The 47,798-nt window shown below is 37.9% G+C and carries 41 protein-coding genes and 3 other annotated features; of the genes, 2 read left to right on the top strand and 39 right to left on the bottom strand.

Annotation, left to right across the window (positions count from 1 at the left end; all coding sequences use genetic code 11):
• Positions 1 to 395: 395 nt before the first annotated feature.
• The 37 genes from dsdA to FFM59_RS02050 all read right to left on the bottom strand — a co-directional run bounded on the left by dsdA (position 396) and on the right by FFM59_RS02050 (position 36,578).
• Complete coding sequence (gene dsdA, locus FFM59_RS02225) at positions 396 to 1,697, bottom strand: D-serine ammonia-lyase (RefSeq protein WP_137601436.1); 1,302 nt, start codon at positions 1,695 to 1,697, stop codon at positions 396 to 398.
• A gap of 284 nt (positions 1,698 to 1,981) precedes the next feature.
• Positions 1,982 to 2,941 (bottom strand): ketopantoate reductase family protein, encoded by a 960-nt coding sequence (locus FFM59_RS02220; RefSeq protein ID WP_137601435.1) that lies wholly within the window; start codon positions 2,939 to 2,941, stop codon positions 1,982 to 1,984.
• A 102-nt stretch (positions 2,942 to 3,043) separates the two neighbouring features.
• A complete protein-coding gene (locus FFM59_RS02215; RefSeq protein WP_137601434.1) occupies positions 3,044 to 4,222 on the bottom strand; it encodes a pyridoxal phosphate-dependent aminotransferase in 1,179 nt (392 codons plus the stop codon).
• Positions 4,223 to 4,289: 67 nt separating this feature from the next.
• Positions 4,290 to 5,069, bottom strand: coding sequence for a carbon-nitrogen family hydrolase (locus tag FFM59_RS02210; RefSeq protein ID WP_137601437.1), 780 nt, complete (start codon positions 5,067 to 5,069; stop codon positions 4,290 to 4,292).
• Between the two features lie 129 nt (positions 5,070 to 5,198).
• Positions 5,199 to 5,861 carry a methionine ABC transporter permease gene (locus FFM59_RS02205; RefSeq protein ID WP_137601433.1) on the bottom strand — a complete coding sequence of 221 codons (663 nt, stop codon included), beginning with the start codon at positions 5,859 to 5,861 and terminating at the stop codon, positions 5,199 to 5,201.
• Positions 5,861 to 6,883: a methionine ABC transporter ATP-binding protein gene (locus FFM59_RS02200; RefSeq protein WP_137601432.1), complete on the bottom strand. Its 1,023-nt coding sequence runs from the start codon at positions 6,881 to 6,883 to the stop codon at positions 5,861 to 5,863. The genes FFM59_RS02205 and FFM59_RS02200 overlap by 1 nt, the downstream gene beginning before the upstream one ends.
• A gap of 377 nt (positions 6,884 to 7,260) precedes the next feature.
• The gene (locus FFM59_RS02195) at positions 7,261 to 8,097 is read right to left on the bottom strand and encodes a MetQ/NlpA family ABC transporter substrate-binding protein (protein ID WP_137601431.1); all 837 of its coding nucleotides are present in this window, start codon (positions 8,095 to 8,097) and stop codon (positions 7,261 to 7,263) included.
• 251 nt (positions 8,098 to 8,348) lie between these two features.
• Positions 8,349 to 8,607: a binding site (T-box leader), on the bottom strand.
• A 104-nt stretch (positions 8,608 to 8,711) separates the two neighbouring features.
• Positions 8,712 to 9,146, bottom strand: a complete 435-nt coding sequence (locus FFM59_RS02190; protein WP_137601430.1) for a VOC family protein — start codon at positions 9,144 to 9,146, stop codon at positions 8,712 to 8,714.
• Positions 9,147 to 9,256: 110 nt separating this feature from the next.
• The gene (locus FFM59_RS02185; RefSeq protein ID WP_137601429.1) at positions 9,257 to 10,348 is read right to left on the bottom strand and encodes an iron-containing alcohol dehydrogenase family protein; all 1,092 of its coding nucleotides are present in this window, start codon (positions 10,346 to 10,348) and stop codon (positions 9,257 to 9,259) included.
• A 178-nt stretch (positions 10,349 to 10,526) separates the two neighbouring features.
• On the bottom strand, positions 10,527 to 10,679 hold the full coding sequence (locus tag FFM59_RS09995; RefSeq protein WP_170175904.1) for a hypothetical protein: 153 nt from the start codon (positions 10,677 to 10,679) through the stop codon (positions 10,527 to 10,529).
• Between the two features lie 58 nt (positions 10,680 to 10,737).
• Positions 10,738 to 11,592, bottom strand: coding sequence for a transporter substrate-binding domain-containing protein (locus FFM59_RS02180; RefSeq protein ID WP_137601428.1), 855 nt, complete (start codon positions 11,590 to 11,592; stop codon positions 10,738 to 10,740).
• A gap of 283 nt (positions 11,593 to 11,875) precedes the next feature.
• Positions 11,876 to 12,613, bottom strand: coding sequence for an amino acid ABC transporter ATP-binding protein (locus FFM59_RS02175; RefSeq protein WP_137601427.1), 738 nt, complete (start codon positions 12,611 to 12,613; stop codon positions 11,876 to 11,878).
• Complete coding sequence (locus FFM59_RS02170) at positions 12,606 to 13,295, bottom strand: amino acid ABC transporter permease (RefSeq protein ID WP_137601426.1); 690 nt, start codon at positions 13,293 to 13,295, stop codon at positions 12,606 to 12,608. The genes FFM59_RS02175 and FFM59_RS02170 overlap by 8 nt, the downstream gene beginning before the upstream one ends.
• Positions 13,276 to 13,935 carry an amino acid ABC transporter permease gene (locus FFM59_RS02165; RefSeq protein WP_137601425.1) on the bottom strand — a complete coding sequence of 220 codons (660 nt, stop codon included), beginning with the start codon at positions 13,933 to 13,935 and terminating at the stop codon, positions 13,276 to 13,278. Before FFM59_RS02165 ends, FFM59_RS02170 begins: the two co-directional genes overlap by 20 nt.
• A gap of 88 nt (positions 13,936 to 14,023) precedes the next feature.
• Entirely contained in the window at positions 14,024 to 14,953 is a 930-nt protein-coding gene (locus tag FFM59_RS02160) for a glutathione S-transferase C-terminal domain-containing protein (RefSeq protein ID WP_137601424.1), read from the bottom strand.
• Between the two features lie 167 nt (positions 14,954 to 15,120).
• A complete protein-coding gene (locus tag FFM59_RS02155; protein WP_137601423.1) occupies positions 15,121 to 16,419 on the bottom strand; it encodes an O-acetylhomoserine aminocarboxypropyltransferase/cysteine synthase family protein in 1,299 nt (432 codons plus the stop codon).
• Between the two features lie 55 nt (positions 16,420 to 16,474).
• Positions 16,475 to 17,659, bottom strand: a complete 1,185-nt coding sequence (locus FFM59_RS02150) for a trans-sulfuration enzyme family protein (protein ID WP_137601422.1) — start codon at positions 17,657 to 17,659, stop codon at positions 16,475 to 16,477.
• Positions 17,660 to 17,737: 78 nt separating this feature from the next.
• Positions 17,738 to 18,008, bottom strand: a binding site (T-box leader).
• Positions 18,009 to 18,086: 78 nt separating this feature from the next.
• Positions 18,087 to 18,845, bottom strand: a complete 759-nt coding sequence (locus FFM59_RS02145) for an amino acid ABC transporter ATP-binding protein (RefSeq protein ID WP_137601421.1) — start codon at positions 18,843 to 18,845, stop codon at positions 18,087 to 18,089.
• Positions 18,842 to 19,642, bottom strand: coding sequence for an amino acid ABC transporter permease (locus tag FFM59_RS02140; protein ID WP_137601420.1), 801 nt, complete (start codon positions 19,640 to 19,642; stop codon positions 18,842 to 18,844). Before FFM59_RS02140 ends, FFM59_RS02145 begins: the two co-directional genes overlap by 4 nt.
• A gap of 8 nt (positions 19,643 to 19,650) precedes the next feature.
• Positions 19,651 to 20,487, bottom strand: a complete 837-nt coding sequence (locus FFM59_RS02135) for a transporter substrate-binding domain-containing protein (protein WP_137601419.1) — start codon at positions 20,485 to 20,487, stop codon at positions 19,651 to 19,653.
• Positions 20,488 to 20,512: 25 nt separating this feature from the next.
• The gene (locus FFM59_RS02130) at positions 20,513 to 21,424 is read right to left on the bottom strand and encodes a glutathione S-transferase family protein (RefSeq protein WP_371858071.1); all 912 of its coding nucleotides are present in this window, start codon (positions 21,422 to 21,424) and stop codon (positions 20,513 to 20,515) included.
• Positions 21,425 to 21,578: 154 nt separating this feature from the next.
• Positions 21,579 to 22,577, bottom strand: coding sequence for a glutathione S-transferase C-terminal domain-containing protein (locus tag FFM59_RS02125; RefSeq protein WP_137601417.1), 999 nt, complete (start codon positions 22,575 to 22,577; stop codon positions 21,579 to 21,581).
• Between the two features lie 15 nt (positions 22,578 to 22,592).
• On the bottom strand, positions 22,593 to 23,018 hold the full coding sequence (locus FFM59_RS02120) for a GNAT family N-acetyltransferase (RefSeq protein ID WP_137601416.1): 426 nt from the start codon (positions 23,016 to 23,018) through the stop codon (positions 22,593 to 22,595).
• Between the two features lie 11 nt (positions 23,019 to 23,029).
• Positions 23,030 to 24,172 (bottom strand): amidohydrolase, encoded by a 1,143-nt coding sequence (locus tag FFM59_RS02115; RefSeq protein WP_137601415.1) that lies wholly within the window; start codon positions 24,170 to 24,172, stop codon positions 23,030 to 23,032.
• Positions 24,173 to 24,181: 9 nt separating this feature from the next.
• On the bottom strand, positions 24,182 to 24,643 hold the full coding sequence (locus FFM59_RS02110; protein WP_170175903.1) for a GNAT family N-acetyltransferase: 462 nt from the start codon (positions 24,641 to 24,643) through the stop codon (positions 24,182 to 24,184).
• Between the two features lie 20 nt (positions 24,644 to 24,663).
• Positions 24,664 to 25,647 (bottom strand): glutathione S-transferase family protein, encoded by a 984-nt coding sequence (locus tag FFM59_RS02105; RefSeq protein ID WP_137601413.1) that lies wholly within the window; start codon positions 25,645 to 25,647, stop codon positions 24,664 to 24,666.
• A 553-nt stretch (positions 25,648 to 26,200) separates the two neighbouring features.
• Positions 26,201 to 26,971, bottom strand: coding sequence for an acetoin reductase (locus FFM59_RS02100; RefSeq protein ID WP_137601412.1), 771 nt, complete (start codon positions 26,969 to 26,971; stop codon positions 26,201 to 26,203).
• 11 nt (positions 26,972 to 26,982) lie between these two features.
• On the bottom strand, positions 26,983 to 27,456 hold the full coding sequence (locus FFM59_RS02095) for an S-ribosylhomocysteine lyase (RefSeq protein WP_137601411.1): 474 nt from the start codon (positions 27,454 to 27,456) through the stop codon (positions 26,983 to 26,985).
• Positions 27,457 to 27,475: 19 nt separating this feature from the next.
• On the bottom strand, positions 27,476 to 28,333 hold the full coding sequence (locus FFM59_RS02090; RefSeq protein WP_137601410.1) for a MetQ/NlpA family ABC transporter substrate-binding protein: 858 nt from the start codon (positions 28,331 to 28,333) through the stop codon (positions 27,476 to 27,478).
• Positions 28,334 to 28,349: 16 nt separating this feature from the next.
• Entirely contained in the window at positions 28,350 to 29,021 is a 672-nt protein-coding gene (locus tag FFM59_RS02085) for a methionine ABC transporter permease (protein ID WP_137601409.1), read from the bottom strand.
• Between the two features lie 5 nt (positions 29,022 to 29,026).
• Entirely contained in the window at positions 29,027 to 30,094 is a 1,068-nt protein-coding gene (locus tag FFM59_RS02080; protein ID WP_137601408.1) for a methionine ABC transporter ATP-binding protein, read from the bottom strand.
• Between the two features lie 3 nt (positions 30,095 to 30,097).
• On the bottom strand, positions 30,098 to 30,577 hold the full coding sequence (msrC, locus tag FFM59_RS02075; RefSeq protein WP_137601407.1) for a free L-methionine (R)-S-oxide reductase MsrC: 480 nt from the start codon (positions 30,575 to 30,577) through the stop codon (positions 30,098 to 30,100).
• Between the two features lie 56 nt (positions 30,578 to 30,633).
• Positions 30,634 to 30,909: a binding site (T-box leader), on the bottom strand.
• 146 nt (positions 30,910 to 31,055) lie between these two features.
• Positions 31,056 to 32,408 (bottom strand): APC family permease, encoded by a 1,353-nt coding sequence (locus FFM59_RS02070; RefSeq protein ID WP_137601406.1) that lies wholly within the window; start codon positions 32,406 to 32,408, stop codon positions 31,056 to 31,058.
• Positions 32,409 to 32,614: 206 nt separating this feature from the next.
• Positions 32,615 to 33,028 (bottom strand): hypothetical protein, encoded by a 414-nt coding sequence (locus tag FFM59_RS02065; protein ID WP_137601405.1) that lies wholly within the window; start codon positions 33,026 to 33,028, stop codon positions 32,615 to 32,617.
• A gap of 153 nt (positions 33,029 to 33,181) precedes the next feature.
• Complete coding sequence (locus FFM59_RS02060; protein ID WP_137601404.1) at positions 33,182 to 33,862, bottom strand: hypothetical protein; 681 nt, start codon at positions 33,860 to 33,862, stop codon at positions 33,182 to 33,184.
• 113 nt (positions 33,863 to 33,975) lie between these two features.
• Positions 33,976 to 35,274 carry an adenylosuccinate lyase gene (purB, locus tag FFM59_RS02055; RefSeq protein ID WP_137601403.1) on the bottom strand — a complete coding sequence of 433 codons (1,299 nt, stop codon included), beginning with the start codon at positions 35,272 to 35,274 and terminating at the stop codon, positions 33,976 to 33,978.
• Positions 35,274 to 36,578, bottom strand: a complete 1,305-nt coding sequence (locus FFM59_RS02050; protein ID WP_137601402.1) for an adenylosuccinate synthase — start codon at positions 36,576 to 36,578, stop codon at positions 35,274 to 35,276. The genes purB and FFM59_RS02050 overlap by 1 nt, the downstream gene beginning before the upstream one ends.
• Positions 36,579 to 36,842: 264 nt before the next feature.
• On the opposite strand from FFM59_RS02050, the gene FFM59_RS02045 reads away from it, so the two are divergent.
• On the top strand, positions 36,843 to 37,817 hold the full coding sequence (locus tag FFM59_RS02045; RefSeq protein WP_137601401.1) for a GMP reductase: 975 nt from the start codon (positions 36,843 to 36,845) through the stop codon (positions 37,815 to 37,817).
• Between the two features lie 255 nt (positions 37,818 to 38,072).
• Here FFM59_RS02045 and addA read toward each other — a convergent pair whose 3' ends face one another.
• Together addA and FFM59_RS02035 are read right to left on the bottom strand one after the other, a co-directional pair.
• Positions 38,073 to 41,789 carry a helicase-exonuclease AddAB subunit AddA gene (gene addA / locus FFM59_RS02040; RefSeq protein ID WP_137601400.1) on the bottom strand — a complete coding sequence of 1,239 codons (3,717 nt, stop codon included), beginning with the start codon at positions 41,787 to 41,789 and terminating at the stop codon, positions 38,073 to 38,075.
• Positions 41,789 to 45,337, bottom strand: a complete 3,549-nt coding sequence (locus tag FFM59_RS02035) for a PD-(D/E)XK nuclease family protein (protein ID WP_170175902.1) — start codon at positions 45,335 to 45,337, stop codon at positions 41,789 to 41,791. Before FFM59_RS02035 ends, addA begins: the two co-directional genes overlap by 1 nt.
• Positions 45,338 to 45,493: 156 nt before the next feature.
• Between FFM59_RS02035 and FFM59_RS02030 the strand changes: the two genes are divergently transcribed.
• Positions 45,494 to 46,846: an aspartate aminotransferase family protein gene (locus FFM59_RS02030; protein WP_137601398.1), complete on the top strand. Its 1,353-nt coding sequence runs from the start codon at positions 45,494 to 45,496 to the stop codon at positions 46,844 to 46,846.
• Positions 46,847 to 47,798: the final 952 nt, after the last annotated feature.

Here is a 47,798-nt window from a genome sequence, read left to right as displayed (position 1 = left end):
CAAATGTTATTTGCTTTTGACTATTGTCAAAAGACCCTACACATTTGATTTGTCGAAACTTTATTCAGTTTTCAAAGATCTACTTGGTCATTGCTAAACTTCGTTAGCAGCAACGTTATATATATTACATTATCTAGATTTGATTGTCAACAACTATTTATTAATTGAATTGTGAAATTCTCTTTTAAAAGTGTCGTTCACCTCTCTGACAACGAGATATAACTATACTCGTACACCTACACTTCGTCAAGCAAAATAACGAAACAAATCGGAAATAATTTAAAAATCATTTATGTACGCGTTTACAATTACTGCATCTATTAATATACAGCATTTTTGTCTCAATTGCACGCAATATCAATTTAGAAAAAAAGACATCACCTAATGTGATATCTCTACTTAAATAATTTCAAACCATGCTGATAATATTCTTGCATTTCTTTTTCTGGAACCATACTTCCACCCGTAGCCCAAACAATATGTGTGGCATTTTTTAAGAACTCTGGATGATCTACTTGCTGAATCGTCGGTAAAATTGCAGTGAATCCTGCTGCCGCTGACGGTTCTACCCATAAACTCGCACTGTCTTTAAGCATGACCAAGTATTGATAAATTTCTTCATCATCAAATGTATGCGAAGCATATAGTAACGTCTTCATCACTTCTCCAGCGATTTGGGAAGGTCGTTGGACTGCTAACCCATCGGCTTCTGTCTTGCCGTCCAATCCAATATCATTAACCGCAATATTAGAATTTAGTCCAGTAATCATCCCCAATGTAACCGATGGGACATGTGTCGGTTCAACAAATACCGGATAGATTCCTTCTGGCATGATTTGGGATAATCCAAAACTGACCCCACTTGGGCTACCACCAACTCCGGCTGGTAAATAAACAAATACCGGATGACTCACACTGGGAGTAATGCCCAAATCTTTCAGTTGTTTTTGTAATCGAATCCCAGCAACCGCATAACCTAAGAATAAATCACGCGATTTTTCGTCATCAATAAAATAAGTATTAATTTCCTTCTCGGCAATTTTACGTCCTTTAGTAATCGCCACCGTAAAACTGTCATTATACTCAACAACATTGACACCTTTATCGCGTAACTTATCTTTCTTCCACTGGCGGGCATCAGCTGACATATGAACCGTCGTTTTGAATCCAAAAGTTGCCGCCGTGATTCCAATGCTAAGTCCTAAGTTTCCTGTTGATCCAACTGCAATCCCATAATGTGAGAATATTTTACGATAACGTGGTGTAGCCAACACTCTATAATCGTCTGAATAAACGAGGTCTCCCTCACGCATCGCTACAGTTTCAGCAAATTTCAAAACTTCATAAATTCCGCCTCGCGACTTAATAGAACCAGAAATTGGCATTAAACTATCCGCTTTTAATAGTAAACTGCCGTCAATCTTACTTTCAAATTCCGCTTCCATCTGATGTTTCATATCATTAATTTCGAGTAGTGGTGACTCTATCATGCCATTTTGTTTAGCAGTTTCAGGAAAAACTTCTGCTAAATACGGTGCAAATCTGTCCCATCGCGCAGCAGCGTCAAAAATCTCTGCCTGGGTAAAGTTTAAATCTGCCTTTTCGCCAAAATCAGGATTACGCCAATAAATTTTGTCATATCGTTTCATTGATTCAACGAATGGATTAGTTAAATTTAACGCTTCTACATTGTTCAATAGTGGAACCTCCCTTTGCCAAATATGTTTCAATTGTAAATTGCAAAATCATAGAAATCAATCACATCACAAGAGAAACGAAGGAAACAAACCGACTCTTTCCCGGACAATTGATTTCATAACTATAACACCAATTTTATTTACTTTAATAAAGCCAGTCCACATGTCACTGTCTCAAGGATACTTACAGCAATGAATTAATGTCAAAATAAATAGCACAATCCACAAAATGGATTGCACTATTGTTAGTTAATTTTCGAGAGCTGAGCGATTAGGCTCACGTTCTACTTATTAAATTTTCTTGAATTTTCTGCCAAATGAACTAAGTTACGGATGAAGTCATGAGTTGAGGCTTCGTAATTATATTGCTTACCTAAGTCATAAATATAACCGTTAATGTAATCAACTTCAGTATTACGACCCTTGCTCATATCTTGATACATTGATGGGTAGTGAAGTGGGTTAGTCACACGACTAACATGTTCAACTGATTCCCATTCTTCTTGACGAGTTGTCAGTAAGGTAATGCCAGCACGTTCACAAACATCATACGCTTCATTGATAAGTTGCTTACTTAATTTTTCAGCACCTTCAAAATCGATGAATTGACCCATTTTAATTTCAAACAAAGTACAAATAGTGTTGATAACTGAATTAAAGACAACTTTAGCCATCAAAGTACCTTGGAAGTTAGTCGTCAAATTAGGATTCATGTTACCTTTTTCAAAATCATCCATAATTTGATGAGTGGTATCATCAGGAGTTTCATTTTCATTAGCAAAGTTCATTGAACCTGCTCCAGATTCACCGATGAAATCAACATCCCCAGCCTTGTTCAAAACAGTTCCAATCAAAGCCGTTCCGCCGATAATATGATCTGGAGTGAAATACTTATCCAGCTTTTCAATATGTCCCATACCGTTCATGCCAGTAACCGCATATTGCTTGTCATTAAAGAAATGGGCACAGCGTTCCAACATATCGCCAAGTAACATTTGCTTTTCAAAGAAAATAAAGACGTCTGGTGTGCCCTTATATTCTTCTGGAGAATAAATATTAACTGGAACCAAATGACGTCCTTCGCCATCACGAGAAACAAATGCTCCACCTTGTTCTTTAATAGTAGAAACTTGTGGTTCCCATCCATCAACAAAATCAACTTCAACGCCTGCGTGTTCTTGTAACAAAATACCAATTCTCAAGCCCATTGCGCCTGATCCAATAACCGTATACTTAAGTGCCATAATATGTTTACCCCTTATTCTATGTAATATTCATGGACATCAGTAATTTGATGCCCACGTGGTGCTTATCTCTATTCTACTACTTTATTAATGAAAATCTAATTAAAATTTAATGTTGAGTTTGCCAATTCTCTCAACGGCTTCGACTAACCGTTCAGGTTCCACTAACAAGCCGATACGAACATACCCTTCACCTTGGGCGCCAAACCCATTAGCATCAGCCAATGCCACACCTGCCTTAGCTAACAATAGGTCCGCAAATTCACCACTGGTATAGCCATCTGGAATTGTCATTAAGACATAGAAGGTCCCACCTGGTTTAATCGCCCGCCAACCAATTTTGGCCGCCGCATCCAAAAATGCGTCACGCCGTTCTTCATAACGGCCAACGATTGTCGCAATTTCTGCATCGCGACGAGGGTCTTGTAATGCTTTAATTCCAGCTTCTTGTAATGCCGGAAAGACACTAACAAAGAGATGATCTTGAATAAGATTAATCGCTCCAATAATATCAGCATTGCCGACTGCAAATGCCAATCGCCAACCGGCCATATTAAAGGTTTTTGAAAAAGTATAAAATTCGATACCGACTTCTTTAGCACCGGGCGTTTCCATAAAGCTAATGGGTGCTTTGCCGTCAAAGCCAATTGCCCCATAAGCAAAATCACTTATGATACCGACGTCATATTTCTTGGCCCATGCCACTAGTTCTTCGTAAAATTCTTTTGTCGCCACTGCTCCAGTTGGATTATTGGGATAGTTAATATAGAAGAATTTCGCTTTTTGGGCTGTAGCTTCTGGAATAGATTTCAAATCAGGTAAGAAATTGTTTTCTTCTTTTAAAGGTACGGTTTCAAAATTAACCCGACCCAAAGCCGCACCAGATAAATAGTCTGGGTAACCAGGATCTGGGAGTAAGAATAAATCTCCAGGATTCATCAATGCCCAAGGAAGTTCCACTAACCCAATTTTCGAGCCACCCAAAACAGCCACTTCTTTTTCAGAATCAAATTGTGCATGATATTTTTCTGCATAAAATTCAGCTGCCGCCTGTTTGAAATCAGGTTGACCTCGGAACTGCGCATATTTATGGTTGCCAGTCTTTGTGACTTCGTCTTGAGTAGCTTCGATAATATAATCTGGGGTTGGCTTATCTGGATTTCCTTGTCCCAAATTAATTACATCCACCCCAGCGGCCACTTGTGCGTTCACCTTGGCGACTAAACTAGCAAAAAATTGTTTTGGTAAATTATCTAATAATTCTGATTGTGGAAAGTTCATTTCTGCATCTCCTAAAATTTATTAATGCTGCTATTTAAACGTTCACTTCAATTTGAATCACACTCTTTTATTCATATAGTTCTGGGCGGCGATCATCAAACACTGGAATTGAGCCGCGAACTTGATCAATTTGATCAAAATCAAATTCAGTGGTGACCAGGGCCTCATCTTCACCAGCATCAAGCACGACATTTCCGAGTGGGTCAATCACTTGTGAATGACCACTAAAATGATTATCAGGATCATTACCGACCCGGTTAACTGCGACAACGAACGCTTGATTTTCAATAGCGCGAGCGGCCAGTAAAGTTTCCCATTGCTTAATTCGTGATTCTGGCCATTCAGCGGAGACGTAAATAATTTTTGCTCCACCAAGGGCATTTGTTCGCAACCATTCTGGGAAACGGATATCGTAACAAATTACGCCTGCGCTTAGAACTCCAGCCAAAGTAAATTGATTTTTAGCAGCACCAGCCGTGATAAATTGTTCTTCATGCATCAGTCCGAATAAATGGACCTTATCGTATTGGCTTACCAGTTGGCCTTCACTATCAAAAATATAACTCGTATTGTAAAAATGACCGTTACGGTTAGTCGAGACTGATCCACCGACAATATTAACGTGATATTGTTTGGCTAATTTAGATAAGAGTTCTTTAGTGTGTGCGCCATCACGGTCAGCCAACTGATCTAATTCAGTCAGTGCGTAGCCCGTATTCCACATTTCAGGAAATACAACCACATCAACCTGCTGTTTCGCAGCTTGTGCGACAAACTTTTCCACTCGCTCAAAATTTTCGTCCGTCTGACCAAAAGATACATCGATTTGTGCAAGTCCCACTTTAATGCTCATAATATTTTGCCTCCTGAATCTGAATATCAATTTTCACACATTTTAATGCTTAACTCTCACTATGTACACACAAAGCCTTACTTTCTATACTTTCGGCTTTGTGATTTTTTAAAATAAGTTACTTTAATCTTTTTTCAATCTAGCTGAAATGACATTGCCAACTGATTGTAGAATTTGAACCAGCACAATCAAAATAATAATTGTGGCATACATAACATCAGGTTGATAACGTTGGAATCCGTATTGGTAAGCAATATCACCCAACCCACCAGCACCGACAAGTCCAGCCATGGCAGTAGCACCGATTAGTCCAATGGCTGCAATCGTTAAATCACGAATAATACTACCTCGCGCTTCACGAACCATCACGCGCCAGATAATTTTACTATTACTAATACCCATGGAACGGAAGGCTTCAATCGTTCCAGGGTCAATTTCAAGTAAAGAAGATTCTACTAACCGACCAATATATGGTGCAGCGTAAACAACTAATGGTAAGACCACACCACGAATCCCAATCGTAGTTCCAGCAACAATTTTAGTCACCGGTAAAATTAGGAATAGCAAAATGATAAAGGGCAACGACCGCAGAATATTAATGACCCAGTTGGAAATTGAATAGACGGTGCGGTTTGGATGCAATCCATCAAAGCGCGTGACTACCAATAAAACACCAATTGGAATTCCGACGATAATTGAAATCACGAATGTGATTGAGGTCATGGCTAAGGTTTGTCCTAAGGCTTCCCAGATGACGTTTCCCCAGTTTGTAATAAAGTCTGACATTATATTTCAACCTCCTCAACGTGCACATCTTGACTCCGAATAAATTCCAATGCTCCATCAAACTGGTCTTGTTGATCAGCTTTTAAGTAAACTAATAGACGACCGTATGGTTCACGTTTCATGTAACCCATGCTACCAGCTAAGATATCTGGAGTGACTTCAAACTTGTCTTGAACTTGTGCCAATAATGGCTCATTGGCAGTTTGTCCCACAAATTGAAGTGAAATCAAACGATGCTTTTCTGCGTAAGGCTTTAAAATATCGCGTGGAACGCCTAGAGTATCTGAAACACCAGCAAACTTGCGGGTAATCCCTTGCTTAGGCTGGGTGAACACATCGACCACTGGCCCTTCTTCAGCAATTACACCAGCATCGAGGACAGCCACTCGATCACAAACTCGTTGAATCACGTTCATTTCATGAGTAATCAAGAAAATAGTAATCCCTAATTCCTGATTGATTTTCAATAGTAACGATAAAATCGATTCTGTTGTTTCTGGATCTAAGGCACTGGTGGCCTCGTCAGAAAGTAAAATCTTGGGTTCATGTGCTAAAGCCCGTGCCACCGCCACCCGTTGACGTTGCCCGCCAGACAACTGAGCAGGATAGCTATCGCGTTTGTCCCACAAATCGACAATTTTTAAATACTTTTCAGCGCGTTGTTCGGCTTCGGTCTTATCCAATCCTTCTAGCGTTAAAGGCAAGATAATGTTCTGGGCCACTGTCGCGGTGACCAGCAAATTATAACTTTGAAAAATCATTCCAATTTTTCGACGTAGCTGGAGCAATTCTTTCTTTGATAAATCGGCAACCGATTCGCCATCCACAATTACATCTCCATCGGTTGGTTTTTCCAAACCATTAATCATCCGAATCAATGTACTCTTACCGGCTCCAGAATATCCCATGACACCGTAAATTTCTCCATCGGCTACCTTAAAAGAAACGTTCTCTACGGCACGCACGTGTTGATTTTTTTGTTGACCCCTGAAGGTCTTCGATACATTTTTAAATTCAATCAAACTGGATATCCTCCTTAATTCAGTAGTACAAAGTTTTAGTATGAATAACTGGCAAAACATCAGCGCTAAATACGTTGCTGTTTTGTTTTAATGTTCATTTTGCAAAGGTTGTGTAGTGACGCTTTTCAATCACTATCTTTAATCCGGCTTCCCAACCCAACTCACTCCGTCTAACTTAAATATTTATCGACCTCTTCGAGTTCTCTAATATTTTTCGTTATACTCGTAAGCTGTTCGGGTTGCTCAGCACTATCTTTAATCCGGATTCCAAAATCAATTTGTTCATCTAGCTACGATTGATTCGTTTGCTAAAAATCGTAACCATTCATCAATCTAGGCTAGAAGCTCTCAAATTGCCCGATTTTTGAATCACTATATTATTTACCCGCAATCACAACTGAACCGCCAAATGTCTTAGTGATGTAGTTTTTGATTGTTTGTGAGTGGTAATATTTGTCGAGTTGTTTAACAACCTTATCGTCTTTGTGACCTGACTTAACAACGAAGATGTTTGGATATGGATTGTTAGTTAATTTTTCGTGATAAATGGCATTACCTTTGATGGTGAGGCCAGCTGAGTATGCATAGTTCGTGTTGATGGCAGCGGCGGTAACTTCGCCAAGTTGCTTAGGCAATTGGGCAGCATCCAATTCAACAATCTTCAAGTGCTTTGGATTTGATGCAATTGTGTTCTTGGTTGCGTTTTGTCCAACACCCTTTTTAATCTTCAACACACCGGCTTTTTGGAATAGTTCCAAGGCACGTGTTTCGTTGGCTGGATCATTAGGAACGGCAATTGAATCGCCATCCTTCAAGTCATCCAAGTTCTTTAATGTGTTTGAGTAGATACCCATTGGGAAAGCCACTGTTTCAAAAGCGTTATCGAACTTGTAGCTCTTAGCTTTTTCTTGTGCTTTCAAGAATGGAATCGTTTGGTAACTGTTGGCGTCCAAATCACCTGAACTCAAGGCTGAGTTAGGCGTATTGTAATCTGAGAACACCTTGATTTTAATTTTTAAGCCATCTTTTGCAGCTAATTTTTTCACTTGTTGTGCAATTTGTTCATGTGGTCCACCGGTAACACCAATTGTGATTGATTTAGTGCTTAGTTCGTCACTTTTTGATGATTTACCACAACCTGCTAATGCTCCCAAAGTAATAAATGCAACCGCTGATAAAACAGCTAAACGTTTAAATAATTTTGCTTTTGACATATACAATTCCTCCAAAAAATTTTTAAGTTAATGACCTACTGTGATGAAAGATGTTCCTGGTTAAATAAAATGAGTGCTGGTTCGAGCTGGATTGAGTAAACGTGCTCTTCGACTCAATTCATTCCGGTTAACCCAGATAATTAGATTTCCAAGAACGAAATCATTAATTATCTACGTTAATCCTCGTGAATTATCCGAGTCGAATCGCACTCTGTCCACAAAAAAATAGCCCGTCCTACTTAAATAAATAAGTAAAGGACGAGCTAATACTCGTGGTACCACCTTAATTTGTCACTTTCTCACAAAAGTAACCTCGGTAAGTCGCAAAAGATGACGTCTCATCCATTATGACCTGGTATCGGTAACGAGCACCACTTCGGTACTGACTTAGCTTAACCTCATCAGCACTAACATTGGAGACCATCTTCAATTCATCGTCTAGCTTCCTTTCACCAACCGAAAGCTCTCTACATAGACTCAAGAATTTACTCATCTCTTCATCACGTTCTAATTAACTATTAATTTGATAACCCCAATTTTAATCAACCTTTAATGTAATGTCAATACTAAAATGTAATTTTTGCCAAATTGAAGTTATTTTGCACAAAGCAAGCTTATTTGATGACTAACATTTCATTATCGTCAAACTCCCAATCCGGTCCGAACGCTAATTCCCAATAATATCCATCTGGATCAGTAAAGTAGCCACTGTACCCACCCCAATCAGCCTGCGTCGGTTCCTTAATAATCTTCCCACCAGCTTGCAGAACCAGTTGAAACATTGCATCAACTTCTGCTTCCGACTTGCCATTTGCCGCTAAAGTAATGCCATAAAAGCCGCCATTACTTAATGCCGGTGGATTTACTTCATTGATATCCTTTGCTAAATCATTAATTGGAAATAATTCTAACTTGCTACCCTGATTATTAAAAAATACGATTGGTGGTTGATTTCCTTTTTCAAACGTCTGAAATCCAATAGCTTTATAAAAAGCCAATGAACGTTTCATATCATGCACCCCAACACAAATAATATTAATTCGATTCATCCCATTATCCCCATTTCAATTTATTACCGTCATTATACAAATTTTGTCGACACGAAAGTTAATAAAAACGCCTCTGACGATGGGCTCGACAGGGACGTTTATTAAATTGTTTAGGCAGTTTGTTTAGCGACTACTTCCATTTTTAGCATGGCAACTTTAACTAGTTGTGCACTAACTTCCATTGGCATGAAGTGAATCATTTTTTCTTCAGTCGTTGCCTCAGTAGCCAAAGCGTCAATATCTTCATCGCTAAAATCAGGTAAGTTTAATTCAGCAAAATTGGTTGGAACACCCATCTCACGGAACATTGGTAGTAGTTCATTAAATGAATCTAGCTTATCTTCCATCATTAGAAGCACCAAAATTCCATAGCCAACTTTTTCACCATGTAACAAGTTACCCGTTTGAGGATATAACGTCAAAGCATCATGAACTGAGTGGGCACCCGTAGCGCGGCCATATTCATCGCCCCAGCCACCAACAGTTCCAGCAGTCACAATAATAGTTTCAGCAACATTACGCCAACGATGCGTTAATTCACCGTTCTTCATATCTTCAATGGCACCAAGGCCATCGCGTAACAGCACTTCTTTACAATTAATAGCATTCTGACGCGACATCATCAGAGCCACCGTGAATTCTTCCGGTTTTAAATTATCAAAAATCAGTTCTGATTCATAGAATTTAGCTAACGTATCGGCAATTCCAGCCACAAAATAATTAATTGGTGAATTGAGGATTACTTTAGGATTCAAAAGCATCAAGTTTGCAGTTTCTTTATAGATTTGATGATCGATATGTTCACCATTTTCCTTATAATGTACGCTCAAAGCTGACCAGGGTGCACAGTTGCTGGCCAATGTTGGCATCAAAACAAGATACAGGTGTGTACCAGTAGTTGCACTCTTGGCAGTATCCAAAACTTTCCCTCCGCCAAGGCCAATCACCATTTGAACATCGTTTTCTTTGGCAATTGCTTTGATTCGATCAATCTCATCATATGAACATTCACCGCTAAATGGGACATCCGTCACATCAAAGTTTTTCGATAAATCTGGTAAATAAGGTGCAGCTGCTGCTAATGACTTGTCACCATGTAAGAATAACACGCGTTTAACCCCGAGTTCTTCCGCAAAAGTTGGTAAGACATCATACGCCTCGTTATCAGAAATATATCGTTGTGGTCCACTTTGTGACATCATAATTGATCGTCCCCTTTTCTATGTGTACTTAAAATAAATTACTATGTCTAATTAAAGATATAAGAACAATAGTAGCACCATCAACTTAATTTTTCAAATCAAATTTTAATCTTCTCTTAATAATGTAAAGAATACAAAAAAAAGCTAACCCAATGACGGTTAGCTTAATTTGATACATTTATCTCAGTGTTGTTAACTTAATTTCTTCGTTGAATAACAGGTTAATTGCCAATTGATCATCAGCAGATAACGGTTCAACATTTTCACCATAGGTACTGTCAGCCACATACAAGCTGGCTTGCTTAAAGTAATTCAATAGTTTTTGTAACATATTGATATCCTCCGGTCTGAAATGAAATTAATTTTCCAAAATAGGTATTTTCATCACTCTATTTACTAAAATCATAGTCCTTTGCCAAGACGATGTCACTAGCCTTGATGTCTGAACCAAAGTATTGTTTCAAGTTATTCTTGTAGTCTGTTTCAAAGAAACCATCTTTAGTTAACTTCTTAACTTCTTTATTAGTCCAGTTCAACAGGCTAGTATTACCCTTTTTGATACCTGGTGCAATGTATTGGCTAGGTCCAAGAGTCTTGATCCCAACTTCATAGTTCTTGTGGTTCTTAACCCATGCGAACAAGTATGAGTTGTCGTCTGCTAAGGCAGAAGCACGGCCATTCTTCAAAGCATTAAATTGTTGTGTCTTTGAATCGTATTTTTGAACAGTGATATTCTTCTTGCTTTCAAAATAAGTTTCAGCAGTTGTTCCTTTGTTAACAATCAATTTCTTACCATTCAATTGGCTTTCCTTGGTAATTGGATTACTCTTCTTTGAAACAACCCCAATGGCAACCTTCATGTATGGGTTAGCAAAATCAATGACTTGTTTCCGTTCATCAGTCACCGTAAAGTTAGCAAGCACAATATCAACTTTGTTTGAATTCAAAGCGTCCACACGGCTATCAGCATTAACTTGTACGTATTTAACTTTAACGCCTAAATCTTTACCGATTTGTTTAGCCAGAGCGATATCGTAACCTTTACGAGTTCCTGCTTTATTAACCCAACCGTATGGTGGTAAATCACCAAATACAGCTACTTTAATAGTTCCGCGTTTCTTGATGGCACTGACTGATGAATTGTTCGTATCAGCATGTGCGGTAGCAGTTGCGGCGGGTAAAACTGAAATCAACGTGAACGCCGTCGCGATTGCTAGAACGAACTTAAATAATTTTTTCTTCATTTGTAATTCCTCCAAAGGTTTTCAATGATTAATGATGTTGCTAGTTTACTAAATACAAAATTGTCACTCAATTGCTTACACTTTGAGAGTTCTTAAATGAGACACTCAAAGCAGATATGACTAATAGTGGATATTCACACACTGTTCTTAATCGTGCTCATCTCCACAAACAGTTCGCCTAACTTAATTATCAATTTTCCAAACTACGGAATATCAATAATTTTCGTTGGTAACTCGCTGTCTGAACGTGGAGATTCACACACTGTTTGAAATCACGTACTATTTAGAAATCCATGCTTTCCAAAAATTCTTTAGCACGATCAGTTTGTGGGTTATCAAAGAATTGCGACCCACTGGACTCTTCAACAATTGAGCCGTTTTCCAAAAACAGTACTTTATCTGCAATTTGTTTGGCAAAATTCATTTCATGAGTCACGACAATCATGGTCATATCTTGTTTGGCTAACCCTAAGATAACTTCCAGCACCCCGCGGACCATTTCAGGATCGAGCGAAGCCGTTACCTCATCAAACAACATGAATTCAGGATTCAGAGTCAACGCTCGCACAATCGCAATTCGTTGTTTCTGGCCGCCTGACAATTGACGAGGATATGTATCCTTATAATCCGCCAAATCGACTGTTTCTAATAAATCAGTGGCCTGTTTAACCACTTCATCACGATTACGTTTCTGGACCTTTAAAGGTCCTAATAAGATATTATCTAAAACCGTTAGGTTAGGAAACAGTTCATAACTTTGGAATACCATGCCAATTTTTTGACGAATTGGGAGCCACGCTTTAAACTTCGAATCAATAACTTGTCCATCAAATTCGATTTGCCCAGCTTGGAAATCTTCCAGCCCATTCAAAGTTCGAATGAGTGTACTTTTACCCGAGCCAGAAGGACCCAATAACACGGTCACACTACCTTTATCTACCGTGAAATTAATATCCTTCAGTGCTTGTTTTTCCCCATAGTTTTTACTGAGGTGGTTGACCGCTAGTAATTGCTCAGCCATTTTGAATTGCTGCCTCCTTTCGTGCCATATGTTTTTCCCATAGCGATAATGGATAACATAGGATGAAATATAAAATAAAAATCAAGCCATAGACCCAAAATGCACCATTTTGATACTGTTGTTGGTTGGCTTCAATGATTTGCTGTCCCACGTTAATCACGTCCATCACAGAAATCAGCAGGAGCAATGATGTCGTTTTGATGACCCGACTCGTTAGATTAATCGTCGCTGGAATCATCAGCTTCAATGACTGCGGCAACGTTATGTATCTAAATAACTGGACAGGATTTAACCCAATTGCTTTGCCAGCATCTGTTTGATGCTTAGGTACTGAAATGAGCCCGCTACGAACAATGTCACTCATTTCGGCAGCCATCCACAACGCGAAGACCAAGGTTGCCACAACTTCAGCACTTAAATTCAAATTGAAGTTTTTCGGTAAAATATAATAGAACAAAAATAACAAAACAACCGTTGGTACAATCCGGAAAAACTCCAAGTAAATTCTTAATATGAAGCGCACAATCCGGCTTTTAGTCGTTCGCAATGCCCCTAAGATAATTCCGAGAATCGCCCCCAGAATAATCGCAACAAATGCAATTTCTGCTGAAACCAACAGGCCATGCAACAAACGCACGAAATTAGATCCTTCAAAAAATATATTAATTCCCGAATGCGACACGACGAGTCCTCCTTTCGAGCCAAGTCAATAAAATGGAAAGTGGAATCAAGATAATAGCATAAGCAATTACTAAGATAAACAGGGATTCATCGGTATGATAATACATCCCAATTTGGTCCAGTGCTGTATTGGTCAACTCAGGAATCGCGATTACTGTAAAGATTGACGTTTCCTTTATCAGAAAAATCACGTTGGCAGCAATTGCTGGAATACTGGTTAGAATTCCCTGCGGTAAAATCACATATCGCGCCAACTGTGCATTTGACAGCCCAATCGCTTTCCCGTTCTCTACCTGAACTTTTTCCACTCCATTGAAGCCACCAAGAAACGCTTCGGCCATGTAACTTCCACCTAACAGTGTTAATCCTACTACTCCACTAACTTCTGCTGAAATTTTGAACCCAACTTCGGGTAACGCATAGTAGATAAAGAACAGCTGAATCAGCAATGGCGTATTGCGAAAAAGTTCAATATAAATATCGCCAATTCTTTTAGCCACTGGCACTTTAAAATATGAAATTAAACTGACAATAATGCCCACAATTATTGATCCGATAATTCCATACAACGACAGCCGTAATGTAATCCAAAATGCTTTTGCAAATATCGGAATACTTTGTTGGATAACTATCCAACTCATGACTTCACCTCCTTTAATCATTTAATACTAATCAAGTGTAATGTACCGCAGCGATACACGCAAACTATCATTCCCATGAGTTGATAATTTATGCTTCTTCCCACTTTGCCAAATCAATTCCAAATGGAACAACTCTTTCAAAAGTCTCCACTTCAGATTCATCGATTCGATAAAAATGGTCAAAAATTGCGTCAAAATCTGTATTCTGTTTAAAGGCCGGAATTTGATACAATCGTTTCGCGTATTCCCATAGATTTACAAAATCTATCAATCTCTTTGCACTTAATTTGTTCTGATAATAATAAACAATATCGAACCTAACTAGTGACACAAATAATCGAACATCCGATTGTGTGAGTCGGTCTCCAAAAAGATATTTTCTTGTTTCCAGTCGTTGATTTAATTCTGCTAGCGTATCAAAAAAATCGTTGGCTAGTTGATTATATTCATCTTGAGATGAGACTTGTAAAATTTTGCCAGGAGCTTGGGCAATCTTTTCTACAATCACTTGATCAAGAACATGTACTTCTTCACGAATGTCTTTTGGTGATAAATCAATCCCATTAGTCACTTGTGTTTGCCAATTCTCTGCAAATTCATTTGTTAAAGTATCAAAGTTATTGCTGACTACTTCACCATTATTTAAGTCAATTAATGTTGGAACTCCTGCTTTACCGGTATAACCAGGCTGTGTCTTTTCATAGCTTTCTGATAACTTAGTTGTCTTCAAAATTTGATCTACGGCACCATCAGCATGGTAAAACCAATCCGCGCCTCTCCCTTGACGTCGTAACGAGTCAACATTAGAAGATGAAATTTGATTGTCTAATCCCAGTAGCGATAATTCAATTTTTACTGGTGTAGCCCAAGGACAAAATGCTCCCCATACCAAATGATATCTGTCTGATTCTACTTTTAAGTCGGTGTCATTAAAATGTCTATCAATACTAATTGATTCAACTTCTTCAATTTTGTTAGTCTGTGGATGCCATTCACAAGCCAAATTCTCATTTGCCATAGTCACTATCTCCCGAAGTTTTTATTTTGTTCAATCGCCTGTAACGTAATATCTAATTGCACATTGGCACTCAATGATTCAAAACCGTCAAATGAACTGCCATTTACCGTATACAAACTTGCTATTTTAAAATATGCAATAATTTTTTTATCATGAGTGCCTCCTGACTAACTAAATGCCTTTGTAATGGCTGTGTCCAAATCATTAATCAAATCATCAACATCTTCCAATCCAATCGATAAACGAATCGTTTGATTGTTCAATTGGTGCTTTGAGCGAATAGATTGTGGTACTTCACGATGAGTCGTTCTTCCTGGATTAACAATTAAGGATTTCGCATCCCCAATGTTGGGTAAGTAACTAAAAATTTGTACGTTATCAATTAACTTAGCAATATTTGTTTCATCACCTTTAAGTTCAAACGATAAAATTGACCCAACGCCCTTTGGAAAATACTTCGCAACTAATGGATTGCTTGCCTCCGTACCTGAGTAAAATAATGATTCAACATGCTCGTTGCTCTCTAAGAACTTAGCGATGGCGACAGTACTGGCGACCTGCTTATTAAGTCGTTCCGAAATTGTTTCTAAACCTAGTAGGACAAAATATGCATCGGTTGGCCCTAACACCGAGCCTAGTAAGCGGACAAATTTTGATCTAATCCGATTAATGAACGCCGCATTCCCGAATTTAGAAAGATAACTATTTTTTTCACCTGACTCTTCATCCCCCAAGATGAATTCGTCTTCTTCAAATTGTGGAAACTTTCCATTGGCCCAATCAAAATTTCCATGATCAACTATCAAGCCAGACAAGGCATTCCCGTGTCCGTTGATTCCCTTGGTGGAAGAATAAACATCGATATCAGCTCCATGTTCAAATGGTCGTAACAAATATGGAGTGGGGAAAGTATTATCCACAATCAATGGAATTTTGGCTGCATGTGCAATTTTAGCTAGTTCTTCTAAATCAGAAATTTCTGTACTTGGATTCGCAACACTTTCAACATAAATTGCTTTAGTGTCTTCTTGAATTAATGATTTGATGGTCGCAAAGTCATTGACGTCGTCGACTAAATCAAAATTAATTCCATACTTTGGAAAGAAGTTTCTAAATTCATCTAAGCTAGAACCATAGATATTGGTTGGTGCAATTACTCGTCCACCGCCTTCGGCCACATTTAGAATGGTAAATGAGATAGCCGACATGCCAGAGCCTACCGCGACTGCATCAATACCGCCCTCCAAGGCAGCAATTCGTTGTTCTAACACGTGAACGGTTGGATTGCCGTCCCGGGAATAATCAAAACGGTCGGGTAATTTACCGGCCACAATTTGATTCGCTACATCTGTATTTGATAATCCAAACGCTGCCGTTTGGTAAATTGGAACTGACGAAGCAAACTGATGCTCTTCTGGTTTATAACCTGCATGAACTCTTAATGTATCAAAACTATCTTTTGCCAAAATATTTCACTCCGTTTTCTATGTTTATAAAAGTAGATTGCGCATCCACATTTAATTAAATTGCGTCACGATTAATTGATTGCACGTTGTTTGACTTAGTTGCAATGGTTAGTGATTGTTGAATATCGCCTAATAAGTCTTCAACATCTTCAATTCCGACGGACAATCGAACAAGTTGTGGGGTAATCCCAGCAGCTAAACGTTCCTTTGGTGGTAATTCTGCATGACTCATTTCATAAGGTAATTCAGCTAAGCTTTCAACCGCTCCCAAACTGACCGCTAAGCGAATTAATTGTAAATTGTTAACAAACTCCGTGGCATCTACGTCTTCATTCAATTCAAATGACAGCACTCCACCGAAACCATCATTTTCTTGTGAAGCAATTTCATAATCACGTGTGCCTTTAATGCCTGGATAATGAATCGTATCAACCTGACCAGATTCATTTAGGAAATCGATAATTTTACACGCATTTTCTTGTTGTCGATCCATCCGGATTGATAATGTTTGAATGCCGCGACGAACCAAATTGGCATTCTCTGGTGACAGCACACCACCTAAGGCATTTTGTACAAAATAGATTTGTTTACCAATCGTTTCATTTTTAGTCACGACCAAGCCAGCGATTACATCAGAATGTCCACCAAGGTATTTAGTTGCTGAATGAACGACAATATCTGCACCTAAATCAAGTGGTTGCTGTAAGTATGGTGTCAAAAAGGTGTTATCGACAATTGTTAATAAATCATGTGCTTGCGCAATATTGGCAATTGCCCGAACACTGGTCACTTGAAGCAATGGATTAGTGACGGGTTCAAAGTAAATTGCTTTAGTATTGTCTTGGATTGCTGCTTCCACTTCAGCATTCACTTTGGTGTCAACCGAAGTAAATTCAATGCCGCGAACCTCAAAATATTCTTTAATCAAACGATACGTACCACCATAAATTTGATTACCAATAATGATATGATCACCAGGTTCAAAAATTGATAATGCAGCGTGGATAGCTGCCATTCCTGAGGCAAATGCATAACCATTTGATCCATGTTCTAGTGAAGCAATTTGTTTTTCTAAATATTCACGCGTTGGATTACCTGAACGGGAATAATCCCAACGTACTTTGCCGTTAATTTCAGGATAGACATAAGTCGAAGAATTATAGACAGGCATATTAACTGCACCTGTTTGATTATCATTAATTTTTTCGCCGTGAATTAGTCGTGTATTAAAGCCTGCCATATTAAATTCCTCCAATTTTTAAAATTATTATTTATTCGTTTAAAAACAAAAAAAGCACTCCATCCCTATCTATCTCTAGACAAGGACGGAAGTGCTTTCCGTGTTACCACCTTTGTTTAAATAACCCTCGCGGATTATTCCTCTTTGGGTACTTAAATACAGTTCAATTCAGTACTTACTATAAGCGCATACCCCAACTCTATAACGGGAGTTCCCGTCATTGCTTTACTTGCGCTCAGCAACGAACTGCATTTAAGACCATCTTCGGTCATTCTCTATTATCGTCTTCCACCAACGACGACTCTCTTGAAATAGTATCCTGACGTACTCATCTTTGCACGTTTTTAATATGTTGAGACTATTATTAAATATTGGTGAGAAAATGTCAATAGTTTTTAATATAATTCAGAGTACAAAATATTATTACTTACTTCGTAACTAAACTTTTACGATTATATCTTTGTAGAAATTGTTTGGTTCGTTCGTTTTTTGAATTGTTAAACACTTGATCTGGAGTACCATCTTCAATTATTTTACCATCGTCAAAGAAAATGACTCTCGTCGCAACATCCTGAATAAATGATAATTCGTGAGAAATAATAACGACGGTTTGATCTTCATTTTTCTCTATTACTTCCTTAATTGTAGATAATACCTCATCAACTAATTCTGTATCTAATGCAGAAGTTGGTTCATCAAGTAGTAAGGTATTTGCATGCATTGCTAATGCTCTAGCAATCCCGACACGTTGTTTTTGCCCACCAGATAATTGACTTGGGTACTTATTAATATGTTCGGTTAAGTTAACATTTTCAATTTCATCTTTAGCAATTTTCTCTGCTTCCGTTCTCTTTAAATGCTTGACCGTTATTAACCCCTCTGTCACATTATCTAAAACATTTTTTTGCCTAAATAAATTAAATTGTTGAAATACCATACTCGAGTTTTGTCTGAATTGAATTTTATCTTTTACGCTAACTTTGGGTGCGACATAAGTATCATCACCAATTGTTATTTTGCCTTCATCTGGTAATTCTAACAGATTAAGGCATCGTAATAGCGTTGACTTCCCAGCACCGGATGGTCCAATTATGCCAACAACTTCACCCGTTGCAATTTCCAAATTAAAATCTTGAAAGATAGTTTGTCGGTTATACTTTTTTGTCAAATTTTCGATTTTTATCATCGCGCTACCTCACCGCTTACAATACTTTTCTTATTTCTAACAAACGGATTAAATAATCTGCTATCTTGAACCGTGTCTAATCCTAATTCGGCAGCTCTTTCAAAAATTGTTAATCTATTTTCTAATACCTTCAAGATGCGTTCTGTAATAATCGTCAAAATCCAATAGATAATTGACAAAGATAAATAAATTTCGAAGTATCGGTAATTACTACCAGCAATAATTTGTCCTTCCGCTGTTAAATCGACCACTGATGCCACAAATGCTAATGATGTGTTTTTCATTAACCCAATGAAAGCATTGCCTAATGTTGGTAGCGCAACAACCGTGGCAAACGGAATAGTAACACGTTTCAATACTTGCCATTGATTCATTCCAAGTGACCTTGCCGCCTCAATTTCACCCTTGTCTACAGATAAAAGTGCTGCCCGGATGTTTTCGGAATTGTAAGCAGATTCGTTTAATGCAAATGCTAACAATACAAATGCTAATGAAGGTATTGCATTGACACTTAAATTCGTATGTTGATAATAGTTTATATATTTTAAGACAATTGGTATCCCATAGTAAGTCAAATACAGCTGAACAATTATTGGTGTCCCTCGAATAAATGATACAAAAACTGCTGCTATTTGTGACAAAACAGGAATTTTATTAATTTTAATAACCGCCAGTAGCAATCCGATAATCAATCCAATGATCATAGATACAAAGGTTATTAATAATGTGGTTGGCAGATATTCCAAAAGTTTTGGAATTTCTGTAAATACTAGTTTGAAATCAATTAATTTTTCCATATTTACACCTATTTCTTTGGAACGTAATCACCGTAGAAGTATTTCTCACTAATTTTCTTCGCAGTCCCATTTTCTTGAATTTTTGTGATTGCTTTGTTCACTTGTTTCAACAACTTTTTACCGTCTTCTGTTTTAGAAATTAGCAAGTAACTATATGGAACAGTTGAAGATATTTGTTTTGTATCTGAAGTATCAAGATCAATTGCTTTAACGTTTGTATACTTATATGTTTTCTGATAGTTATTGTACAAAGGCTTATCAACAAGGATATAATCATATTTTCCATCTTGAACATCTTGAATTTGCTTCGAAGGGTCTTCTTGACTATAAGTAATTTTGCTTTTAGTACTTGCCGTTTTATTAAAGGTTTCAATGGCAGTTGTAAAATTGATACCAGGTGACGAAACCGTTGTCTTACCCGCAATATCTGCAAATTTACTAATTGAGTTATCATTCTTCTGAACTACAATTACGTATTCATCACTAAATATTGGCTTTGAATAATAATATTTTTTCTGTCGTTCTGCATTTGATGCGAAATTATTTGCCCCAATTTGAAATCTTCCAGAATCTAGTCCTGCTAATATTGAAGAAAATTCAGTTTTCTTAAATTCAAATTTATATTTTGGTAGTATTTTATCGACTGCTCTCAATGTGTCAATATCGTACCCTTTGATTTTACCGTTTGCCACATATGTAAATGGCTTGGGTGCTCCAGAAGTACCAACCGTAACAGTGGTCACATCACTAGCACTACTTTTAGAACATGCAGACAAGGTGAATGCTCCACCTACCAGCAATAATCCAATTCCTAATGTATATAGTATCGTCTTCTTTAATTTCATCCCTGTTTCCTACTCTCTGTTTATATTAATGTATTGGATCATCCCAAATTCTTGTATCTGGTCCTTTCGAAACAATTCCGAATGGACGATGTTGATAACCTTTTTTTATCGATTCAAAATTAGTTGTATCTCGAAATGCTGGAATTTTATATAACTCGCGTGCATATCTCCATAAATTGGTAAAATCGATTAAACGATTCCGATTAACATGAAATTCCGGATAATACGCTGCGTCAAATCTTGCCAACGTCACGTAAAGTCTGACATCAGAGTCAGTTAATCGATTTCCAAATAAAAACTTTTTGTCAGCTAATCTATCATCCAACCAATCCAAGCGCCTAAACAATTTGTCATATGCCTTTTCATACGCCTCTTGTGATTTAGCAAATCCTGCTTGATATACGGCGTTGTTAACTTCATTAAAAAGAATTGTATTTAATGCATCTATATCTTCCCTAATATCTTCAGGATAAAGATCAGGTGCATTCTTTTTATGAAATTTTTTAAAAGCTATTTCAAACTGATTGGTCAAGGTATGATAATCATTATTCACAACTTTTCCAGTTTTCGTATCTACCAATGCTGGTATTGTTGCTCGACCGTCGTATTCTGGATCACTAGCAGAATATGCTTCGGCGAGGTACTGAATGCCCAAAACAGGATCAACTCCATTATCATCTAATGAAAACTCCCATCCTTCTGGTGTTCGTTGTGGATTGACTTTACCAACACTAATAACGTCTTCCAATCCAAGCAATTTACGCACAATTGACGCTCGATTAGACCAAGGGCAAATCTCTCCCCAGATCAAGCGGTACCGATTTGGTTCTGCTTCAACTTCTCCTTCAGCATCTCCAAATTTTGTTGTAAAATGATTTCCTTGACGATTAAAAGTTCCATCTTTTAAGATTTCATGTTCATCTTCAGATGTCGAAATGTTACTTTTGATAACTTTCAATTGATTAGCATTTACTTCTCTTTTAACAGCTTTTCCAGTAGAAAAGTCAACAACACAAAATGCTGATTCATTTGAATCTTCATACTTAGCGGCTTCATCTTTCAAACTTGTTTCACTCATTTGAATCACTCTCCTATAAAAATTTATTTGCTGGTGTTTGACTTAACGATTTTTTGTTTTGAGGTTCGCTCCATAAACCTTCAAAGTCGAACTCTTTCCAGAATCTGGTATCAAAATCTTGAAAATTGTTATCATTTAATTTTTCTCGTCTAGCAATATCATGAAAATAAGTATTATTTTTAAATGCTGGTATCTCGTACAAATCTCTGGCATATCCCCAAATATTTTTGTAATCAATAATCCGATGGGGCAGTGGACCTAAGTTATGGTAATAATGTGTATCAAATCTTGCGAGAGTGACAAACAATCTGACATCAGAATCGGTAACATAATCTCCAAATAAAAATCTCTGATTTTCGAGGCGTTTTTCAATCCCATCTAATGATTCATAAAATGTGTTAACGGCCTCTGTGTAAGCTTCAATTGACTGCGCAAATTGAGCTCGGTAAACAGCGTTATTTACATTGTCGAATAAAAATGCATTATAATCGTCAATTTCATCTCTCAAATTTTCTGGATATAGTTCAGGAGCATCTTCCGATTGAAATTCTTTAAAATCTTTTTCAAAATAGTTCGTCAGCCAATGATAATCATTATTCGCAACCGTATTGCTACTAATATCTACCAGGGAAGGAACAGTGGCTCTACCATGATAGGTAGCATCTGTATTCGCATAAATTTCACTGAGATACTGAACACCCAAAATTGGGTCAACATTATTTGTATTATTTACAAATTCCCATCCATAATCTTGCTCATGTTTATTTCTACCAACAATATTGACGCTAATCGCATCTTCTAATCCAAGCAATTCTCTGACAATCGAAGCCCGGTTCGACCATTGGCATCCTTTGGCCCAAATCAAACGGTACTTACCCGCTGCAGGTACATTTCCATCCGAATCAGAAAATTTTTTTGTGAATCGATTCGCCTGCCTATGAAAATATCCTTTATCGTCAACTTCTTGATCTAATTCACTTGGACGTACAATTGGTTCAGTTTTTTCTGTCATATTTATTCCTCCAACTTAAATTATTTTTTCCATGTATATCAAATCCCTGTCTAAACCTTTATATATTCGTGTTTTTTTGTACCCTTGCTTTTCATAAAATCCTTCAGCTGAAGGTAAGCTGGTAATAACAATTTTGCTTAGTCCCACATCTTTGACCCACGCTTCTGCGCTTTCAATCAGTTTCTTTCCGTATCCCTTAGATTGAAATTTCTCGATAACACTAACTCGCTCAATTTTCCCAAACTCTTTATTAGCTAGATTCAAACGTGTTGTTCCTACGGGAATATCATTTTCATTAATTAAAATATAGTTATATTTTTTGTCATATTCTTCATCAAATTCAGACTGCTTGGGGACTTGCACGCCATCAATCTTAGTTTTTCTCCTAATATCATAAACATCTGCTAACTGCCAAATTTTATTTACACGATATATTTCCAATTAATTCACCGTTATTTTCTTAAATACTCTAATAGTTTAAAACCAATTCTGTAATACCATTCGATTGCGTATTTCAAACCAGCATCGTCCAATACCAAGTCATCGTGATGCCAATCTGTGTTCCCATGTGACCCAAAAAATACAAAAACACTTGGAATCCTTTGGCTGAAATATGCAAAATCCTCTCCAGCATTAGATGGTACGGGCTTAATAACTCTTAAAAACTTGGCACTTTCTTCCTCCACCACCTTTGTCAAATTCGAATCGTTATTAACTACATCTGGTCCCTCTTGCCAATTTATTTCCGCTTCAAGCCCAAATGCTGCTGCCTCACCATTTACAATTTCAAAAAACCTTTTTTTAGCTGTTGCTCTAGCTTCATGTGTAAATGTTCTAAGCGTCCCCTCAAACCAAGCACTCTCAGGAATTACATTCCACGTTGCACCACCTTGAACATGAGTCACGGATAATACGGCCGTTTGTTGTGGATTTTCGTTCCGACTAACTATAGTTTGTAAAGTGTTAACTGTCGTTGTTAACGCAACAATTGGATCATTACCTAAATTTGGCATGGCTGCATGTGTTCCGACACCTTGAAATGAAACAGTAAATTGATCCACCGCTGCCATTAATCCGCCGGCTGTAATTCCTACTTCTCCAACTCCATAATCTGGTTTATTATGAAATCCAATAATGGCATCCAGGTTATCAACTCCGCCGGCCTCTTTCACTTCTTGTGCACCAACATGCGTTTCCTCTGCTGGCTGAAAAACTAACCGAATCGTACCTTTTATTGAGTCCTTTTGATTTGAAATTTTGGCCGCAGCTCCCAGTAAAGATGCCATATGAAAATCATGCCCACAAGCATGCATAACGCCATTTGAAATTGAACTATATTGCAATCCAGTTTTTTCTTGAATCGGTAGTGCATCGATATCGCTTCTTAGACCAATAACTGGTCCATTTCCATTGCCTATCTCTGCAATTACACCAGTGTTTAAATCTTTTGGTGTAACAATTTTATACCCCAATTTCTGTAAATAATTTGTGATAAATTTTGTCGTTTCAAATTCCTTATCAGACAATTCTGGATGTTGATGTAAATAATGCCGTATTTCAATTGGATCTTTTATCTCTGTTACCAATGCATTCATCTCCTGAATCTAAACAATAAATCCTTCACTCTTGAACCAAGATACATCTTCCTGATTAAATATAATTAGTCCTGTATTTAATTTTCTAAAGCCTAAATTTTTATACCATTCAACTGTATCTGGATGAGTGTGCAAAACTATATTTGTTTGTTTATATCTGTCAATAATTCGTTTCATCAATAAGCTTCCCAGGTGCAGCCCTTGATATTCCACATCAACTGCAATATTGTAAACTGCCGACTGTGAAATTCCATCAGATAAAACTCGTCCACAAGCAACCAGTTTTGAATTATGATAAATGAATTCCACCCCACTTGACGCTTTAAAAGTTCTTTCTTGAAGGTTTGCATTCCCTTCATCGAGTCCGAATCCATTTAATAAATCTGCTACTCGAACATAATCTGCGCTATTTGCATCTTCTACAAATTTGAATTGTTTTGGTAAGTTGATTGTTGTATATGCTGATTTCAAATTAATTACCTTCATTCAAATTAAATGCGGATGTTCAAAGCAGGTCCAAATTTTTTTGCTCTATCATTTGGTTCTACCCACAAACTCTGATCTGGACCTTTTGGCAAAACTAAAAATTTTGATTCAGTCCCAGCTAAATGACCCGAAAGGTGATAATGAATTTTAATTGAATCAAACTCTGTGGTTTCTTTAAATGCTGGGATGGAATACAAGTCCTTCGCATAATTCCATAAATTATCATATTCACGTAGACGCTTTTTGTTACACAAAAATTTATCATAATATGCGGCATCAAACCTTGCAAGTGTTGTGTATAGCCTTACATCTGAATCTGTCAATCTGTCTCCAAATAGAAATCTTCCTTTACCAAGTCGTTCTTCCAACCAGTCCAATCTGTAAAATAATTGATCGTACGCTGCTTCATATGCTGATTGAGATTGTGCAAATCCTGCCTTGTATACTCCGTTATTTACATCGTGAAAAATAATATCATTCAAATCGTCTATATCTTCTCGTAAATCTTCAGGATACAAATCTGGCGCATCTGGCTTTTGAAATTCTTTCCATTCATTTTCAAAATAATTAGTTAATTTAAAGTAATCGTTATTGACCACCGCACCAGAATTTATATCGACAACTGCTGGAACCGTTGGTCTGTCATCAAATTCAGAATCTGCTTTTAAGTAAGCTTCAGAAATTTCATGAATTTTTAAAATTGGGTCAACTTCATTTTCATCCAGTGTAAATGCCCAATCCACATGCTCTTTTTTAGGTCTCAAAGGATCCACTTTACCGATGCTAATTACCTTATCCAATCCAAGCAGCTTAATCACAATTGCTGAACGTGTAGCCCAAGGACAAGCCGCAGACCAAATCAATCTATATTTCCCGGCTCCTACGGGTAAATCACCTTCATTTTGACCAAATGGTGTTGTAAACTCATTTGATTGTCTTTCAAATTTACCTGTTTTTGTAATTTCAATTGGTGTATTAGTTTGTGCCATGTGTAGTTCTCCCTTCAAGATAGTAAGCAAAAAAGCACTTTCGCCCAAGTATCTATTTCTAGATAAAAGGACGAAAGTGCTTTTTCGCGTTACCACCTTAATTTAAGCAACCCTCACGAATTGCTTCTCATCGGGTACTTAAATACAGTAGTGATTAAGTACTTAACTAAATCGTGTTCCAATAACCGTTCTCTCCGCCTAACTTTGTTTCATTCATAATCGTTTCGATTATTTTGAAACTTTAGTTATACTCAAGAACCAACCCGTTATTGTCGCACACTATTTGCATACCCTAACTCTGTAACGGGAGTACCCGTCACTGTCTAACTGGAAGCTCGACTGTGAAACTGCATTTAAGACCATCTTCAGAAACTTGCTACTGTTATCTTTCACCAAACGATAACTCTCTAAAAGTAGTTCGTGACTTACTCATCTCTGCACGTTGTATTATATGTTGTTTTCAAATATACTACTGTAATTTTGAATGTCAATATAATTATTAAAAATAATCTAATTATTTTTTAATTGATATTTAATTGACGTCAAATGATGTCTATAAGTAATGCATTCCACCATCAACCATCACTGATTGACCAGTGATATATTTTGCGGATGGCGAGGCAAACCAAGAAACCACTTCAGCTACATCCTCTGGTGTTCCTTCCCGGCCAAGCCCAATTTCAGTCAATACTCGAGCTTGCTGATCTGGTATCGATAATCCCTTGATTGCAGACGTCTTTTTATCAATTGCATCACGCAGCGGAGTTCGCACAACTCCAGGATTATAGGCATTAACGGTGATTTGTTCACTAGCCAACTCTTTCGATGCTGATTGCGTGAGGCCTCTAATAGCAAATTTGGAAGCAGAATAAGCACTCTGAAGGGCTGATGCCTCAACCCCAGCTAGCGAAGCGGCATTAATTATGCGGCCACCATTGCCTTGCTTCTTAAATTGAGTGGCAGCGGCTTGTATGCCCCAATAAGTCCCCTTAATGTTCACGTCAAATAATCGTTCAACATCAGTCGGCTTTGATTCAATAAAAGTATCAATAAAGCCGACACCTGCATTATTAACAAGAACTGCCAGTTCGCCAAAATCTTTAACCGCTTCGTCAATTAAATTAAAAACCTGATCACGATTCGCCACATCTAAATAATAAGCCTTAGCTTCAAATCCATTATTTCGCAAATTTTCAGCAACCCGGTCTGCCGTTTCATGATTAATATCTGCAACTGCAATAGCAAAACCATCTTTTGCTAGTCGTTTTGCAATACCTTCTCCAATTCCTTGCCCTGCACCAGTTACTACAGCCACTTTTGTCATTTTGAATCTCCTTAAATTACATTACGTTCAAACGCATCATCACTAATCCCTTCAGCTAAAATCTTCTTGGCCCATTCTTTAGCTGAAAAAAGTGAATGGTCTCGATAATTTCCACAACTATAAATATCTGTCCCTTGAACGTCTTTCCATTCAATCTTATTCGCAATATCTTCCAAGGCACCTTTAAGAGCCACAGCAACATCAGTGGTTGAATGCTCCCCCCAGGTAATCAAATGGAACCCCGTTCGGCAGCCAAATGGAGAGCAGTCAATGACTCCATCCAAACGGTCACGCAATAAACCGGCTAATAAATGTTCAATTGTATGCAACCCTGCTGTTGGAATTGCATTTTCATTTGGTTGTACCAACCGTAAATCATAATTACTAATTAAATCGCCTATTTTCCCTTTTTCCTCAGTAATTAACCGAACATATGGTGCCTTTACCTTTGTATGATCTAGTGTGAAACTTTCTACTTTTGCCATGTTAAATATCTCCTATTCTTTATTTTTCCAAATATGATAATGGTTTTTTAACTTCAATTTTTGTACCGTAATACTTGTCTTTGATATACTTTTGGATACTCTTTTCGTGATACAATTTCACCAATTTTTTGTAACTTGCATTGTTTTTATTTTTAGCAGATGTAGCTAAGATATTGATATTTTCCTTAGTGCTTTGATCAACCTTTTCGTGATAAATTGAATCTGTCAACACGTGAAGATTCCCCTCAAGTGCAACAGTATTAGAAATAAGAACTGCATCAACGTCCTTAAGCACACGTGGACCTGTAGTATCATCAATTTCTTTAAACTTCAGATTTTTAGGGTTGCTCTTAATATCATTGACTGTGCCCAGGTAGCCAAAATCATCGTTCAAGGTAATTAGCCCTGCTTTTTGTAGTAACAATAATCCACGTGCAGCTTGTGAAGGGTTATTAGCAATAGCAATTGTAGCTCCATCCGGGATATCCTTAACAGAATTGTATTTCTTTGAATAAATTCCTAGTGGTTCCAAATATGTAGTTCCTAGAGCGGCCAATTTATTCTTTTTGTTTTGTTTGTTATAGGCCAAATAGTACGTCCATGATTGGAATGCATTAACATCAACATCCCCATCAGCTGTTGCTTTATTAAGTTGGACACCATCAGTAATTTGCTTAACTTTGATTTTTAATCCTAAGTCCTTGGCTTCATCACTCTTTGCAATATGTTGCCAAATTTCAAGATCAGATCCTTGTGAGCCAATCGTAATCGTATCAGATTTAGCATTTTTACTTGAGTTGCTATAGCTATGAATTCCAAAGACCACAACCGCAATCACCACAATAATTCCAATAATCCATAAATAACTTTTCTTCATCCTAATTTCCTCTTTTCTAATATCTCTCTACTCGCCGTGCTAACCAATCGCCAAAAGTTTGAACAATAAATACCATGATTAAGATTACAATTGTTGCCGTAATCGTGATGTCATTTTCAAATCTGGCATAACCAATGCTGATGGCAACATCCCCTAAGCCGCCAGAACCGATTGCACCTGCCATCGTCGTCAAACCTATTAAACTGATAATTGTAACGATAGAAACTCGGATAATATCGCTAAGTCCCTCACGCAAATAAATACGCCAAATAATTTCCGCCGGACTTGAGCCCATCGATTCGGCCGCTTCAACTACCCCTCGATCAACATCCAATAACGCATTTTGAATCTGCCGCGCATAAAATGGGAAAATACCGAATATCAGTGGTACCAAAGAGGCAGTTGTACCGACTGTCGTACCCACCAGAAAATTGGTTAATGGTGAAATCACTGCCAATAAAATAATGAACGGAATTGACCGCAATAAGTTGACGATTTTATCTAAAATTGAATAACTCACTCGGTCTTCAAGGATGCCGCCCGGCTGAGTCACAACTAATAAAATACCTACGGCCAGTCCTAACACTCCAGCGATGACTGCCGAAAATAGTGTCATATATATTGTTTCAAAAATTGCTGAAATAAATTGTTCTTTCATTGCAATTACGTTTGGAATTAATGCTGCCATGTATCTCACTCCCCTTTCTGCTTAGCCTGTAGTAATCTAGTACGGACGCCAGCAGTTTGTAAATCTGAAATTGCACGTTCAATTGACGCCTCTTCACCCGTAATAATCGCAATCGTATATCCCACGTTTTCGCCATCTACTTGGTCGATATTTGCAAATAAAATATTGACATTCAGTTGATATTTTTGCGAAAGTTCAGAAATTAAGCCTTCCTTGCTGGCATTTCCAATGAAATTTAGATAAATTAACCGCTGATTATCACCGAGTGTTGATAAACTTGGATCTGCGGTGATTCTTTCAATCGCAGATTTAACATTGGTAGAAGTTTCCACAAAATCATTAGTGAGCGTTTCTTGCGGGTTAGTAAACACTTCAGCAACCTTTCCTCGTTCAATAATTTGCCCTTCTTCCATCACCGCAACATTATGGCAAATTCCTTTTATAACTTGCATTTCATGAGTAATCAAAACAATAGTCAATCCCAATTCAACGTTTAATTTCTTGAGTAATTCCAGGATTGAGGTCGTCGTTTTCGGATCGAGAGCACTAGTCGCTTCATCAGAAATCAAAACCTTAGGATTGTTTGCTAATGCCCTTGCAATGGCCACTCGTTGCTTCTGACCACCAGATAGTTGTGATGGATATGAGGTCGCATACTCTTCTAGTCCGACTAATTTCAATAACTCTAATGATTTACCCTCACGTTCATTTTTTGACAATTTTTGACTTAACAAAGGATATTCCACATTTCCCTGCACGGTTCGTGTTTTCATCAAATTAAAGTGTTGAAAAATCATTCCAATTGATTTTCGAGCATTTCTCAATTCCTGTGGATTAAGTCCCTGTAATTCTTGATTATCAATCGTCACCGTACCTTTTGATGGTCTCTGTAATAAATTCATTACTCTCACCAAAGTACTTTTCCCTGCACCCGAGTACCCAATAATTCCGTAGATGTCTCCTTTGTTGACATCTAAAGACACATCATCAACTGCAGCAATATCTTTTCCATCTCGTTTAAAATCAACAGATATATTTCGCAAGGAAATTAATTGTTTTGAATCTTCACTCATAATTTAATTTTCCTTTCCAACAATCTCTTTGACACCAAAGATAATCGGTGCAATTTGTTTTAAATAGTTTTCGTCAATTTCATCAAAAGTATTAAACTCTGGACTATCTAAATCCAAGACACCCCAAAACTGCTCATTTTTAAAAATTGGTACCACAATTTCAGACTTCGAGGCGCTATCGCAAGCAATGTGCCCTGAAAAGTTATGAACATTTGGCACAATTTCAGACCTCAACGTTGCAGCAACTGTACCGCAAACACCTGATCCAATCGCAATATGCATGCACGCTGGTTTTCCCTGAAATGGTCCTAATATTAATTCATCATTTTTAAAACGATAGAATGATGTTCCGTTTAAATTTGGAAGCCCATTAAAAATTAACGATGCTAGGTTACTCATGTTTGCAACCAGATCGGTTTCACCTTCTAAAAGTGCTTTTGCTTGTGCTAATAATAATTGATATCGTTGCTCTTTCTCTGCCATTCCAAAAACCTCATTTCAAGCAAAAAAGCACTTTCGCCCAAGTATCTATTTCTAGATAAAAGGACGAAAGTGCTTTTTCGTGTTACCACCTTAATTTAAGCAACCCTCACGAATTGCTTCTCATCGGGTACTTAAATACAGTAGTGATAAAGTACTTACTGTAAGTGCATACCCTAACTCTGTAACGGGAGTCCCCGGCACAATCTAACGAACGCTCGATTGTGAAACTGCATTTATAAGACCATCTTCAGAAACTCACTATTGTTATCTTTCACCAAGCAATAACTCTCTTAAAATAGTTTGTAACCTACTCATCTTTGCACGTCATTTAATTTATTATGTTTTCCATTATTGAACACCAACTTATGAAAGTCAACTTAAAAATTAAAATTAGATTAATAACTAAACACAATATTCTCATTTATAATTGCTAAAAACATAGAAAAAACGCGCCAACTACGTCAGCGCGTTTCCATTATTATTCAGCAATAATTTCATCTTCAACTTTATTACTTTGTTTAGCATATTTCTTAACCAAATAGAACACTGGTAATCCGACAGCCACAATTGCAAGTGAAGCAAATGAACCAATTGGATCGTTGAAAATTTGGCTAATTGTCACAAACAATGCACCAACAATCGCAATGATTGGCGTGATTGGATATAAAGGTGTTGAAAATGGCCGTTCTGCGCCCTTGTTACGTTTTCTCAGCAAGAATACGCCAATAAATGCAGCGATATAGAAACAGTAAACCGTGAAAATACATAAATCTGAAAGATAATCAGCATTTGAAAATGTCACCATTAAGGTAGCAATTAGTAAGATGACTACTGTTGAAACCATAGGTGCATGTGTTTTTGAATTTAGATATGCCAATTGTTTTGAAAATGGCAAATCATTTCGTTTGGCCATCGCATACATAATCCGTGGGAAAGTCATAATCTTCCCGTTCATACATCCCATAATTGAGATGATTACCCCGATATTTAATAATCGTCCACCAATTGTCCCAAAGGCTTTTTGAGCAAGATAAATTGTGGTGTTGTCGCCTAACTTGCTAACCATATTAGCTGGGATTGCATTGAAAACCCCAAACGTAACAGCAGTATAAACAATCAAAACGAACACTAATCCAAAGACAATGGCACGAGGCAAAATACGTTGTGGATGCTTAATTTCACCACCAAGATTAGCAATCAAAATCCAGCCATCATATCCAAACAAGGTTGCCAACACGGCTACCCCAAAAGTCCCAGAATTTTCATGAACATGGGTAATAGTTTGTCCAACTGCACCTTCATGACCGTAGAAAAGTCCAAAAATGATGATAGCAGCAATTGGTAATAGTTTTGCCAACGTGGTGATAATCGCAAAGGCAGCACCTAAACGATTTTCTAGCATGTTTAAGCCACCAATTAAGACCATTGAAGCAATGGCCAATGGAATTAACCACGCATTACTCAGCCCAAAGAAATTAACCAACAACAAGGCGAGATAACCGGCCAGTGATGCGATAATCGCAGGCCCGTAGACAATAATTTGCATCCAACCTGACAAAAATCCGAGGACACGCCCATAAATCTTTTCCATATAAATATATAATCCACCAGTATATGGTAATTGGGCTCCGATTTCAGCAATCGTCAAGCCGGCAGTTAGGGTGATAATTCCACCAACGACCCATGCTAACAAAGCCATGGTAGATGAGCCAGCACTGTCTAAAACTGCTCCTTGTTTAAAAAATATTCCGGATCCGATAACAGTCCCAACGACTAATGCTAGTGCTGACCATAATCCTAACGACCTTTTTAACTCAACTTCTTGTTTCATATGCGAAGTCCTCCTCCAATTAGTTAATGGAATACGATAACATCAAGATGTCAATAACTCAAATATGAAAATTTGACGAGCACGGATATTATCGCGATAAAATATGAAACTAATCCCTCCCTGATGGGATTTATATTTGTTAATCATCACTATTTATAAATATATTTATATCGTTAAAACGTGCCTTTTTATAAATATATTTATATTTATTCTCCTCCATATAGCCATGCATACAAGACATTAAAAATAATTGCCGGTTGGCTATTAATTGGATTAATTTTATTGTATGCGCCAATCCACTTCTTGTACGCTTGCTTGGTTGGAATTGTTTGTGGGCCTGGTAATGTTTGACCCTCATATTCCTTCGCTAACAGTGTTAATGGTGTAGCATCCCCATCTTTCGCTACTTCATTTTTCCAATCATTGGGATCCTGATTGTTTTCCATGGCTTTTAAATCTAATAGAATACCCGCATAACCACCAACTTTATAAGCTTCTGTCACAGCTCCAGTAGCTCGATAGGCCGGATTATCATTTTTTAATAACGCAGTAATTGCTGGATATACTTCACTTTCATTTTTAACTTGATTTGGATAAGCCGCATACAAAGCTGACTTCAATTCATAATAGAAGGCCGTTCCTTCGAGGCGATCATATAAAATGGATGCGTCGTAATCTTTCTTATCCTGTTTTTCATATTGATTGTAGGTTGCTAAGGAATCCTTGATATGAGTATCGCGGTTATCGGTATCAGTAATCGCTAATGACAGTTGCTACATTAACAACATTCTGCTGCGGCGACCGGTTGAATCACTTAAGCGTTCGTCCCGGTTTAAATTACCATATTTATTGTCGCCCCAATTTTTCTGGGTAATCGTGTGAAACAATTCATGACTGTAGGATAAAAATTGATCATAGGTTCCAAGATGTTCATATCTTTGATATACATAGTAATTAGATAGTGCCTGAGGTGAGACGGTTATATATACCCCTTCGATTCCATTCCCACTAAAGGGATTCCACTCACCTGTAACTTGCATGGTTGAAGGAACATTATATGAATCGAATTGCTTAGACGTTAATTTTTTATATTCTCCACTAGGATTTACTAGATAAGCCGTCTTAGTTTTAACATCCTGTGCAATTAAATATTGATTCTTTTGTGGATTATTTGGCCAATAATTATTCAAATGTTCATTATAATTTTTAACCTGACTGGATACTACTTTAACGTAGCCCAGCATTGTTTTCGGTTGCGTTCGTGCTGCTGCTCCAAACCGGTAATTACTAGAACTGACTGCTGCAATTGTCGGTTGATTCGTTGAGTGCAACTTAAACAAAAATTTGTGTCCAATAAAAACAGTTGCGTATAGCAGCACTACTAAACCAATAATCACGATAAAAAACCACTTAAAAAAGCGTCGAACGTGGTGTTTGCCCTTCACTTTTGCCATAATTACTCCCCCAATTAAATTGTTAACCTCCGAAATTATACAACACAAAAATAGCACACCAACCCTCAAAATAAAACTGAAAAGAGTTGGTCTGCTATTTATGATAATAATTATTAAGAATTCAAGCCTAATTTGCCGAAAATCTCATCGACATAACGCAAGTGATAATGATAATCAAAGGCATCCGCAATGTCTTCCATACTGAGGCGTTCGATAATCGCTGGACTAGCTTCCACTAAATCACGGAACTGAATTTGTTCGTCCCAAGATTTAGCAGTTAATGGTTGCACTGTATCATATGCAGCTTCACGAGAAAGACCAGATTCAATTAACTTCAATAAAATGCGTTGACTGTAAATTAAACCATACGTCCGATCCATATTTTTCAACATGGTTTCGGGGAAAACCGTCAGATTTTCTAAGATTCGACTGAAACGATTAATCGCATAGTCTAACAAAGTTGTGGTGTCTGGCAAGATAATCCGTTCTGCAGATGAATGTGAAATATCACGTTCATGCCACAATGGGATGTTTTCATAAGCCGTCACTGCATGGCCGCGAATGACCCGGGCAATCCCACAAATATTTTCGGAACCAATTGGATTACGCTTGTGTGGCATTGCTGACGATCCTTTTTGACCCTTAACAAAGCGTTCTTCAACCTCATGGATTTCCGAGCGTTGCAGTGAACGAATTTCCGTTGCGAATTCTTCTAAACCAGTGGCAATTAATGCCAAAGTTGAGATATATTCTGAGTGTAAATCTCTTGGTAAAACCTGGCTCGCGATTGGCTGTTGATTCAAACCTAATTGAGTCACCACACTAGTTTCAACCTGAGGTGGCACATTCGCAAATGTCCCCACCGCACCACTAATTTTACCCGTTTCAACGCCGGCAGCAGCATGGTCAAAACGTTCAATATCGCGTTCAATTTCTGCATACCAACGGCCTAATTTAAGTCCGAAAGTAGTTGGTTCGGCATGCACTCCATGGGTCCGCCCCATCATCACCGTATTTTTATATTTAACCGCTTGTTTAGCAATCACATCTTTAAACATCAACAAGTCTTTACGCAAAATTGCGTCAGCTTGTTTTAATAACACTCCGTTGGCAGTATCGACAACGTCAGTACTCGTTAATCCATAATGAACCCACTTTTTCTCGTCGCCTAATGATTCTGAAACTGTTCGCGTAAACGCCACGATATCATGATGAGTAGTTTCTTCAATCTCTGCCACACGTTCAGCCGTGAAAGTTGCATTTTCAGCAATCTTTTTAGCATCTTCGGCAGGGACTTCACCTTGTTCCACCCATGCATTCGTTGCAGCGATTTCTACTTTTAACCATGCAGCATACTTATTTTCATCTGACCAAATCTGAGCCATTTCGGGTCTTGAATAACGATCTAACATTATTTAACTGTCTCCTTTTGTCCCCATGGGTTTTGTAAAATTAAAGTTTGCAAGCGATCTGGACCAACTGAAATTGTTTCCAATGGAATTCCAGTTAATTCAGTTAAACGATTTAAATAATTTTGAGCATTGACCGGCAACTTTTCAAAATCAGTAATCCCAGTAATATCTTCGTTCCAGCCTGGCAATTCTTCATAGACTGGTTCGCACTTAGCGAGTTCCGTTAAACTAGCTGGATAATAATCGACTTCTTTGCCATCGATTTTATACGCTGTACAAATCTTGATTGTTTCCAAACTCGTTAACACATCGAGCAAGTTTAAACTGAGACAAGTCAGTCCAGACACGCGGCGAGCATGACGCATTGCCACTGAATCAAACCAACCAATTCGACGTGGACGTTTAGTCACCGTTCCGTATTCATGACCAGTTTCACGAATATAATCGCCAACTTCATCCGTCAATTCGGTTGGGAATGGACCATCCCCAACTCGAGTTGAATAGGCTTTACTGATACCTAAAATAGTTTCAATCTTGTTAGGTCCAATTCCAACCCCTGTTGTGACACCACCGGCAATTGGATTTGATGAAGTAACGTAAGGATAGGTACCGTGATCAATATCTAACATTACGCCTTGAGCACCTTCAAATAATACGTTTTCGCCATTATCAAGGGCATCATTAACGAGAACAGATGTATCCGTCACGTATTGTTTAATTTGTTGACCGTAACCATAGAATTCTTCAAAAATATCATCGAATTTAAGTGGTTCAACATTGTAAATCTTTTCGAACAATTGATTCTTTTCTTCTAAGTTTAACTTCAATTTTTCAGCAAAAATGTCTTTATCTAACAAATCTGCAATCCGAATCCCCACACGTGCAGCTTTATCCATGTACGTTGGGCCGATTCCCTTATTAGTTGTCCCGACCTTTAATTTACCCTTGGCCTTTTCCTGACATTCATCCAATAAAATATGATATGGCAATGTCACATGGCTGCGACTCGAAATTCTCAATCCACTTGGGTTAACACCCTTATCTTCTAAATAAGTAAGTTCTTCAATCAAGGCTTTAGGATTGACGACCACTCCATTACCAATCACACTGAGTTTATCAGAAAAGAAAATTCCTGATGGAATCAAATGTAACTTGTAAGTTTCACCATCAAAGACAATTGTGTGTCCAGCATTGTTACCACCTTGATACCGAACAATCACACTAGCATCCTGACTGAGATAATCAGTCATTTTACCTTTACCTTCGTCGCCCCATTGACTTCCAACTATAACTACTGCTGACATTTAGTCACCTCATAATATTGAGCCCAATCACAAGGCACATACCTTGTCTCATCGTCTCATTTTTGTCCGATTTTAGATGTGAAAAACCGGCTTTTTCTCACTATTATAGTGTAACAATTTGCCGTTATCTGGTCAATAGTAAAACACGAACTTTAATTACTTAAATTTAATTAATATACGTTTTTATTGTTGACATTGTGACGTAAAGTGCGTATATTCTTTAGTTGGTTATGAAAGACGAACTTTTTTGAGGAGAGATTAACTATGGAAACATTCGATTATGATGATATTCAACTAGTACCTAGCAAATGCATTATTGAGAGCCGACATGATGCCGACACCAGTATTCAATTTGGCCCACGAAAATTTAATATTCCTGTGGTCCCAGCAAACATGGCTAGCGTGATTGATGAAGACCTCGCAATTTGGATGGCTGAACATAATTATTTCTATGTGATGCATCGTTTCACACCTGAAAAGCGTCTTGAATTTGTGCACGATTTAAAAGAACGTGGCTTGTTTGCATCAATTTCAGTTGGTATCAAACAAACTGAATACCAATTCATTGATGATTTAAAGGCTGCCAATTTAGAACCAGAGTACATCACGATTGATGTTGCCCATGGTCATTCCGATTATGTAATTAAAATGATCCAATACATCAAAAAAGAATTACCGGGAAGTTTTGTAATTGCTGGTAACGTGGCTACTCCTGAGGCTGTGCGTGAGCTTGAAAACGCTGGTGCTGATGCGACTAAAGTTGGGGTGGGCCCAGGTAAAGCATGTATCACTAAATTAAAAACTGGATTTGGAACTGGCGGTTGGCAATTAGCTGCCCTCCGTCTTTGTAGTAAAGCTGCACGTAAGCCACTCGTGGCCGATGGTGGTATCCGCCATAATGGGGACATTGCTAAATCCGTTAGATTTGGTGCATCGATGGTGATGATTGGTTCGCTCCTAGCCGGTCATGAAGAATCACCAGGGAATATGATCAAAATTGATGGCAAAACATACAAACAATATTGGGGTTCAGCTTCTGAAACCCAAAAAGGCGCTTACCGTAACGTTGAAGGTAAGCAAATGCTAGTGCCATTCCGTGGTAGCATTAAAGATACCCTTGATGAAATGCAAGAAGATCTTCAATCATCAATTTCTTACGCTGGTGGGCGTGATCTTGAATCCATCCGTAAAGTTGACTACGTGATTGTTAAAAACTCAATTATGAGTGGAGATTATTAAAATAAAATGTTGCTGACTCAAGCGGTCAGCTTCGGAGCATTAACGAAGAATAACAGCTATCGATTAGACTTTAATCGATGGCTGTTATTTTAGTTAAGTGACGAAGTTGCTTGAGAAAGCACGAATATGCAAGAGTGTGAAACCAACTGTTTAGGTTGTGAGCTTCTAACGACAAAAGGCAAACTACAATTCGCTTTATGAATTGTGGCTTGCCTTTTAAGTTTGGTGAACGGCTTATGTCGAACGTCCTTAAGTTTAAATTTCAACTAGTTGATTAATTGATAGTAAGTATAAATATTTGTGTTCAACCGGAACATTTTCAATCCGTGTAAGAGCTTCTGAATATAAGTTAACTTGTCCGCGATATTTTTCAACAATTTCGTCGATATTATCATGAACATCATCAGTCTTATAATCAAAAATCGTCACTGCACCATCATTAATAAAATATCCGTCAATAATTCCATGAATCAAAATTTCTTCATCTGAATCTTTAAGATCTTCAAATAAAGTTTTAGCCGGTAATAACAACGAGAATGGTGTTTCACGTTTTAATGAATTACCGTTTGCAATTACTTGTTGGCCAAATTCAGATTGATAGAACTCAATAATCGATTCTCGATTAATCTTCAACGCAATACTTTCAGGAATCGTTTTCGCAATGGTTAATTGTTTGATCAAACGGTCCACATCTTCAACCGTTGGCACTTGGTTTAAATCTAATAACTGAAAAATCAAATGCGTTGCTGTCCCAATTTCGGCAGCGGTTGGCGCTTTTTCTTCTCGCAAGAATTGTGGTTTACCGAACTCAACATTCGTATATCGTCCTTGTTTTTTATCAACATTTTCTAAGTCCAATTGAATCAATTCATGATTATCAGGATCATCAAAGAGACGTTTGATTTCAGAAACTGACTGATAGGCCGTTGTTTGAGTAGCAGCCCGATTGGGATATTGGTAATTCAAAATATGCTTTATCAAATTTTGTTGTTCAATAGTCAATTGTACTTGTTCTTCGTCGGTTTCTTCATTTACTTCAATCGTGTTAGGTTGCGTTTCGCTAATGCCCAAATCGGCTTCAGTGACAATATTAAATGTAAATTTAGACTTGTCTTCATTTAAATTTGGTAACGGAGCGTAACCTGAAACTAAATGCGATTTAAAGCTTGGATGCCGGGCAATGGCCATTCCAATCCACTGCATAAAATTATTAGCATTCAACCTAAGTTGCGGAGGTAACGGTAATTGAGTCGCCTGAAAAGCGGACTCCCAACTCTCTACCTTTTTAATTCCACTAGGCGCTTTGCCAGTAATAATCAAACGCTGTTCGGCACGTGTTAACGCCACATACAACAGTCGCATTTCTTCGGCTTGGTTCTTTCGATTCTTATCGTCCTTCAATAGTTGTTTTTGAATCGTATCAATTTTGATTCGTTGCGGATCTAGATAAGTAATCCCAATGCCTTTTTTACCATCCAAAATAAACGATGATTTTTGAAAATCACTTCGATTAAATTGTCCAGTCGTATTCATCAAAATCACCACTGGAAATTCAAGCCCCTTGCTCCCATGAATCGTCATCACATTAACCGTATTCGTATCAACCTGGGTCTGTGCTTCAGCTAAATCTTGTTCCTTTTTCTGCATTTGATTAATGAAGCGAACAAATTGGAAGATTCCTTTAAAACTGCTCTGCTCATAATCATGTGCGCGATTATAAAGAGCATGCAGATTAGCCTGACGTTGCCGTCCTCCCGGCATTCCACCCACATAATCAAGAAAACCAGTTTCTTCAAAAATAGACCAAATTAAGTCAACAAGCCGATTTTGCTTTGCAATTTGTTTAAACTGATCGAGCTGGGTCAAAAACTTAGTGATTTTTTCATGCAATCGCTGACCAAATTCATCATTTTGAGCTGTTGTTCTGTGAGCAAAATCTTGCAGCGCTTGGTAATATTGATCAGTTTTATTTTGAATTCTCAAGTAGGCTAATTCATTTTCATCCAATCCCACAATTGGAGAACGTAAAACTGCCACTAACGGGATATCTTGATATGGGTTATCGATAATCCGTAATACTGACATCATAATGCGGACTTCAGTAGCTTGAAAATAGTTTTCCGAGCCACTCAGGGTGACTGGAATTCCTAACAAACCAAATTGTTCTTCAATCACTGGGTTATTTGAACGTGATGCAACCAAAATCGCAATATCTCCGTACTCAATTGGACGATCTTGACCAGTTGAACGATCAATCACCGTCTCGTGTTCTTGGACCATCCTTTTAATTCGTTGACCGACCATGACGGCTTCCCCGACTGTTTTATCGATATTTTCATCAGTACTATCATCGGCATCTTCAGTATCATTATTCGATTCTTCTTTGACTGAATTTGATTCATATAACAAAATTTCAGCAGGTGCATCCTTGGTTGAATCATAATCATTCACTGCCCCAAATTTTAAATGAGCATCATCATCATATTCCATTTCGCCAACGTTAGAATCCATCAATTGTTCAAAAATCAAGTTGGTAAAATTAATTACATTCCCGACCGAGCGAAAGTTTTCTGCCAACACAATTGCTTCACCATCGGCGTTAGATGACTGCCGATATTGATCATATTTACCCATAAATAAGCTAGGGTCGGCTTGTCTAAACTGGTAAATTGATTGCTTCACATCCCCAACCATAAACATATTGCCCGGTTCTTTACTGACAATTTGTTGCAAAATACTTTCCTGTAATTGATTCGTATCTTGATACTCATCGACCATTACTTCGGTATAATGCGACTTTAACTGTTCAACCACTGCTTGGCCTTCGGGTGATTCATTCGTTAATATTTGATAGGCAAAATGTTCCAAATCGTTAAAGTCAAGTGTATGTTTCAGTTGCTTTTCTGCCGCAAACGCCACCCGATAAGCTTTGACAACTTCCACTAACTTTGCAACCAGGATTTCTGTTTCACGTGTAACATTTTTTACATCGGCTTCATTTTGAAGAAAATACATATCCTTCAGTTTCAAAATGATAGCTTTGGCATGATTACGTGCTTCCTTAATTGGTTCAAACGCAGCTGCGGCATCTGGATCAGAATTTTTTCGAGGGCCCAAGAATTTTTTGAACTCACAATTATGAAACAACTCGAAACTTTTATTCCACGTGTCATTTTTAACCGAGAACACAATTCCCTGTAATTGAGCCATTTCATTTTCCAAAATAATCCGCGGTTTATCAAACACATCTTCCCCAGCGGCATTAATCGCCATCTCTAGTTCTGATTCTGCTTGCTGTAGCTCTTCCAATAATATTGGTAATAACTGTTGCTGGTATAGGCTAGTCTCGACAAAATTGGCATCATCTAATTGATAAGATTTAACTAAAGCATTTAACCACTTTTCTGGGTCTGGTGTCGCATTAGCAAATTCATCGACCTTTTGTACCACTTCTGTCAACCCGTCATCACTGCGATCATTAGAGAAGTTTTGCGTTAAACGTTCAAAAACATCATTATTTTGGGCATAAAATTCTTCGCGTACATCATCCCAGACGCTTTCACGCAATAACTGTTTCTCAGTTTCATCAGTCATTAATCTAAATTGTGGATCCAAGTCAATCACATAGTAATATTGCTTGATGAGATGCAAACAAAATGAGTGCAGTGTACTAATATCTGCAACAGCTAAACGGTTAATTTGAATTTTAAGGTGGGCTTTTAATTGATCATCATCAGTTGCGTCAATAGTTTTGCGTAATGCTTTAGCAATTCGATCGCGCATTCCCTTCGCGGCAGCGTCAGTAAAAGTAACCACTAATAGCTCATCAATATTTTCATGATGTAACAGTTTTTGAATTACTCGTTCAACGAGGACTGATGTTTTACCTGAGCCAGCGGAGGCGGAAACTAAGATATTTTGATTACCATCTTCAATCGCTTGTAATTGATGGTCTGTAAAGTGAGTTGCCATTATTTACCGTCCTCCTTAAGCAATTTAAAAAAGTCTTTATTTGCTGGTAGTTCAATGTCGTGATAGTTGTTATCTGGTAACATTGCGTCAAATTGGAAAATGTCTTTATATGGTGAATATTGCAAGGCAGTTTTCTTTTGATTGTAGCGTGCTGGATTTAATTCAACCGAGCCGGCAAAGATTTTATTTGCCGCATTAATAATCCGTTCTTCATTTCGATCCAATAATAATTGTAATTGCTCACGGGTAATTAAACTGCTATTACTGCCTAAGCGACTACCATTTTTATCTTCACTTTTATTAAATGAAAGTGGAAAAACCAATGATTTGCCAGCTTCATCCCCATTTAATGATAAATCAATCGAATCAAGCAACGATGGATCCTTAATCAAGATACCTTTGTACATATTAGCCTTCAGTCGTGCAGTTTCCAGATTGGTTTTCATATCCGCCAATTTAAAGGTGGGATTTTGAATGTGTAAATATAAGGCACTCGACAGGACACTTCCATCAATACCTAATTGACTAGTATCCTTTTGTAACACATTCAGATAAGTCATCATTTGCATGGCTAACCCAGCATAGACTTCAGAAAATTTAACATCTTTGTCACCCGACTTATAGTCCACAATTCCAGCAAAATTTTGTTTGTCTGCAATCATGGTGTCGATTCGATCAATTTTTCCACGCACACGCACTTGCTTTCCATTGTCCAAGTCGAAATTAAGTCCTGGGATTCCGGTTTGACCATTAATGTCACCAAACATCACTTCGGACCGTAATGGATCCATTCTTGATTTAAGGCTTTGCTGTTTTAATGTCTGCGCAATTTGTAATACTGTGGCTTGTAATTGGAGGCCAATATAATTCATCCGATGTGAACTATTAAGGATCATAAACTGCGGTTGTTGAATGATTTCCTGGGTAATTCGCGGAATCATTTCATTAATTTCGTCCATCGAAACGGTCCTAATTGTTTGCCCTTTTTTCACCAGTTCCTTAATAAACCCATCCAGAACACTATGGAATAGTTCTCCTGAATTGGCGGCCGTTAATTCAAATTCATCTCGTTCTTGAAGCTTCAAACCAAATTTTAAAAAGTAAGCATATTCATTTTGATAAAATTCTTCGAGTTTGGAAACTGAAGTGCGAATCGTATCCCCATACAAACCATTAACGATATCAGGTTTCAAAGCGACCGGTTGATTATGATAAATCAGTCCACCCATCGAACGATGATAATGATTTTGAAATGCTGAATTATGTTTTAGGTAGTTATCAATAAACCGCCAGGCATTATTTTTAACGGTTTTTAAATCTAGCGCTAACCGTTGTACTCTGACCAACACACTTAAGGTTGACGAAGGAGTCCCAACATATTGTGCAGCTTTATGATCTGTAATCTGTGGCGAAGTTTGATATTTAGCTGCCTGCAAGCCAAAGTGATTCATTAAAGAAATCGTGTAAGGTGACATCTTATATTCGTGACCATCATCATCCATTGTGGCAAAAGAAATAATTAGCCGTTCATTGCCATTCACTAACGCTAGGTAATTGACAAACGATTCATTCACTAACTGGTCGATGTTCCCGGCAGGTAAAAATTGCGTATCGTCTAACAGGCCTTCAAAAGTTTCCTTATCTTGATCTGATAGGAGTAACTGTGTGCTACTAGCTTCTGGCATCACCTGATCATTGGCGCCAACCACAAACACGACCCGTTTCTTCTGACTCTGGACAATCCCAATTTCTGAAATCACTACTTGATCTAAAGTCGACGGAATTTGTGAGTAGGTTGCTGAATCAAAGCCTGCTTGCATTAGATTATTAAAGTCATCAACGTCAAATGGTTGCTCACCTAAAATGGCCACAAACTCATCTAACGTACCGCAGAAAGTCTGCCAAACTTGTTGAGCTTGGTCCGCTACTTCAAGATTACCCGCCTCATTTTGTTCTTGATACCAAGCCTTTAGCTGTTCGTCGACCCCTACGTCAATTAAAAATTGATAGAGGACGGTGGCAGCTTGCGTACCGGTCACCGCCGCATCCAGTTTTTTAAAGAATGGTGGTAAAATTTCTTTAATGTAGTGGCGAATTAAGTTAATTTGGCGAGTCGCAGTTTCAACTTTGTCTGACTGTACACCCATATCGTTGTCTCTGAATTGGAAGTACTGCCAGTCATCTTTACGTACCCATGTTTCACCATGAAATCCCGTTTTTAATAACCAATTTTCAGTAATAGCCAATGCATCCCGAAAATCTGTGGCTGACATAGATTTACCATCAACTTGGGGAATTAATAATTCAGTTTTCAACAGTTGCATGACATCGGCATGACGATAGTAATGACTCTTCACATTGAAAAGCGCATTTAATAGCGCCACCAACGGATGATCATTCATTAATTTTTCGTGGTCATCAAAAACCGGAATATCAAATTGCTTAAACGTTGGTAGTAGGGCAGAACTATACACATCCATATGTTTCGTTAAAATCAGAAAATCACGATAACGATATTTACCAGTGGCCACTAATTGACGAATTTGCCGCGCCACTTGTCGTAATTCCGTCAATCTGCTATCAGCTGTAAAAACCGTCACGGATGATTGATCAGCTAACTTTGTCGGTGCAATTTGTGCCATCTTCGCATCTGCAATGAGTAAATCTTCAACTTGTTTTAGGTCCGATGTTACACGTGAAACTTTAGCATACGTATCAAACTCATGGTGCACGTGGAAAGTTTCCGCAACATTATACAAGCGATGGTACAGTTTACCAGATTCCACAAACATATCATTGACATCGGGTACATCTTGGATAGCAGGTTTATCTAATTCTAAAGCCATCACCACCGTCTTAGCTTGTTTAATTAATGCAGTTGCGATATTTAGCTCGCTGGCCGTGAATTGGGAGAATCGATCCAAATAAAAATGGGCATGGCTAAAATCATTACTTTCTAAAAAGTCAGCTAACTGTTGATACATTTCCGAATTACCTAAATATTGACCCACCATCGCAAGTTCGTATTCACGATAAATAATCACTAAATCGTGTAATTTAGCGTTCAGCGTTTGATTAGTTTGAGTTACTTGATTGGCTAACTGTGCCAAATCATCAGCGCTAATATTGGCTTGCTTCAGTTCTTCTAATTGTCGTGTAACTTCCCCAACAAAACCAGCTTGGTCAGCTTCACCTGCATACAATTTCAGCTCACCTTGATGTTTTTTCATAATTTGAAAGACTAACATGTTCAAACCGTTAGTCGAAATCCGTGGTACTTGATACCCTGCCGTATTGCGTAAAAAGAACCAAGCCAAGCGGCTAAATGACAACACCTGCAACTTGGATTGGGCGTACATGTCGGCCTCATCACCCTGCAGTTTTCCCAGACGTGACAGAACGTCCAACTCAGATTCAAACTTAATATGGTTGGGAACTAGATAATAGAACTGATCATTGGGAAATTTTTCCATATCTTCAGCCAAGCGTTCCACCATGGCCTGTTGATGATCCATCGCTGCAGTTCCTAAAACAAATCCTAAGCTCATCAATAACTCCCCTTTGCAACACATGTTCAATGCTTAAATGTGCCCTATATTTTTCAAAAAACTATCACCATTATTTTAGCATTGATATAGTTGAATTAAAAAATTAATATCGGTATGATTGATAATAATTACATTAAAAAGAAATGAGGAAATATCATGGCTTGGGAAAACGATTTAGGCGACCAACTTTTCCATCAAAATATGGACAATGTGGCACCGACCGGAATTATTCAATATTATAATCTCGTCGTCAAAGAAGCTCGCGGTGCTGAGGTGACTGACGTTGAAGGTAAGCAATATATCGATTTACTTGGTAGTGCATCTGCCATGAATGTTGGTCACAATCATCCCCACGTGGTTGAAGCCATGCAGCGTCAAATTAACGAACTCGTCAGTTATGATGCCGGCTATTTTACCAATCCAACCAGTATTGCTTTGGCGGAACGCTTAGCTAATCTAGCGCCCGGTGATGGCAAACATAAAGTTGCTTTCGGTACTTCCGGTTCTGACGCAAACGACGGCATTATCAAATTTGCTCGTGCAGCTACCGGTCGTTCTTATGTCGTGTCCTTTGAAGGCAGTTATCATGGTTCAACTTTTGGCGCATTATCAGTTGGCGCCTGCGACGTGGATATGGTTCGCAAAGTCGGTCCATTGGTGCCCAATATCGTACACGTTCCCTTTCCTGATTTATATCGTCATTATCCTAATGAAACTGAACATGATATCGCCATGCGTTATTTGGCCGATTTCATGCGTCCCTTCAATACTTACTTACCAGCTGAAGAAGTGGCCTGTGTCTTAATTGAACCAATTCAGGGGGACTCTGGAATCATCAAACCACCCGCTGAATATATGCACGCCATCTATGACTTTTGTCAGGAAAATGGCATTTTATTTGCCGTTGACGAAATCAATCAAGGACTTGGCCGCGCCGGAAAAATGTGGTCAATTGAACATTTCGGGATTGAGCCTGACTTAATTTCAACAGGTAAGTCAATCGCTGCTGGCATGCCTCTCAGCGCTGTAATCGGTAAAGATGATATTATGAACTCACTTGGTACTTCTGCGCATGTTTTCACTGCAGGCGGTAACCCAGTTTGTGCAGCTGCTTCATCTGCCGTACTCGATGTTATCCGAGACGAAAAACTCGCTGAAAAATCCACTATCGATGGTGAATATGCCAAAGCCCAATTTTTAAAACTCCAAGCTCGTTTTGACTTTATTGGCGATGTGCGGATGTTTGGTCTCAACGGTGGTATTGAAATTGTTAAAGATAAAGAATCAAAAATTCCCGATAATGATGCTGCTGCACATATTATTTTTCGCGCCTTCCAAAAGGGCTTAATCTTGGTTAAACTTGCCGGCAATGTACTTCGCTTCCAGCCGCCACTTGTGATTACTCGTGATCAACTTGATCAAGTTTTTACCATCCTGGAAGAAGTTTTTGAAGATTTTAAACAAAATAAAATTGAATTACCCGACGAATTAAAAAATATGGTGTGGTAGTAAATAAGTGATGAAAAGCTCGATTAATTAGTGAGCACTAACAGAAAGTAGCTTGGTTACGGTTCCTGTAACTAAGATATTTTTAGTTAGGCGGAACTGATTGAGCTTTGAATCCGTTAAATAAGAGTGTGTTTCAAAGCGATTAACTTCGGTGCAATTAGCGAAGAATAATGTAAATAGATTTGTATTTTAATCGATTTACATTATTTTAGTTAAGTGACGGAGTTGCTTTGAAATGCACGTTTAAAAAATAAGTGATGACAAGCTCGGTTAAATAGTACGTAAGAATTTAAAAATAACACTAAATTTAATTAGTTGATGTTTATTCTACTATGTATTATATTGGTAGATGAAAAGAGAGTTAGCTGCGGTTTCAGCTAACCCTCCACCTAACATCAGTATCATTTGTTGAGTTTAAAGCGGTCGCTTATGCGATTGCTTTATTTTTTGCTCTTAAACACATGTACAAGAACAATCACAATATTTAAAATATTAGTGACTTCCGAAACGTGTTTAATGAGTCTACAATTTCCGTCTAGTTAATAAAATTTCCATGAGCAAACCACTCATTCAAATTTATTAAACTATACTCAATTGCAAATCGACTCATTGCTCACTCTAATTCTGACATATGTAGCAGAATAGTCGTAAACTATCCATTTCAACAAATGATTCCTTTCATTAGTTTTCATGATGTATCCCCCCCTGAACATCAGATTTTTTTGATGAGGAGCACAAAATGATACTAAAATCGTTAGGGTAGACTTGTTAGTAGTCTACATAGTATAAGTACGAATAATTGCCTCATTTTCCTTTAAAATAAAATATTTATATTTTTCATTGCCTGCCAATGATTTAAAATTTAACTTTTTCCCAATCGAGTAGGAGGCAGTTGATTAGTTCAGCTACCGACCTCTCACACCACCGTACGTACGGTTCCGTATACGGCGGT

The sequence above is a fragment of the Paucilactobacillus nenjiangensis genome, from assembly GCF_005405445.1.
In the GTDB taxonomy this organism is placed as follows: Bacteria; Bacillota; Bacilli; order Lactobacillales; family Lactobacillaceae; genus Paucilactobacillus; species Paucilactobacillus nenjiangensis.
This window is presented reverse-complemented; position numbering and strand designations above follow the sequence as displayed.

Excerpts from the sequence above, each read along its gene's own strand:
- FFM59_RS02090 (WP_137601410.1), bottom strand. The coding sequence starts at position 28,333 with ATGAAGAAAAGTTATTTATGGATTATTGGAATTATTGTGGTGATTGCG.
- FFM59_RS02135 (WP_137601419.1), bottom strand. The coding sequence starts at position 20,487 with ATGAAATTAAAGAAGACGATACTATATACATTAGGAATTGGATTATTG.
- FFM59_RS02100 (WP_137601412.1), bottom strand. The coding sequence starts at position 26,971 with ATGACAAAAGTGGCTGTAGTAACTGGTGCAGGGCAAGGAATTGGAGAA.
- FFM59_RS02095 (WP_137601411.1), bottom strand. The coding sequence starts at position 27,456 with ATGGCAAAAGTAGAAAGTTTCACACTAGATCATACAAAGGTAAAGGCA.
- FFM59_RS02195 (WP_137601431.1), bottom strand. The coding sequence starts at position 8,097 with ATGTCAAAAGCAAAATTATTTAAACGTTTAGCTGTTTTATCAGCGGTT.
- FFM59_RS02070 (WP_137601406.1), bottom strand. The coding sequence starts at position 32,408 with ATGAAACAAGAAGTTGAGTTAAAAAGGTCGTTAGGATTATGGTCAGCA.
- FFM59_RS02165 (WP_137601425.1), bottom strand. The coding sequence starts at position 13,935 with ATGAGTTGGATAGTTATCCAACAAAGTATTCCGATATTTGCAAAAGCA.
- FFM59_RS02160 (WP_137601424.1), bottom strand. The coding sequence starts at position 14,953 with ATGGCAAATGAGAATTTGGCTTGTGAATGGCATCCACAGACTAACAAA.
- FFM59_RS02145 (WP_137601421.1), bottom strand. The coding sequence starts at position 18,845 with ATGATAAAAATCGAAAATTTGACAAAAAAGTATAACCGACAAACTATC.
- FFM59_RS02220 (WP_137601435.1), bottom strand. The coding sequence starts at position 2,941 with ATGGCACTTAAGTATACGGTTATTGGATCAGGCGCAATGGGCTTGAGA.
- FFM59_RS02035 (WP_170175902.1), bottom strand. The coding sequence starts at position 45,337 with ATGAGCTTAGGATTTGTTTTAGGAACTGCAGCGATGGATCATCAACAG.
- FFM59_RS09995 (WP_170175904.1), bottom strand. The coding sequence starts at position 10,679 with ATGTTACAAAAACTATTGAATTACTTTAAGCAAGCCAGCTTGTATGTG.
- FFM59_RS02190 (WP_137601430.1), bottom strand. The coding sequence starts at position 9,146 with ATGAATCGAATTAATATTATTTGTGTTGGGGTGCATGATATGAAACGT.
- FFM59_RS02125 (WP_137601417.1), bottom strand. The coding sequence starts at position 22,577 with ATGACAGAAAAAACTGAACCAATTGTACGTCCAAGTGAATTAGATCAA.
- FFM59_RS02030 (WP_137601398.1), top strand. The coding sequence starts at position 45,494 with ATGGCTTGGGAAAACGATTTAGGCGACCAACTTTTCCATCAAAATATG.
- FFM59_RS02140 (WP_137601420.1), bottom strand. The coding sequence starts at position 19,642 with ATGGAAAAATTAATTGATTTCAAACTAGTATTTACAGAAATTCCAAAA.
- FFM59_RS02050 (WP_137601402.1), bottom strand. The coding sequence starts at position 36,578 with ATGTCAGCAGTAGTTATAGTTGGAAGTCAATGGGGCGACGAAGGTAAA.
- msrC (WP_137601407.1), bottom strand. The coding sequence starts at position 30,577 with ATGGCAGAGAAAGAGCAACGATATCAATTATTATTAGCACAAGCAAAA.
- FFM59_RS02105 (WP_137601413.1), bottom strand. The coding sequence starts at position 25,647 with ATGGCACAAACTAATACACCAATTGAAATTACAAAAACAGGTAAATTT.
- FFM59_RS02180 (WP_137601428.1), bottom strand. The coding sequence starts at position 11,592 with ATGAAGAAAAAATTATTTAAGTTCGTTCTAGCAATCGCGACGGCGTTC.
- FFM59_RS02205 (WP_137601433.1), bottom strand. The coding sequence starts at position 5,861 with ATGTCAGACTTTATTACAAACTGGGGAAACGTCATCTGGGAAGCCTTA.
- FFM59_RS02080 (WP_137601408.1), bottom strand. The coding sequence starts at position 30,094 with ATGAGTGAAGATTCAAAACAATTAATTTCCTTGCGAAATATATCTGTT.
- FFM59_RS02215 (WP_137601434.1), bottom strand. The coding sequence starts at position 4,222 with ATGAACTTTCCACAATCAGAATTATTAGATAATTTACCAAAACAATTT.
- FFM59_RS02150 (WP_137601422.1), bottom strand. The coding sequence starts at position 17,659 with ATGGCAGGCTTTAATACACGACTAATTCACGGCGAAAAAATTAATGAT.
- FFM59_RS02185 (WP_137601429.1), bottom strand. The coding sequence starts at position 10,348 with ATGATGTCACAAAGTGGACCACAACGATATATTTCTGATAACGAGGCG.
- addA (WP_137601400.1), bottom strand. The coding sequence starts at position 41,789 with ATGGCAACTCACTTTACAGACCATCAATTACAAGCGATTGAAGATGGT.
- purB (WP_137601403.1), bottom strand. The coding sequence starts at position 35,274 with ATGTTAGATCGTTATTCAAGACCCGAAATGGCTCAGATTTGGTCAGAT.
- FFM59_RS02060 (WP_137601404.1), bottom strand. The coding sequence starts at position 33,862 with ATGGCAAAAGTGAAGGGCAAACACCACGTTCGACGCTTTTTTAAGTGG.
- FFM59_RS02045 (WP_137601401.1), top strand. The coding sequence starts at position 36,843 with ATGGAAACATTCGATTATGATGATATTCAACTAGTACCTAGCAAATGC.
- FFM59_RS02175 (WP_137601427.1), bottom strand. The coding sequence starts at position 12,613 with ATGGCTGAGCAATTACTAGCGGTCAACCACCTCAGTAAAAACTATGGG.
- FFM59_RS02085 (WP_137601409.1), bottom strand. The coding sequence starts at position 29,021 with ATGGCAGCATTAATTCCAAACGTAATTGCAATGAAAGAACAATTTATT.
- FFM59_RS02115 (WP_137601415.1), bottom strand. The coding sequence starts at position 24,172 with ATGAATGCATTGGTAACAGAGATAAAAGATCCAATTGAAATACGGCAT.